The 57,671-nt window shown below is 72.9% G+C and carries 42 protein-coding genes and 3 pseudogenes (2 of these 45 running past the window's edge); 27 read left to right on the top strand and 18 right to left on the bottom strand.

Annotated features, from left to right (window positions below):
* From ACIQIB_RS18005 to ACIQIB_RS17980, 6 genes and pseudogenes are all read left to right on the top strand, one after another.
* Positions 1–1,774, top strand: the final stretch of a protein-coding gene (locus tag ACIQIB_RS18005) for an SDR family NAD(P)-dependent oxidoreductase (protein WP_400758899.1). Its footprint begins 12,119 nt before the window's first position; the window shows 1,774 of its 13,893 coding nt (coding positions 12,120–13,893); the start codon falls outside the window, past its left edge; it ends in the stop codon at positions 1,772–1,774.
* Positions 1,771–4,830 (top strand): annotated as a pseudogene (locus ACIQIB_RS18000) (type I polyketide synthase); the annotation flags it as partial. The gene ACIQIB_RS18005 and the pseudogene ACIQIB_RS18000, both read left to right, overlap by 4 nt.
* Positions 4,831–7,122 (top strand): type I polyketide synthase, encoded by a 2,292-nt coding sequence (locus ACIQIB_RS17995; protein WP_400758929.1) that lies wholly within the window; start codon positions 4,831–4,833, stop codon positions 7,120–7,122.
* Positions 7,123–7,367: 245 nt separating this feature from the next.
* Positions 7,368–10,487, top strand: a pseudogene (locus tag ACIQIB_RS17990) (type I polyketide synthase); the annotation flags it as partial.
* A 5-nt stretch (positions 10,488–10,492) separates the two neighbouring features.
* On the top strand, positions 10,493–11,281 hold the full coding sequence (locus tag ACIQIB_RS17985; RefSeq protein WP_363614047.1) for an arylamine N-acetyltransferase: 789 nt from the start codon (positions 10,493–10,495) through the stop codon (positions 11,279–11,281).
* On the top strand, positions 11,278–12,909 hold the full coding sequence (locus tag ACIQIB_RS17980; protein WP_363614050.1) for a bifunctional 3-(3-hydroxy-phenyl)propionate/3-hydroxycinnamic acid hydroxylase: 1,632 nt from the start codon (positions 11,278–11,280) through the stop codon (positions 12,907–12,909). Before ACIQIB_RS17985 ends, ACIQIB_RS17980 begins: the two co-directional genes overlap by 4 nt.
* Positions 12,910–13,074: 165 nt before the next feature.
* Here ACIQIB_RS17980 and ACIQIB_RS17975 read toward each other — a convergent pair whose 3' ends face one another.
* The 3 genes from ACIQIB_RS17975 to ACIQIB_RS17965 all read right to left on the bottom strand — a co-directional run bounded on the left by ACIQIB_RS17975 (position 13,075) and on the right by ACIQIB_RS17965 (position 17,513).
* Entirely contained in the window at positions 13,075–14,316 is a 1,242-nt protein-coding gene (locus ACIQIB_RS17975; RefSeq protein ID WP_400758894.1) for a 3-deoxy-7-phosphoheptulonate synthase, read from the bottom strand.
* Positions 14,313–17,165: an AAA family ATPase gene (locus tag ACIQIB_RS17970; protein WP_400758892.1), complete on the bottom strand. Its 2,853-nt coding sequence runs from the start codon at positions 17,163–17,165 to the stop codon at positions 14,313–14,315. The genes ACIQIB_RS17975 and ACIQIB_RS17970 overlap by 4 nt, the downstream gene beginning before the upstream one ends.
* 219 nt (positions 17,166–17,384) lie before the next feature.
* The gene (locus ACIQIB_RS17965) at positions 17,385–17,513 is read right to left on the bottom strand and encodes a hypothetical protein (protein ID WP_363614055.1); all 129 of its coding nucleotides are present in this window, start codon (positions 17,511–17,513) and stop codon (positions 17,385–17,387) included.
* Positions 17,514–18,262: 749 nt separating this feature from the next.
* On the opposite strand from ACIQIB_RS17965, the gene ACIQIB_RS17960 reads away from it, so the two are divergent.
* Positions 18,263–21,130 (top strand): BTAD domain-containing putative transcriptional regulator, encoded by a 2,868-nt coding sequence (locus ACIQIB_RS17960; RefSeq protein WP_400758890.1) that lies wholly within the window; start codon positions 18,263–18,265, stop codon positions 21,128–21,130.
* On the opposite strand, the gene ACIQIB_RS17955 is transcribed toward ACIQIB_RS17960, so the two are convergent.
* The 7 genes from ACIQIB_RS17955 to ACIQIB_RS17925 form a co-directional block, all read right to left on the bottom strand.
* Complete coding sequence (locus ACIQIB_RS17955) at positions 21,120–22,157, bottom strand: LLM class flavin-dependent oxidoreductase (protein WP_400659718.1); 1,038 nt, start codon at positions 22,155–22,157, stop codon at positions 21,120–21,122. The two genes, ACIQIB_RS17960 and ACIQIB_RS17955, sit on opposite strands and share 11 nt — an antisense overlap.
* Before the next feature lie 25 nt (positions 22,158–22,182).
* The gene (locus ACIQIB_RS17950) at positions 22,183–23,373 is read right to left on the bottom strand and encodes an acyl-CoA dehydrogenase family protein (RefSeq protein ID WP_363614061.1); all 1,191 of its coding nucleotides are present in this window, start codon (positions 23,371–23,373) and stop codon (positions 22,183–22,185) included.
* Positions 23,374–23,426: 53 nt separating this feature from the next.
* Complete coding sequence (locus ACIQIB_RS17945; protein WP_400758887.1) at positions 23,427–25,178, bottom strand: dipeptide ABC transporter ATP-binding protein; 1,752 nt, start codon at positions 25,176–25,178, stop codon at positions 23,427–23,429.
* Positions 25,175–26,032, bottom strand: coding sequence for an ABC transporter permease (locus tag ACIQIB_RS17940; RefSeq protein WP_363614064.1), 858 nt, complete (start codon positions 26,030–26,032; stop codon positions 25,175–25,177). Before ACIQIB_RS17940 ends, ACIQIB_RS17945 begins: the two co-directional genes overlap by 4 nt.
* On the bottom strand, positions 26,029–27,006 hold the full coding sequence (locus tag ACIQIB_RS17935; RefSeq protein WP_363614066.1) for an ABC transporter permease: 978 nt from the start codon (positions 27,004–27,006) through the stop codon (positions 26,029–26,031). Before ACIQIB_RS17935 ends, ACIQIB_RS17940 begins: the two co-directional genes overlap by 4 nt.
* Before the next feature lies 1 nt (position 27,007).
* Entirely contained in the window at positions 27,008–28,654 is a 1,647-nt protein-coding gene (locus ACIQIB_RS17930; RefSeq protein ID WP_363614068.1) for an ABC transporter substrate-binding protein, read from the bottom strand.
* 319 nt (positions 28,655–28,973) lie between these two features.
* Positions 28,974–30,458 carry an MFS transporter gene (locus ACIQIB_RS17925; RefSeq protein WP_363614070.1) on the bottom strand — a complete coding sequence of 495 codons (1,485 nt, stop codon included), beginning with the start codon at positions 30,456–30,458 and terminating at the stop codon, positions 28,974–28,976.
* Positions 30,459–30,581: 123 nt separating this feature from the next.
* Between ACIQIB_RS17925 and ACIQIB_RS17920 the strand changes: the two genes are divergently transcribed.
* Positions 30,582–31,010 (top strand): winged helix-turn-helix transcriptional regulator, encoded by a 429-nt coding sequence (locus ACIQIB_RS17920; protein ID WP_400758884.1) that lies wholly within the window; start codon positions 30,582–30,584, stop codon positions 31,008–31,010.
* A gap of 71 nt (positions 31,011–31,081) precedes the next feature.
* Here ACIQIB_RS17920 and ACIQIB_RS17915 read toward each other — a convergent pair whose 3' ends face one another.
* From ACIQIB_RS17915 to ACIQIB_RS17905, 3 genes and pseudogenes are all read right to left on the bottom strand, one after another.
* Positions 31,082–31,303 carry a DUF5988 family protein gene (locus ACIQIB_RS17915; RefSeq protein WP_400758882.1) on the bottom strand — a complete coding sequence of 74 codons (222 nt, stop codon included), beginning with the start codon at positions 31,301–31,303 and terminating at the stop codon, positions 31,082–31,084.
* A gap of 7 nt (positions 31,304–31,310) precedes the next feature.
* Positions 31,311–31,472: pseudogene (locus ACIQIB_RS17910) on the bottom strand (IS21 family transposase); the annotation flags it as partial.
* A 344-nt stretch (positions 31,473–31,816) separates the two neighbouring features.
* Entirely contained in the window at positions 31,817–33,760 is a 1,944-nt protein-coding gene (locus tag ACIQIB_RS17905) for a hypothetical protein (RefSeq protein ID WP_363614078.1), read from the bottom strand.
* A gap of 306 nt (positions 33,761–34,066) precedes the next feature.
* On the opposite strand from ACIQIB_RS17905, the gene ACIQIB_RS17900 reads away from it, so the two are divergent.
* The 3 genes from ACIQIB_RS17900 (at position 34,067) to ACIQIB_RS17890 (ending at position 35,844) form a co-directional block, all read left to right on the top strand.
* Positions 34,067–34,219: a hypothetical protein gene (locus tag ACIQIB_RS17900; RefSeq protein ID WP_363614080.1), complete on the top strand. Its 153-nt coding sequence runs from the start codon at positions 34,067–34,069 to the stop codon at positions 34,217–34,219.
* A 123-nt stretch (positions 34,220–34,342) separates the two neighbouring features.
* Positions 34,343–34,690: a hypothetical protein gene (locus tag ACIQIB_RS17895; RefSeq protein WP_400758879.1), complete on the top strand. Its 348-nt coding sequence runs from the start codon at positions 34,343–34,345 to the stop codon at positions 34,688–34,690.
* Between the two features lie 575 nt (positions 34,691–35,265).
* Positions 35,266–35,844, top strand: coding sequence for a hypothetical protein (locus tag ACIQIB_RS17890; protein ID WP_363614084.1), 579 nt, complete (start codon positions 35,266–35,268; stop codon positions 35,842–35,844).
* Positions 35,845–35,980: 136 nt separating this feature from the next.
* On the opposite strand, the gene ACIQIB_RS17885 is transcribed toward ACIQIB_RS17890, so the two are convergent.
* Positions 35,981–36,289: a hypothetical protein gene (locus ACIQIB_RS17885; protein ID WP_400758876.1), complete on the bottom strand. Its 309-nt coding sequence runs from the start codon at positions 36,287–36,289 to the stop codon at positions 35,981–35,983.
* Positions 36,290–36,444: 155 nt separating this feature from the next.
* Here ACIQIB_RS17885 and ACIQIB_RS17880 point away from each other — a divergent pair, with 155 nt between their 5' ends.
* The 4 genes from ACIQIB_RS17880 to ltrA all read left to right on the top strand — a co-directional run bounded on the left by ACIQIB_RS17880 (position 36,445) and on the right by ltrA (position 42,120).
* Positions 36,445–37,803: an AAA family ATPase gene (locus tag ACIQIB_RS17880; RefSeq protein ID WP_363614088.1), complete on the top strand. Its 1,359-nt coding sequence runs from the start codon at positions 36,445–36,447 to the stop codon at positions 37,801–37,803.
* Positions 37,804–37,847: 44 nt separating this feature from the next.
* Positions 37,848–38,543 (top strand): HNH endonuclease, encoded by a 696-nt coding sequence (locus ACIQIB_RS17875; RefSeq protein ID WP_363614090.1) that lies wholly within the window; start codon positions 37,848–37,850, stop codon positions 38,541–38,543.
* Between the two features lie 292 nt (positions 38,544–38,835).
* Positions 38,836–39,906, top strand: a complete 1,071-nt coding sequence (locus ACIQIB_RS17870; protein ID WP_363614092.1) for an HNH endonuclease signature motif containing protein — start codon at positions 38,836–38,838, stop codon at positions 39,904–39,906.
* Between the two features lie 951 nt (positions 39,907–40,857).
* Positions 40,858–42,120, top strand: a complete 1,263-nt coding sequence (gene ltrA, locus ACIQIB_RS17865) for a group II intron reverse transcriptase/maturase (RefSeq protein ID WP_363615376.1) — start codon at positions 40,858–40,860, stop codon at positions 42,118–42,120.
* A gap of 33 nt (positions 42,121–42,153) precedes the next feature.
* Here ltrA and ACIQIB_RS17860 read toward each other — a convergent pair whose 3' ends face one another.
* Positions 42,154–42,987, bottom strand: coding sequence for a transposase (locus tag ACIQIB_RS17860; RefSeq protein ID WP_400758873.1), 834 nt, complete (start codon positions 42,985–42,987; stop codon positions 42,154–42,156).
* Positions 42,988–43,175: 188 nt separating this feature from the next.
* On the opposite strand from ACIQIB_RS17860, the gene ACIQIB_RS17855 reads away from it, so the two are divergent.
* The 4 genes from ACIQIB_RS17855 (at position 43,176) to ACIQIB_RS17840 (ending at position 46,057) form a co-directional block, all read left to right on the top strand.
* A complete protein-coding gene (locus ACIQIB_RS17855) occupies positions 43,176–44,687 on the top strand; it encodes a hypothetical protein (protein ID WP_400758870.1) in 1,512 nt (503 codons plus the stop codon).
* A gap of 56 nt (positions 44,688–44,743) precedes the next feature.
* Positions 44,744–45,403: a hypothetical protein gene (locus tag ACIQIB_RS17850; protein WP_400758867.1), complete on the top strand. Its 660-nt coding sequence runs from the start codon at positions 44,744–44,746 to the stop codon at positions 45,401–45,403.
* 106 nt (positions 45,404–45,509) lie between these two features.
* On the top strand, positions 45,510–45,731 hold the full coding sequence (locus ACIQIB_RS17845) for a DUF6928 family protein (RefSeq protein WP_400758926.1): 222 nt from the start codon (positions 45,510–45,512) through the stop codon (positions 45,729–45,731).
* Positions 45,732–45,898: 167 nt separating this feature from the next.
* Positions 45,899–46,057: a hypothetical protein gene (locus tag ACIQIB_RS17840; RefSeq protein WP_363607694.1), complete on the top strand. Its 159-nt coding sequence runs from the start codon at positions 45,899–45,901 to the stop codon at positions 46,055–46,057.
* A 43-nt stretch (positions 46,058–46,100) separates the two neighbouring features.
* On the opposite strand, the gene ACIQIB_RS17835 is transcribed toward ACIQIB_RS17840, so the two are convergent.
* Positions 46,101–46,529 (bottom strand): helix-turn-helix domain-containing protein, encoded by a 429-nt coding sequence (locus tag ACIQIB_RS17835; protein ID WP_363607794.1) that lies wholly within the window; start codon positions 46,527–46,529, stop codon positions 46,101–46,103.
* A gap of 38 nt (positions 46,530–46,567) precedes the next feature.
* Between ACIQIB_RS17835 and ACIQIB_RS17830 the strand changes: the two genes are divergently transcribed.
* Positions 46,568–47,392, top strand: a complete 825-nt coding sequence (locus tag ACIQIB_RS17830; protein WP_400758864.1) for an SAM-dependent methyltransferase — start codon at positions 46,568–46,570, stop codon at positions 47,390–47,392.
* 257 nt (positions 47,393–47,649) lie between these two features.
* On the opposite strand, the gene ACIQIB_RS17825 is transcribed toward ACIQIB_RS17830, so the two are convergent.
* Entirely contained in the window at positions 47,650–47,973 is a 324-nt protein-coding gene (locus ACIQIB_RS17825; protein ID WP_400758861.1) for a Voldacs domain-containing protein, read from the bottom strand.
* Positions 47,974–48,309: 336 nt separating this feature from the next.
* Between ACIQIB_RS17825 and ACIQIB_RS17820 the strand changes: the two genes are divergently transcribed.
* The 4 genes from ACIQIB_RS17820 (at position 48,310) to ACIQIB_RS17805 (ending at position 53,159) form a co-directional block, all read left to right on the top strand.
* Positions 48,310–49,293 carry a hypothetical protein gene (locus tag ACIQIB_RS17820; protein ID WP_400758859.1) on the top strand — a complete coding sequence of 328 codons (984 nt, stop codon included), beginning with the start codon at positions 48,310–48,312 and terminating at the stop codon, positions 49,291–49,293.
* Positions 49,290–50,675 (top strand): cytochrome P450, encoded by a 1,386-nt coding sequence (locus tag ACIQIB_RS17815; protein WP_363607697.1) that lies wholly within the window; start codon positions 49,290–49,292, stop codon positions 50,673–50,675. Before ACIQIB_RS17820 ends, ACIQIB_RS17815 begins: the two co-directional genes overlap by 4 nt.
* Positions 50,672–52,231, top strand: a complete 1,560-nt coding sequence (locus ACIQIB_RS17810) for a prenyltransferase (RefSeq protein WP_400758856.1) — start codon at positions 50,672–50,674, stop codon at positions 52,229–52,231. The genes ACIQIB_RS17815 and ACIQIB_RS17810 overlap by 4 nt, the downstream gene beginning before the upstream one ends.
* Before the next feature lie 601 nt (positions 52,232–52,832).
* Positions 52,833–53,159, top strand: coding sequence for a putative quinol monooxygenase (locus ACIQIB_RS17805; protein ID WP_400657468.1), 327 nt, complete (start codon positions 52,833–52,835; stop codon positions 53,157–53,159).
* Between the two features lie 290 nt (positions 53,160–53,449).
* Here the strand turns inward: ACIQIB_RS17805 and ACIQIB_RS17800 are convergent, their stop codons facing one another.
* The gene (locus ACIQIB_RS17800; RefSeq protein ID WP_363607795.1) at positions 53,450–53,740 is read right to left on the bottom strand and encodes a DUF2716 domain-containing protein; all 291 of its coding nucleotides are present in this window, start codon (positions 53,738–53,740) and stop codon (positions 53,450–53,452) included.
* Between the two features lie 177 nt (positions 53,741–53,917).
* On the opposite strand from ACIQIB_RS17800, the gene ACIQIB_RS17795 reads away from it, so the two are divergent.
* The 3 genes in view from ACIQIB_RS17795 to ACIQIB_RS17785 are tightly spaced (at most 16 nt apart) and all read left to right on the top strand, a layout consistent with a single transcriptional unit that may run on beyond the window.
* Positions 53,918–55,402, top strand: coding sequence for a Dyp-type peroxidase (locus ACIQIB_RS17795; protein ID WP_363607796.1), 1,485 nt, complete (start codon positions 53,918–53,920; stop codon positions 55,400–55,402).
* Between the two features lie 16 nt (positions 55,403–55,418).
* The gene (locus tag ACIQIB_RS17790; RefSeq protein WP_400758853.1) at positions 55,419–57,530 is read left to right on the top strand and encodes an FAD-dependent oxidoreductase; all 2,112 of its coding nucleotides are present in this window, start codon (positions 55,419–55,421) and stop codon (positions 57,528–57,530) included.
* A protein-coding gene (locus ACIQIB_RS17785) for a thiamine pyrophosphate-binding protein (RefSeq protein ID WP_363607701.1) crosses the window boundary here: on the top strand, positions 57,527–57,671 show its 5' end (the start). Its footprint extends 1,688 nt past the window's final position; 145 of the gene's 1,833 nt are visible here — the first part of the coding sequence; the start codon lies at positions 57,527–57,529; the stop codon falls past the right edge of the window. Before ACIQIB_RS17790 ends, ACIQIB_RS17785 begins: the two co-directional genes overlap by 4 nt.

The raw sequence follows: 57,671 nt of genomic DNA, 5'->3' as shown, positions 1-57,671 counted from the left end.
CGTCGACTGGGCGCCCGTCGACCTGCCGCGGGCGGCGGACCGCCCGTCCGAGGACGACGTGCTCGACCTGACCCGCGTCCCCGAGGGGTTGCCGGCGTCGCAGGCGGCCCGCGCACTCGTCGGCGCCGCGCTCGGCGGGATCCAGGAGCACCTGGCCGGTGACTCCGCCGGCCCGCTCGCGGTCCTGACCGCGAACGGCGCCGGGGACCCGGCGGCCGCCGCCGTCCGGGGTCTGGTCCGCACCGCGCAGCTCGAACACCCGGGCCGGATCGTCCTGGTGGACACCGACGGCTCGGCGGTGCCCGCCTCACTGGTGGCCGACGCGCTCGCGTCCGGCGAACCCCACGTCACCTGGCGCGACGGGACTGCGGTGGTGCCGCGCCTGGCGCGTGCTGAGGTGCCCGCCGGTGCCGGGCTGGTTCTGGATCCGGTGGGGACGGTGCTGGTGACCGGTGGTACGGGGACGCTGGGCGGGCTGGTGGCCCGGCATCTGGTGGAGTCGTACGGGGTGGGGCGGCTGTTGCTGGTGAGTCGTCGCGGTCCGGAGGCGCCGGGTGCGGCGGAGTTGGTGGCCGGGCTTGAGGCGCTCGGCGCGTCGGTGGAGGTGGTGGCTGCCGACGTGTCGGACCGCTCGGTGGTCGACGAGTTGGTGGGTGGGGTTCCGGCGGAGCGTCCGCTGACGGCGGTGGTGCACACCGCCGGCGCGCTGGCCGACGGTGTGTTCGAGGCGGGGTCCGCGGAGCGGCTGGGGGAGGTGTTCGCCCCGAAGGCGGACGCGGCCTGGCATCTGCACGAGGCGACCGAGGGGCTGGGCCTGGCGGCCTTCGTCCTCTTCTCCTCCGGCGCGGGCGTGTTCGGGAACGCCGGGCAGAGCTTGTACGGGTCGGCGAACGGTTTCCTGGACGGTCTGGCCGGGTGGCGCCGTGAGCGGGGCCTGCCGGCGGTTTCGCTGGCCTGGGGCCTGTGGGCGCAGGCCAGTGGCCTGACCGGGCATCTGGACGAGGCCGACCGCGCCCGGCTGGCCCGGGGTGGTCTCAAGGCTCTGGCGGCGGAGGAGGCGCTGGTGTTGTTCGACGCCGCGCTGCGTTCGCCGGAGGCGCTGCTGGTCCCGGCCCGGCTGGACCGCGACGCGCTGCGCAAGCAGGCGGCGGGCGGCGAGCTGAACCCGCTGCTGCGCGGTCTGGTCCGCACCCCCCGCCGCACCGCCGCCACCGGCGCACCCGCCGACGACGGCCGTGAGGTCCTGTTCCGCAGGCTCTCCGCGGTGGGCGAGGCCGAACAGCTCCGGCTGCTCCTGGACCTGGTCCGGGCCAGCGCGGCCAAGGTGCTCGGCCAGAGCATCGACGAGACGGTGAAGCCCGCTCAGGCGTTCAAGGACGTCGGTTTCGACTCGCTGACCTCGCTGCGGATCCGCGGCAGCCTCACCGAGGCCACCGGTGTCCGGCTCCCGGCGACCCTGGTCTTCGACCACCCGACCCCGGCCGCCGTCGCCGAGCACCTGCGAGACCGGCTGGGCCTGGCGGGCTCGGTGGCCGTGCCGCCCGTCCTGCTCGAACTCGACCGGCTGGAGCAGGCGTTGGCGGCCACGGCCGGGACGGCCGGCGCGTCCGGGGCGCCCGACGGACTGCGCGCCCAGGTGGCCGCCCGTCTGGAGGCCCTCACCGCCCGCTGGGCGGAGTCGGGCGAGGAGCCCGAGACCGAGGGCGTCGACCTGGGCGCCGCCTCGGACGACGAGCTCTTCGACCTGATCGACAACGAACTCGGCCTTTCCTGATGACGGATACGAGGAAGAACCCCATGTCGAACGACGACAAGCTGCGCGACTACCTCAAGCGCGTCACGGCCGACCTCCAGCAGACCAAGCGCCGCCTGCGCGACGTCGAGGCCCGGCGCACCGAGCCGATCGCCATCGTCGGGATGGCCTGCCGGCTGCCCGGCGGCGTCGCCTCCCCGGCCGACCTGTGGCGGCTGGTCCACGACGGCGCCGACGCCATGGCCCCGTTCCCCCGCGACCGGGGGTGGGACGTGGACGGCCTGTACGACCCCGACCCGGACGCCGCCGGGAAGACCTACGCGGAGGAGGGCGGATTCCTCGCCGACCCGGGCGGCTTCGACGCCGCGCTCTTCGGGATCTCGCCGCGCGAGGCGCTGGCGACGGACCCGCAGCAGCGGCTGCTGCTGGAGACCTCCTGGGAGGCCCTGGAGCGGGCCGGCATCGACCCGGCCTCGCTCAAGGGGCAGCCGGTCGGCGTCTACGCGGGGCTGATGTACCACGACTACGCGCACCACGTGCTCAACCTCCCGGAGGGCCTGGAGGGGTACTTCGGGATCGGCAACTCGGGCTCGGTCGCCTCCGGCCGGGTCTCCTACACCCTCGGTCTCGAAGGCCCTTCGGTGACGGTGGACACCGCCTGCTCCTCCTCCCTGGTCGCCGTCCACCTGGCCGCGCAGGCGCTGCGCGAGGGCGAGTGCACGCTGGCCCTGGCCGGCGGTGTCGCCGTGATGGCCACGCCGGAGGTGTTCGTCGACTTCGCCACCCAGCGCGGCCTGGCGCGCGACAGCCGCTGCAAGGCGTACGCGGACGCCGCCGACGGCACCGGCCTGGCCGAGGGCGTCGCCGTCCTCCTGCTGGAGCGGTTGTCGGACGCCCGGCGCCTGGGGCACGAGGTGCTGGCCGTGGTCCGTGGTTCGGCCGTCAACCAGGACGGTGCGTCCAACGGTCTGACCGCCCCGAACGGTCCCTCGCAGCAGCGGGTGATCCGGGCCGCGCTCGCCAACGCCGGGCTGACGCCCGCGGACGTCGACGCCGTCGAGGGCCACGGGACGGGGACCTCGCTGGGCGACCCGATCGAGGCGCAGGCGGTGCTGGCCACCTACGGGCAGGGCCGTTCGGCCGAACAGCCGCTGTGGCTGGGGTCGTTGAAGTCCAACATCGGCCACGCCCAGGCCGCCGCCGGTGCGGCGGGCGTGATCAAGATGGTGGAGGCGCTGCGGCACGGCGTGCTGCCGAAGAGCCTGCACATCGACACGCCCACCTCGAAGGTCGACTGGGACTCGGGCGCGGTCGCGCTCCTCACCGAACGCCGCGACTGGCCGGAGGTCGACCGGCCGCGCCGGGCCGCCGTCTCCTCGTTCGGCGTCAGCGGCACCAACGCCCACGTGATCCTGGAGCAGGCCCCGGTCGGGGACGCGCCGCAGCCGGACGCCGAACCGACCGGTGCCGCACTGCCGTTGGTGCTGTCGGCCGCCTCCGAGGACGCCTTGCGTGCCCAGGCCGGCGCCTGGGGCCGGCTCCTGGCCGAGCAGCCGGACACCGGCCTGGCCCGTACGGCCCGCACCCTCGTCGCCGCGCGCACCCGGTTCACCGAGCGGGCCGTCGTGGTCGCCGCCGACCGGGCGCGGGCGCTGAGCGGGCTGAGGGCCCTGGCCGAGGGAGGGGCCGTGGCCGGGTTGGTGTCCGGTCGGGCGGAGGTGAGCGGTCGGTCGGTGTTCGTTTTCCCGGGTCAGGGTTCCCAGTGGGTGGGGATGGGGCGTCGGTTGCTCGCTGAGTCCGTGGTCTTCGCGGAGGCTCTCGGTGAGATCGACGAGGTTTTGAAGTCTTATGTCGACTGGTCGTTGCTCGATGTGGTGAACCAGGTGCCGGGTGCGGCCTCGCTGGAGCGGGTGGACGTGGTGCAGCCGGTGTCGTTCGCGGTGAACGTCGGCCTGGCGCGGCTGTGGGCGTCGCTGGGTGTTGTTCCGGATGCGGTGGTGGGTCACTCGCAGGGGGAGATCGCGGCGGCGCATGTCGCGGGCATCCTCTCCCTGGAGGACGCGGCGGCGGTGGTGGCGTTGCGGTCGCAGGCCATCGCGCGGGGTCTGGCGGGTCGGGGCGGGATGGTGTCGATCGGGCTGCCGCTCGCCGAGGTGACCGGCACGCTGCCGGACGGCGTGGAGGTCGCCGCTGTCAACGGTCCGTCCTCGGTCGTCGTCGCCGGTGACCCGGCGGGTCTGGACACGCTCGTCGTCTCGTACGAGGAGCAGGGTGTGCGCGTGCGGCGGATCCCGGTGGACTACGCCTCGCACACCTCGCACGTGGAGTCGATCGAGGCCGAACTCGCCGAGCTGCTGGGTTCGGTGAAGCCGCGGCCGGCTGTCGTCCCGTTCCTGTCGACGGTCGAGAGCCGCTGGCTGGAGGGTCCGGAGCTGGACGCGGGGTACTGGTACCGCAACCTGCGGCAGACCGTCCGCTTCGCCGAGGCCGTCGAGACCCTGGCGGGCGAGGGTTTCCGGGCGTTCGTCGAGGTCAGTGCGCACCCCGTGCTCGCCCACGCCGTCGTCGAGGCCCTGGAGGAGGCCGTCCAGGCGCCGACCGTCGTCACCGGGACCCTGCGCCGTGAGGACGGCGGCTGGGACCGCGTCCTGCTCGCCGCCGCCGAACTCCACGTGCACGGCTTGCCCGTGGACTGGTCCACGGCCTTCCCGGACGCCGCCCTCCTCCCCGCCTCCGAGCTGCCCACCTACCCTTTCCAGCACCAGCGCTACTGGCTGGAGACCCGCCCCGCCACCGACGTGGGCGCCGCCGGGCTGGCGCCCGTCGGGCACCCGCTGCTGGGCGCGGCGGTGCAACTGCCCGAGGGCGGGGCGCTCCTCACCGGACGGCTCGACCCGAAGGATCACCCGTGGCTCGCGGACCACGCCGTCGCCGGCACCGTCCTCGCCCCGGGGGTCGTGCTGCTGGAGCTGGCCTCGCGGGCCGGCGACGAGGCGGGCACACCCACCGTCGAGGAGCTGGTGATCGAGGCCCCGCTGCTCGTCCCCGGGCGCGGCGCCCTGCAGCTGCACCTGCGGGTGGACGCGCCGGAGGACGGCGCCCCCGACAGCCGGCGGTCGTTCGCCCTGTACTCACGGCCCGAGGACGGCGAGGGCGGTGCCTGGACGAGGCACGCCACCGGTTTCCTGGGCGGCGAGCAGGCGCCGGACACCGTCGCCCCCGGCGCGTGGCCACCGGCCGGCGCGGAGCCGGTCGCCCTGGACGGCTTCTACGAGCGGCTGGCGGACCGCGGCTTCGGCTACGGACCGGCGTTCCAGGGACTGCGGGCCGTCTGGCGGCTCGACGGCGAGGTGCACGCCGAGGTGTCTCTGCCCGCCGGCCGGGCCGCCGAGGACTTCGGCATCCACCCGGTGCTGCTGGACGCCGCTCTGCAGTCCACCAACTTCCTGGGCATCGCCGAGCCGGAGCCGGGCCACGTCCTGCTGCCGTTCGCCTGGAACGACGTGGCACTGTTCGCCACGCGTCCCACCGCCCTGCGGGTGCACGCCCGGCAGACCGGCCCCCACGCGTTCTCGCTCGTCCTCACCGACCCGACCGGCGGACCGGTGGCCTCGGTCGGCTCCCTGTCGCTGCGGCAGGTGCCGGTCGACCGGCTCGCCGGCCTCGGCGGGGCCGGTACCGACCACCTCTACCAGGTGGGCTGGACGCCTCTCGTCCTGCCCGCCGACGCCGCCGGTGTCGCCGCCCCGGCGGTGCTGGACCTGACCGCCGGGACGGCCGAGGGGCCCGAGGGCGCCCGGGCGCTGGTCGGCCGGGTCTCGGAGTTCCTGCACCAGGGACTCACCGATCCCGCCCGGAGCGGGGAGCCGCTGGCGGTCGTGACCGGGCCGCCGGACGCGGACCCGGCGGTCAACGCGGTGTGGGGGCTGGTCCGTTCGGTCCAGCAGGAGCAGCCCGGCCGGGTCGTGCTCCTCGGTGGCGAAGGGACGGGCTTCCCTGCCGCGGCGGTGGACCCGTCGGTGGTGGGCGGCCTGCTGGCGTCGGGCGAGAACCAGGCGCTCTGGCGCGACGGGACTGCGGTGGTGCCGCGCCTGGCGCGTGCTGAGGTGCCCGCCGGTGCCGGGCTGGTTCTGGATCCGGTGGGGACGGTGCTGGTGACCGGTGGTACGGGGACGCTGGGCGGGCTGGTGGCCCGGCATCTGGTGGAGTCGTACGGGGTGGGGCGGCTGTTGCTGGTGAGTCGTCGCGGCGCGGAGGCGCCGGGTGCGGCGGAGTTGGTGGCCGGGCTTGAGGCGCTCGGCGCGTCGGTGGAGGTGGTGGCTGCCGACGTGTCGGACCGTTCGGTGGTCGACGAGTTGGTGGGTGGGGTTCCGGCGGAGCGTCCGCTGACGGCGGTGGTGCACACCGCCGGCGCGCTGGCCGACGGTGTGTTCGAGGCGGGGTCCGCGGAGCGGCTGGGGGAGGTGTTCGCCCCGAAGGCGGACGCGGCCTGGCATCTGCACGAGGCGACCGAGGGGCTGGGCCTGGCGGCCTTCGTCCTCTTCTCCTCCGGCGCGGGCGTGTTCGGGAACGCCGGGCAGAGCTTGTACGGGTCGGCGAACGGTTTCCTGGACGGTCTGGCCGGGTGGCGCCGTGAGCGGGGCCTGCCGGCGGTTTCGCTGGCCTGGGGCCTGTGGGCGCAGGCCAGTGGCCTGACCGGGCATCTGGACGAGGCCGACCGCGCCCGGCTGGCCCGGGGTGGTCTCAAGGCTCTGGCGACGGAGGAGGCGCTGGTGTTGTTCGACGCCGCGCTGCGTTCGCCGGAGGCGCTGCTGGTCCCGGCCCGGCTGGACCGCGACGCGCTGCGCAAGCAGGCGGCGGGCGGCGAGCTGAACCCGCTGCTGCGCGGTCTGGTCCGCACCCCCCGCCGCACCGCCGCCACCGGCGCACCCGCCGACGACGCGGCGGACTTCGCCGCCCGGCTGGCCGCGCTGCCGGAGCGCGATCAGCACCGCGAGGTCCTCGACCTGGTGCGCTCCGCCGCCGCCGCCGTCCTCGGGCACCCGTCCAAGAACGCCGTCGCCGCCGCCCAGGCCTTCAAGGAGACCGGGTTCGACTCGCTCGGCGCGGTGCAGCTGCGCAACCGGCTGGCCCGGGCGACGGGCGTCCGGCTCCCGGCGACCCTGGTCTTCGACCACCCGACCCCGCTCGCGCTCGCCCGCCACCTGCGGTCCGAGCTGCTGCCGGAGCCGGCGGCCGGCCCGGCGGCCGTGACCCCCGGGCCGCGTGCGGCCGGCCCGGACGCGGGACCCGTGCCCGTGGACGGGCCCGCCATCGCGGACCTGGACATCGACGGCCTCGTCGCCCGCGCCCTGCGTGGCCGCGGCTGAACCGCCCACCCGACCGCGCAGACCCACCGAGCCGACCCACCGAGCCGACCCACCGAGCCGACGCACCGCGCTCACCGACCCGCGCCCGTTCGTCCGCGCTCGGCGCCCGGCACACCTTCCGAAAGGCTGACATGACCACCACCAACGACGGCGCGGCCGCCTTCGACCAGACGGCGAGGCTGGTCGCGGCACTGCGGGCCGCGCTCCAGGACAACGAACAACTCGCAGCCGAGAAAGCCGCGTTGGAGGCGGCGGCCGGTGAGCCGATCGCCATCGTCGGGATGGCCTGCCGGCTGCCGGGCGACGTCACCTCCCCGGCCGAGCTGTGGCAGCTGGTCGCCGACGGACGCGACGGCGTGGCCGAGTTCCCCGAGGACCGCGGCTGGGACCTCGACGGGCTCTTCGACCCCGACCCGGACCGGGCCGGCCGCTCCTACGTCCGCGAGGGCGGATTCCTGCACGGCGCCGCCGACTTCGACGCCGCCTTCTTCGGGATCTCGCCGCGCGAGGCGCTCGCCATGGACCCGCAGCAGCGGCTGCTGCTGGAGACCTCCTGGGAGGCCCTGGAGCGGGCTGGCCTGGACCCGGCGGGCCTGCGCGGTACGGCCGTCGGCGTGTTCTCCGGCGTCATGTACCACGACTACGCCACCGGTCTGCGAAGTGTGCCCGCCGGGCTCGAAGGCTTCCTCGCCACCGGCACCTCCGGCTCCGTGGCCTCGGGCCGGGTCGCCTACACGCTCGGCCTGGAGGGGCCCGCGATTACCGTCGACACCGCCTGCTCCTCCTCGCTGGTCGCCGTCCACCTGGCCGCCCAGTCGCTGCGCAGCGGCGAGTCGACGCTGGCGCTGGCCGGCGGTGTCGCGGTGATGTCCCAGCCCTCGCCGTTCGTGGAGTTCTCCCGGCAGCGCGGCCTGGCGAGCGACGGGCGCTGCAAGGCCTTCGCGGACGCCGCCGACGGCACCGGCTGGGCGGAGGGCGTGGCGGTCCTCGTCCTGGAACGGTTGTCGGACGCCCGGCGCCTGGGGCACGAGGTGCTGGCCGTGGTCCGGGGTTCGGCCGTCAACCAGGACGGTGCGTCCAACGGCCTCACCGCGCCCAACGGGCCCGCCCAGCAGCGGGTGATCCGGGCCGCGCTCGCCAACGCCCGGCTGACGGCGGCGGACGTCGACGCCGTCGAGGGCCACGGCACCGGTACCTCGCTGGGCGACCCGATCGAGGCGCAGGCGGTGCTGGCCACCTACGGGCAGGGCCGTCCGGCCGAACAGCCGCTCTGGCTGGGGTCGTTGAAGTCCAACATCGGCCACACCCAGGCCGCCGCCGGCATCGCAGGCGTGATCAAGATGGTCGAGGCGCTGCGCCACGGCGTGCTGCCGCGGACCCTCCACGTGGACGCGCCGACCACCCAGGTCGACTGGTCGGTCGGGGAGGTGCGGCTGCTGACGGAGGCCCGGCCGTGGCCGGCGGCCGACCGCCCGCGCCGGGCCGCCGTGTCGGCCTTCGGGGTGAGCGGCACCAACGCCCACGTCATCCTGGAGGAGGCACCCGCCGCGGAGGCGCGGACACCCGCCGCCGAGCCCGCCGCCGAGCCCACCGCCCCCGAGGCCGCCGCCGTCCCCTGGCTGTTGTCCGCCGCTTCCGCCAGCGCCCTGCGCGCCCAGGCGGAGCGGCTGCTCGACTACACCGAGGCGCGCGGCCCGGCACCCGCCGACGCGGCCCGCGCGCTGGCCGAGGCCCGGACACTGCTGGCGCACCGCGCCGTCGTGGTGGCGGACGCGCTCGACGGTCACCGCACCGGCCTGGCCGCGCTCGCGGGCGACGCCGCCTCGCCCGCCCTGGTCACCGGCACGGCGGACGTCGCCGGGCAGACCGTCTTCGTCTTCCCGGGTCAGGGTTCCCAGTGGGTGGGGATGGGGCGTCGGCTGCTCGCTGAATCCGTGGTCTTCGCGGAGGCTCTCGGTGAGATCGACGAGGCTTTGAAGTCTTATGTCGACTGGTCGTTGCTCGATGTGGTGAACCAGGTGCCGGGTGCGGCCTCGCTGGAGCGGGTGGACGTGGTGCAGCCGGTGTCGTTCGCGGTGAACGTCGGCCTGGCGCGGCTGTGGTTCTCGTTGGGGGTGTTCCCGGACGCGGTGGTGGGTCACTCGCAGGGGGAGATCGCGGCGGCGCATGTCGCGGGCATCCTCTCGTTGGAGGACGCGGCGGCGGTGGTGGCGTTGCGGTCGCAGGCCATCGCGCGGGGTCTGGCGGGTCGGGGCGGCATGGTCTCGGTGGGCCTTCCCCGGGAGCGGGTGGCGAGCGCGCTGCCGGACGGCGTGGAGGTCGCGGCCGTGAACGGTCCGTCCTCGGTGGTCGTGGCCGGTGACCCGGCCGGGCTCGACACCCTGGTGACCGCGTACGAGGAGCAGGGTGTGCGGGTCCGTCGGATCCCGGTGGACTACGCCTCGCACACCTCGCACGTGGAGTCGATCGAGGCCGAACTCGCCGACCTGCTGGGCTCCGTGAAGCCCCAGCCCGCCGCGATCCCCTTCTTCTCCACCGTCGAGAGCCGCTGGCTGGAGGGTCCGGAGCTGGACGCGGGGTACTGGTACCGCAACCTGCGGCAGACCGTCCGCTTCGCCGACGCCGTCGACACCCTCGCCGCCGCCGAGTACCGGGCGTTCGTCGAGGTCAGCGCCCACCCCGTGCTCGCCCACGGCATCGTCGAGGCCCTGGAGGAGGCCTCCGTGCGCGAGGCGGCCGTCACCGGCACCCTGCGGCGCGACGAGGGCGGCTGGGACCGCGTCCTGCTCTCGGCCGCCGTCCTGCACGTCCGCGGCGTGGAGGTCGACTGGTCGGCCTCCTACGCGGGCGCCGGCACCCTCCCCGCCTCCGAGCTTCCGACCTACCCCTTCCAACACCGGCACTACTGGCTGGAGTCGGTGCCCGTGACGACCACCCCCGCAGGAGATTCCCCGATGGCCACCGAGACCGAGCCCGACATCACCACCGAGGAGGCGCCCGGCGCTGTCCTCGCCCGCCGGCTGGCGGACGCTGACCCGGGGGAGCGCCTGGCCGTGCTGGTCGACGTGGTCCGCACGGAGGTCGCGGCCGTCCTCGGGCACGAGGGCACCGGCGAGATCGGGGCGGACGCCGTCTTCTTCGACATCGGCTTCGTCTCGCTGACCGCCGTCGAACTGCGCAACCGCCTCCAGAACGTCACCGGGCTCGAACTGCCCGCCCTGCTCGCCTTCGACCAGCCCACCCCGGAGCGGCTCGCCGGCCACCTCCTCTCCCTGCTCGACGAGACCGGGTCCGGCGACACCGGAGCCGCCGAGACCGTGCCCGCCGAGACCGGAGCCGCCGAGCAGCGGACCGAAGGGAAGTGACCGCCGTGTTCGACACCACCGCCTACCTCAAGGCCCTCGACTACGACGGCCCGCTCGACCCCACCGCCGACACCCTGCGCGAGCTGCACCGGCGCCACCTGATCGCCGTCCCGTACGACTCCTCGCTCAACACCGCCCGCGGCGAGGCCCTGTGGGCGGGCGTCGACATCGACGTCGACGCCGTGTTCGACGCCGTCGTGCTCGGCGGCCGGGGCGGCGTCTGCTACGAACTGAACGGACTCTTCCTCGTGCTGCTGCGCGAACTCGGCTACGAGACCGGGCTGTTCTCGGCCGGGATCCGCCAGGTGGACGACAGCTTCGGGCCGGACCTGGAGCACGTCCTCGGCTTCGTCCGGCTGGACGGCGACCTCTGGCTGGTCGACGTCGGTTTCGTCGGCCCGTCCTACCTGGAGCCGCTGCGGGTGGTGCCCGACGAGGTGCAGCCGCAGTTCGGCACCGACTTCCGCGTCGTGCGCGCGGACACCGGCCACTACGTGGTGCAGCGCCGGGGCCGGGTCGGCGACTGGCGCGCCGTCTACCGGTTCCACTCGCGGCCGCGCGCCTTCGCGGACTGGCTGGTCCCCTCGCCGGAGCTGGACCGGTTCGCCCGGGCCCTGGCCGGCTCCGGCATCGTGGTGCGCGGCCGGGCCTTCGAGGGCGGCCAGCGGATCCTGATCGGCACCCGCCTGGTCGTCGTCGAGGACGGCACCGAGCGGCTGCGCGGCCTCGCCGACCCGGAGGAGCACGCCCGGGTGCTCGCCGAGATCCTGCGGAAGGACGCGGCCACCGCATGAGCGCCCCCGTCCACACCGAGACCGCCACCGACGCCGCCGCGGGCGACGGCGGCGGCCTCGACACCGACATCGCGATCGTCGGCTACGGGCCGGTCGGCCAGACCGCCGCCCTGCTGCTGGCCGCCCGCGGCCACCGGGTCACCGTCCTGGAGCGCTTCCCCCGGCCCTACCCGATGCCGCGGGCGGTCTCCTTCGACGGCGAGTCCGCCCGCATCCTCGCCGCCACCGGCGTGGGCGCGGCCCTGGACGAGCACGTCGAGTCCTCCCGGGACTACGTCTGGCACAACGCCGACGGGCAGACCCTCTTCCGGGTGGACGTCGAGGACGCCGGCCGCTCCGGCTGGCCCGACTCCAGCGCCGTCTACCAGCCGGGCCTGGAGACCGCGCTGGCCGCCCACGGCGAGCGGTACCCCACGCTGCGCGTCCTGCGCGGCCACCGGGTGACGGCGCTCGCCGACCGCGGCGACGCGGTCACGCTCACGGTCGAAGGACCGCGGACCGGCCCGTCGGGCGGCCCGCTCACCGCCCGCTGGGTGATCGGCTGCGACGGCGCCAACAGCGTGGTGCGCGAGGAGGCCGGGCTGACCGCCACCGACTTCGCGTTCTTCAACGACTGGCTGACCTGCGACGTCGTCCCGCACGACGGCCGGGAGTCCGTTCCCAACAACCTCCAGGTCTGCGACCCGGCCCGGCCGCGCACCGCCGTCTCCGCCGGGCCGGGCCACCGGCGCTGGGAGTTCATGCGGCTCGACCACGAGTCGCCCGAGGAGTTCGGCGGCGAGGCCAACGTCTGGAAGCTGCTCTCGCTGTTCGACATCGACCCCGGCAACGCCACCCTGCTGCGGCACGCCGTCTACACCTTCCAGGCGCGCTACGCGGACCAGTGGCGGCGCGGCCGGGTGCTGATCGCCGGGGACGCCGCCCACCTGATGCCGCCGTTCGCCGGGCAGGGCATGTGCTCGGGCTTCCGGGACGCCGCCAACCTCGCCTGGAAGCTGGACCTGGTGCTCACCGGCCGGGCCGCCGAAGGGCTGCTCGACAGCTACACCGCCGAGCGGCGCGAGCACGTGCGGCACGCGCTCACCATGTCGATGGACCTGGGCCGGGTCATCTGCCAGACCGACCCGGCCGCGGCCCGCGACCGCGACACCGTCATGCTGGCCGCCCAGGAGCGCGCCCGGCGCGGCGCGGAGGTCGGCGCAGCCCGGCCGCGCACCCCGGTCCAGCCGCTCACGGCGGGCCTGCGGCACGGCGGCGGGCCGGCCGGCGACCTGGTCGTGCAGGGGCGAGTGACGGCGGCCGGCCGGCCCGCCGGGCTCTTCGACGACGTGGTGGGGCGCGGCTTCGTGCTGCTCACCACCGAGCCGCCGGAGAGCCTGCTCACCGCCGGGGACCGCGCCTGGCTGGCCGACCTCGGCGGCCACGTGGTGAGGGTGCTCGCGCCCGCCGACGAGGAGCCCCCGGCGGGCGCGGTGGGCGACACCGACGGGGTGTACCTGCCGTACCTGGCCGAGACCGGGGCGGTCGCGGTGCTGGTCCGGCCCGACTTCTACGTCTACGGCGCGGCGGCGGACCGGACGGAGCTGGCCGCGCTCCTCGAAGCGCTCCGCACCGACCTCGCCGCCTGACGGCCCGACCGCCGCCCGTCGGAACCCGCCGGAACCCGCGGGGACTCGCGGGGACTCGCCCGCCGGCCCAGCCCCGGCCCGCCGCCCGCCCCCTCCCGCGCACGCGCTGACGGCCCGCTCCCCCTCCGCGTGGAGGAGCGGGCCGTCGGTCCGGGTGTGCGGTCCTCAGACCGCCACGGGCGCCCGCCGGGCGGAGTGCTCCAGCAGGATCTCCGCCACGACGCGCGCCAGGTCGAGGGTCTGGCGCCCGTTCAGCCGCGGGTCGCAGCCGGTCAGGTAGCGTTCGGGGAGCTGCTCCTCGCGCAGGTTCTCGCGACCGCCGAGGCACTCGGTCACGTCGTCGCCGGTCAGTTCCAGGTGCAGACCGCCGGGGTGGCTGCCGAGCGCCCGGTGCACGGCGAAGTAACCGCTCACCTCGGCGGCGATCCGGTCGAAGCGGCGGGTCTTCAGCCCGCCGGCCGCCGTCTCGGTGTTGCCGTGCATCGGGTCGCAGAGCCAGACCACCGGGTGCCCCGCGTCCGCCACCGCCTCCACCAGCGGCGGCAGCACGTCGGACACCTGGTCCGCGCCCATCCGGCTGATCAGCGTCAGCCGGCCGGGGACGCGGTCCGGGTCCAGCGCCTCGGCGTAGGCGACGGCCTGGTCCGGGGTGGTGGACGGGCCCAGCTTGAGGCCCAGCGGGTTGGCGATCCGGCGGGCCAGGGCGACGTGCGCGCCGTCGAGCTCGCGGGTCCGCTCGCCGATCCACAGGAAGTGGCCGGACAGCGCGTACCCGTCGCGCACCAGCGGCACCTCGTAGTCGAGCAGCAGGGCCTCGTGACCGGCGAACAGTTCGGTGCGGGTCGCGTCGGCCACCGAGTCCAGCACGTCGAGCGCGGCGCCGGCGCCGTCGTACGCGGTGAGCATCCGCCGCGGGTCCGGTGTGCGGGCCTCGGCTGTCGCCGCGAGGCCGTTGACGATGTCGCCCCGGTAGGAGGGCAGCCCGTCCGGGCCCGTCGGGCTGGAGCGCGGCTTGGCGTACTGCCCGGCGACGCGTCCGACCGGCACCACCGGCAGGCCGGAGGCGACCTCGAACAGGGTCGCGCAGTGCAGTAGGGCGTGCAGGTTGGCGCGCACGTGCTCGGGGGTGTTGCCGGCGAAGGTCTCGGCGCAGTCCCCGCCCTGGACGACCAGGGCCCGGCCGAGCGCGGCCTCGGCCAGGCGCTCCCGGAGCCGGTCCACGGCGGCCGGCTCCACCAGGGGCGGCAGGGCGCCGAGCGCGGCGCGCACCTCGCGCACCCGTTCCTGGTCGGGCCACTGCGGCTGCTGACCGGCGGTCAGGCCCGCCAGGGCCCGGGCGAGGTCGGGCCCGGTGCCGTCGTGCACCGTCGGGGTCGTGGTGGTCGGCGTGGTCATCGGCGTCGTCATCCCGTCTTCCTCAGGTTGGCCCACAGATCGGCTGGCAGATCCTTGCGTCGGCGTACCCCGAGCTTGCGGTAGACCCGGGTGAGGTGCTGTTCCACGGTGCTCGCCGTGACGTACAGGCGTCCGGCGATCTCGCGGTTGGTGTAGCCGAGCACGGCGAGCGAGGCGACCCGCCGCTCGGACTCGGTGAGCGCGCCGACCCCGCCCGGCTCCCGTGCCTCGTCGGCGGCCGGGCCGCTCTCGCCGAGGTCCGCCGAGACCGACAGCAGCTCCTGGGCGAGCGGCTTCAGGGCGCACATGTTCGCCACGTGCAGGGCCTGGCGCAGCAGCAGCCGGGCCCGGCGCTTGTTGCCGGCGCCCTGGTGCGCCCGGCTCAGGTCGGTGAGCACCCGCACCTGCTCGTAGCGGTCGCCGGAGGCCTCGGTGAGGTCGACGGCCTCGGTGAGCAGGGGGCCGCGCCGCCCGGCCGGCCCGGCCGCGGCGAGCAGCCGCAGCGCCGGGCCGCGGTTGTGCGGCAGGTCGGCGTCGGCCCGGCTGAGCTGTTCGTGGATCAGCCGCCAGGCGCGGTCCCGGTTGTCCAGCCGCAGCCAGGCGTCGGCGGCCTGGGTGCGCCAGGGCACCACCCCCGCGCCGTCCAGGCCCCAGGTGCGCAGCAGTTCGCCGCAGGACAGGAAGTCGGCGAGTGCCGCGTGGCCGTGCCGGGTCGCCAGGTAGTGCTCGCCGCGGGCGAACAGGTAGTGCAGCCCGTACAGGCTCTGGAACATCGCCTCACCGACGGCGTGGGTGAGGTGCTTGGCCGCCGAGCGGTGCTCGCCCGTGCGGCTCTCGGCGATGATCAGCGTGCCCAGCGGCAGGCCCACCGCGATGCCCCAGGCGGTGGGGCTGAGGTGGGTCAGCGCGGCCCGGCTGTGCTCGGCCGCCGTGGTCGGCTCGCCGAGCCGCAGGGCCGCCTCGGCGTGCGCCGCCGAGTACAGGGCCGTCGCGGTCGGGACCTCGCGGCGGGCGGCGGTGTCGAGCAGCCGTTGGCTCCAGACCGCCGCGGTGTCGGCGCGCCCGGCCTGGAGCAGCACCCGCAGCGCGAGCAGCGCGGCCTCCTCGGCCCACGCTGTGCGGCCGTGCAGGTGGGCGTCGCGCAGTACCTGCTGGGCGTGGTCGACGGCCTCCGCGGCCCGTCCCCGGGTGAGCGCCCCGGCGAGCGCGGCGGCGGCCCGCAGCTGCGGGTCGACGTCCGGGGCGACCGCGTGCCGCAGGTCGGCGGGCAGCGCCGGGACGCGGCGGCCCCGGGCCAGGCCCGGGTGGGTGTAGGCGAGCCAGGTCTCGACGTCGCGCAGCGCGCCCGTCTCGGCGGGGGAGGCCGGTCCGGTCCGGGCGCGCAGCAGATCCAGGACGGCCAGCGCCTCCTCGCCGCGGCCGTGCCACAGCAGGTACCGGACGAGGACGAGCGCCTCGGCGAGCCCGAGGTGCCCGGCCCGGACCGCGGCGGTGAGCGGCACCAGGTGCCGGGCCGCCGCCGAGGGGTTGAGCTGCCACTCGGCCTGCGCCAGCCGGTGTCGGAGCACCGCCCGGTCGTTCTCCTCGGCGGCCTCCTTGTGGGCCAGGCGCAGGCAGGCGACGGCGGTGCGGTGACGGTGGTCGAGCAGGGCGTGCTCGGCCGCCTCGGTCAGCGCGGCGACTGCCCACGGCGCGGGCGCCCGCCCGGCCTCGACCAGGTGCCGGGCCACCTCGGCGGCGGGGCTGCCCGTCTCGTGGGCCAGCTGGGCGGCCCGCAGCCGCAGTTCGGTGCGCTCGTGCGGGGCGAGGTCCTCCAGGACGGCGGCGCGGGCGGCCGCGGTGCGCAGCCGTCCCTCGCCGTCCAGCAGTCCGGCGGCGGTGAGCGTGGCGCGGATCCGGGCGACCGCGTCGGCGCTCTCCCGCTCGCCCAGCAGCCGGGCCACGTCCTCGGCCGGGGCCTCCTCGCCGAGCACGGCCTGGGCCTGGACGACCCGCAGCACGCCGGGGCCGGCCCGGTGAAGGCAGCTCAGCAGGGCCGGGCCGTAGCGCGGTTCGGGCTCGTCGGCGCGGTCGAGGTGCTCCTCGACGAGGGCGTGCAGCAGCAGCGGGTTGCCGCCGGCCACGTCCACCAGGCCGGGGCCGCGGTGACGGGCGTCCTCCTCGCCCAGGCCCTCGGTGACCAGGCGCAGCGCGCCGGCCCGGGACAGCGGGGCCAGCGCGAGGCGGTGCGCGTGCGGGTGGCGCAGCAGTTCGGCGTGCAGCCGGCGCCGCGCGGGCCACGGGGTGCTGCCGTCGGTGAGGACCAGCAGCACCCGGCTCTGCGGCAGGTGGCGGACGAGGTGGCGCAGGAAGTGCAGGGACGCGTCGTCGGCGTGGCCGATGTCCTCGACGCAGAGCAGCACCGGGGTGTCGGCGGAGGCCGCGAGCAGGGCGGTGGTCAGGTCGCGGCAGGCGCGCAGCAGCGCGGGCGACGGCGGGCCGACCGGGTCGCCGGCCGCGCCGGTGCCGTTGAGGGCGGTGCCGTTGAGGGCGGTGCCGCCGGCACTCTCGGCCGGGTCGGCGAGGACGGCCGGGGCGGCCAGCGCGGCCAGCCGCTCGGCGTGTCCGGCGGGCCAGCCGGGGGAGCGGGCGATCCGGTCGGCGATGCCGAAGGGCAGATCCCGCTCCTGGGCGGAACAGCCCGCGCCCACGACCAGGACTCCGCGCTCGGCGGCCCGGGCGGCGAACACCCGCAGCAGCTCGCTCTTGCCGCTGCCGAGGGGTCCGTCGACCAGTGCCACCCGGCCCGCGCGGCCGAGACACTCGGCGAGCAGGTGGTCGAGTCTGTCGATGTGCGCATCACGTTCCAGCAGGGAAGGCACCGGGTACCCCCGACCTCATCTCTTGTAGGCGTCCGGCCGCCGGTCCCCGGCGGCTCCCCCGGGGCGATGGCGACGTCCGCCCGCTCCCGGTCGAACCCATCATGGGGACACCCCGCCCATCGCCCGGGAACTGACCGCCCATGGGCGGGCCACTGCCGCCGGGGCCGCCGGGCGGGGCAGGGATGATTCACAGTCCTGATGATCTTGTATCGTCCCTGCTCAGGGGATGTGGAGGAGGTCGAGGGGGCGAGTGAAGGGCCGGTAGGAGACGTGGCGGAGGCCGGCGGCGATGCTGGTGTGGCCGTGGTCGCGGAGGGTGTTGATCGCGAGGTTGCGCAGGGTCGCCATGTTCTCGGGCCCGTGGCCGGTGCGGATCTTGGAGGCGTCCTCGCGGAAGGCGGTGTCGCGGACGAAGTGGAGCCGGTCCTCGATGGTCCACTGCGAGCGGGCGGCCTGGCCGACGCGGCGACCAGCACCACACTCGTCAACGGGTGACGCAGACCACGCGGATCCACCGGCAGCGCCAGCCGGTCCACCAGACCCGCGCCGTTCTCGAGTTGACGAACAGGCGGGTCGGAGAGGGGGCAGGTGACAGACTGGCGACGCGTCGAGGCTCCGGTTCAGGGCGACGGACGAGGTCACCCCTTCAACCGGAGCCTCGATGCGTTCGCAACGGCCCGACACCACCCCATCACACCCCCGTGACCTGCGCACTTGCCTGATCACCACGACTTTGAATCAGCCCTGCCGGGCGGGGGCGGTGAATTGCCGCGGAGATCACCGGCGGGGGTCGCCGGTGGTATCGTAGATAAGAATTGACGTGCAGTCAATGGAGGGCCCGGGTCGGCCTGATGTACCATCGGGCACATTCTTCGGAATGGCATTGTCCGGAATCGCCGGGAATCGAGGGGGTAGGGGTGCGATTCAACGTTCTGGGGCCGCTTGAAGTGCTCTCCGACGGCACTGACGTGCCCATTCGCGGCCTGCAGCAGAGGGCCCTGCTCGGTGTTCTCCTGCTCCGCGCGAATAGCGTGGTGGGCATCAATGAGATAGCCGCCGCACTCTGGGGCGATGACCGTCCGTCCACGGCGCGGAAAATGGTGCAGAACTCGGTGGCCGGGCTGCGCCGCGCATTCCAGGCGGTCGGGGAGCCGGTGGACGGGAAAGTCGCGCTGAATACCACTCTGCCCGGATATGTGCTCAGAATCGAGCCGGAACAGCTCGATCTCACGGAATTTCATGAGCTTGTCACATTGGGCCGGGCCCGACTGGCGGCCGGCGACTGGACGCAGGCCTCGGAACTGCTGCGCCGCGCCCTCGGCCTGTGGCGCGGCCCGGTGCTCGCCGACGTGAGCGACGCCGGGCTCACCTGGCCCGAGCTGGCCGCCCTCCAGGGCACCCGGCTCGCCGTCCACGAGGACTGCATCCAGGCCGAGTTGGCGATGGGTCGGGACCGCGAGCTGATCGGCGAACTGGAGTCCCTGCTGGAGGCCGAGCCGACCCGGGAACGCCTGGTCGCCCAGCTGATGGTCGTCCTCTACAACTGCGGGCGCCAGCCCGAGGCGCTGGACCGCTACCGGCGCACCCGGGACCTGCTCGCCGACCGCTTCGGCCTGGAACCCGGCCGCGACCTGCGACGCCTCCAGCGCGCGATCCTCAGCCACGACCCGGCCCTGGCGCTGCGGCTCACCGCCGCCCCGGGCGGCGCGGCGGACTTCCCGCCCCCGGCCGGACCCTGGCCCGCGGCCGCCGCCCCGCGACCGCCGCACCCCCGGCCGGCACCCGCCGCGCCGTCGCCGGCGCCCGCCCCGGCCGCGCGCGCCGACGACCGCGGCGCCGGCCGCGCCGGGACCGCCGACGCCCCGGCCGCCGAGAACGCCTTCCGCGCGTCCTGGGAACGGGTCGAGCGGCGCCCGGCCAGCGTCGTCATGGTCCGCGCCCGGTGGACGGCCGACGACGGCGCCCTCGCCCCCGAGCGCGTCGACCACGCCGTCAAGGAGCTGACCGCCGGCATCCGGCGCGAGATGGCGCCCTTCGGCGGGCACGTGCGCCGGGCCTTCGGCTCGGTGTGGCTGGTCGTCTTCGGTGTCCCCCGGGCCCACGAGGACGACGCCGAGCGGGCCCTGCGCGCCGCCCTCGCCCTGCGCCGCCACTTCGAGGCGCCCGGACCGGCCGTCCCCGGGGGCACCGTGCCCGGACCGGCGCCCGGTACCGCGGCCACCGCCACCCGGCCGGTCACCCACCTCGTGGTCGGCACCGGCGAGGTGGTGGTCACCTACGACGACAGCGCACCCGAGCCCGTGGAGGTCACCGGCCAGGTCCTGGACGCCTGCCACCACCTGCTGCTGCAGGTCCCCCGCGGGGAACTGTGGGCCGCCGACGCCACCGTCGAGGCCGGCGGCGCCGGCCTCGGCTTCGCCCCGGTCCCCGGCGTCCCCGGCGTCCACCGCCCCGCGCGCTCCCGCCCCGACGGCCGCGGGCCGTCCGGGCACCCCGTCGAACCGCCGTTCCTGGAGCGCACCCACGAGCTGAACCTGCTGCGCGGCGCCTACCAGGACACCATCCGCCGCCAACTGCCGTACCTGGTCACGGTGATCGGCGAGCCCGGTATCGGCAAGACCCGGCTGATCGGGGAGTTCGCCGCCGCGCTGCGCGACGGCGCCGGACCGCCGGCGCCCCGGGTGCTCCACGCGGGCACCCCCGCCTTCGACGCCCACACCCCCTACGAGCCACTGGCCGGCGTGGTCCGCGCCTACACGGGCATCCGCGCCGGCGCGCCGGCGGCCGTCGTCCTGCCCGCGCTGACCGGCGTCGTGCGCGGGCTCTTCCCGCACGCCGCCACCGGACCGATCGTCACCGCGCTCGCCGCCTGCCTCGGCCTGCCCGCCGCGGCCGCCTCCGCCCAGGGGCCGGACGGTGGCGCCGTCCCACGGGAGGAAGTCCTCGGCGCGCTGCGGCAGTTCCTGGAGGAGGCGGCCACCGACCGCCCGCTGGTGGTCGTCCTGGACGACCTCCACCGCGCCGCCGACTTCGTCCGCTCCTTCGTCGAGGACCTCACCGTCCGGCTCGGCCCGGTCGCCCTGCTGCTGATCGTCGGCGCCCGCTCCGAACTGCTCCACACCAGGCCCTCCTGGGCGTGCGCCAAGCGCCGCTCGGCCCTGCTGCACGTGGCACCGCTGTCCACCGCGGCCACCGCCACCGTGATCGGCGCCGCCTCCGGCCGCCGCCACCCGACGCCCGCCGACGACCGCCGCGCGGCCCTCGCCGACGGCAACCCGCTGTTCGCCCAGGCCTACGCGCGGGCGGCGGACGCCGGCGCCGACCCGGCCGCCGCCCACCCGCCGGCCGTCCTCGCCGTCGCCGCCGCCCAGCTCGACGGCCTCGACCGCACCGCCCGCTCGGTGCTGCGCGACGCCGCCGTCGTCGGCGGCACGCTGTGGCGCGGCGCGGTCGCCGCCGTCAGCCAGCGCGACCCCGAGGAGGTCGGCCGCAGCCTGGAGCTCCTGGAGTCGCGCGAACTGCTGCGCCGGGTGCGCCGCAGCGGCGTCCCCGGAGACGTCGAGTACGCCTTCCGGTACGCCGTCAGCCGCGATGTGGCGCTCGCCCAGCTGCCCGGCCGCGTCCTGGTCGAACGCCACCTGCGGGCGGCCGACTGGGCCGCCCTGCTGGACGTGCCCCGCCCCGGGCTGCTGGCCTTCCACTACGACCGCGCCATCGCGCTCGCCGAGGCGGACGGCACCCCGGTGGAGACGATGGAGCGCCGCGCCTGGGAAGCCCTGGTCGGGGCGTCCGCCCGGGCCGCCGCCGCGGGCGACGACGCGCTCGCGGTCAGCTGCCTCGACCACGCCCTGGACCGCTGCCCGCCGGGCGAGCCCGAGCGGGTCTGGCTGGTCACCCACCACCGCCGCATCCGCGACAGCCTCGGCACCCGCGCCCATCGCCGCCGCCCGGCCGTTACGAGCTGACCCCGGCGGGGACGGGCAGCGCCGGGGCGAGTTCCCGCACGCGTTCCAGCGAGCGGATCTTCTCCTCGACGTCGGTGACGTTATTGGTCACCATCAGCTCGTCCGCGCCGGTGCGCTCCAGCAGGTCCGCCAGCGCCCGGCGGACCTCCTCGGCGTCACCGACCGCCTGGGTGCTGAGCAGCGCGTCGGCGGCGGCCCGCTCGGCCTCCGTCCACGGGTACGCCGCCGCCTCCTCGACGGTGGGCAGCGGCGCGATCGGCGAGGCGCCGTTCAGCCGCAGCACCGGGAACAGCGCCGGCGCCGCCAGTCGGCGCGCCTGCTCCGAGGTCTCCCCGCACACCGTGTAGGCGGTGACGATCGCGTGCGGCCGCTCGGCCCGGGCCGAGGGCCGGAAGCTCTCCCGGTACGCCCGCAGCGCCTCCTCGGTGCCGCGAGAGTTGAAGAAGTGGTGGGCGAACGCGTACGGCAGCCCGCGCCGGCCCGCGTCCACGGCGCTGCGCACACTGGCGCCCAGCAGCCACGGCCGGGGCGGCTGCGGCGGCTCCGGCAGGGCCTCCAGCCGCTGGTAGACGTGCCCGTCCGGGAAGCCGCCATCGACGAAGGCGAGCAGCTCCTCCAGCGCCGCAGGGAAGTCCTCTTCGGGCGCCCGGCGCAGCGCGTGGGAGAGCACCGGGTCCGCGCCCGAGCGGCCGATGCCCAGGTCCACCCGGCCGGGGAAGAGCGCGGCCAGCGTCCGGAAGGACTCCGCGACGGCGTACGGTGGGTGGTTGGGCAGGATCACCCCGCCCGCGCCGATCCGGATCCGGCTGGTCCGCTCGCCGAGCGCGGCCAGCAGGACGGCCGGGACGGAGCCGGCGATCCCGCGCGAGTTGTGGTGCTCGGCCACCCAGAACCGGGTGTAGCCCAGCTCGTCGGCGGCCGCCACCAGCCGGCGGGTGCCGACCAGGGTGTCGGCGGGGCGGCCGGCGGAGTCGATGGACGATATGTCGAGGACGGACAGCGGGACGGTCGGGGAACTGCTGGTCATGCGCGGGTGCTCCTTACTCGGGGTGTCACGCGTACCAGGTGGGGCGGGGGACTTCGCCGTGCAGGAGGTGGCGCCCCACCACCCGGGCGCGCCCCGGGTCGTCCTCGTGCACCCGCCGCGCCCGGGTGTCCCGCCAGTAGCGGTCCAGCCCGGCCGCGGCCTCGGCGCCGCCGGGGCCGGCCGCCCCGAGCACGCCGGCGGTGACCGCGTCGGCGGCCGCGCCGGCCTGCGTGGCCAGCGCCGCGACCCGGACGGCGTGCCGGCCGCGCTCCTCCTCGGTCACCGTGCGGCGCCGGGCGTGCAGGGCGTCCGCCTCGGCGCCGACGGCGTCGGCGAACGCCTCCACCGCCCACAGCGCGGAGGCCAGGGCGCCGTAGTGCCGGGCCGCGTCCGCGGCGGCGGCCTCGGTCAGCGGCGCCTCCGAGCACTGCTCGCGCGCGTGCCGGGCGGCGGCGTCCAGCGCGCCCCGGGCCGCGCCGATCAGCGCGTTGGCCTGGGCGAGCCGGAAGGCCGGGGTGAGGAAGGTGTTGTAGACCCGGGGCACGAAGGTCTTGTCGACGTGGCCGAGCGCCCCGGTCCACGGGATGTTCGCGCCGTCGGCGACCACGGTCCCGGCAGCCAGCGACCGCAGTCCGAACTCCTCGGCGCCGGGCTCGAAGGACAGCCCCACGTGGCCGCTCATCGCGAGCGCGCTGATCGGGGTGTCGCCGTCCTCCAGGAAGCCCTCCAGGATGGTGATGTCCGACACCGGGTGGCCCAGGGCGCGCTCCAGCCGCCCGTGGAACAGCATCTCGCGGCCCGTGTCCTGGATCACCAGGGGCGCCGAGCGGGGCTTCGAGGACCCGCTGAAGAACCACCGGGCCCGGGCCGACACCTCGCCGATGTGCTGGATCTTCTCGTCGGTGCCGATGAACTCGGCGATCGACACCCACACGTAGTGGTGGGCCAGCAGCTCGCCGACCGAGGCGTCGGCCGCCGCGACGGTGCGCACCACCCGGAACGCGGTGGACCAGTTCTGGCCGGCCCCGCCGTACTCGACCGGCCCCAGGAGGGTCACCAGGCCGGTCTCCTTCAGCAGCCGGATCTCCCGCACCGGCGGGGTGCCCTCGCGGTCGCGCCGGGCGGCGCCGGGTGCCAGCCGCGCCGCGACCTCCTCGGCCCGCCGCAGCCACACCTCGGCGGCCTCGGGGACGGCGTCCGTCGTCGTGTCAGTCATGTCTCCCACTTCGTGACGTGCTCGCCGTCCTGCCCGGCGACGTGTTCGGTGTCCTACTCCGTGTCCTGCTCCGGGTCGTCGCGGCCGGTGACGTCCGCGCCGTGCGTCCCGCCCGAGCCGTCCGCACTGCCCGCACTGCCCGCACTGCCCGCACCGTCCGCGCCGGGCAGCCGCAGGACGGCGTCCAGCAGGGCCCGGGTGTACGGGTGGGCGGGGGCCTCGAAGATCCGCTCGGTTTCGCCCTCCTCGACGACCGACCCGCCGCGCATGATCAGCACCCGGTCGGCGACCTGCCGCACCACGGCCAGGTCGTGGGTGATGAACAGCAGGGCGATGCCCCGCTCGCGCCGCAGCCGGTCCAGCAGCTCCAGCACCTGCGCCTGCACCGAGACGTCCAGCGCCGAAACCGGCTCGTCGCAGACCAGCACCTGCGGACGGCCCGCCAACGCCCGGGCGATGGCCACCCGCTGGCGCTGACCGCCGGACAGCTGGTGCGGCCGGCGGGAGAGCAGTTCGGCCGGCAGGCCGACCTGGTCGAGGAGTTCCGCGCACCGCCGGGCCCGCTCGGCGCGCCGCAGTCCCGGCAGCGCCTCGCCGATGATCCGCGCCACGGTGAACCGGGGGTCCGCCGAGGCGTACGGGTCCTGCTGGACGAACTGGATCGCCGAGCGCCCGGCCCGGCGCCGCCGCTCCGCAAGCGCCGACCAGGGCCGCCCGTGCAGCAGCACCTCCCCGGCGTCGGGACGGGACAGACCCATCGCGACCCGCGCCAGCGTGGTCTTGCCCGAGCCGGACTCGCCGACCACGCCCAGCGCCTCACCCGCCCGCAGGGTGAACCCGACCTCGTCGAGGGCCCTCGGCCCGCCCAGGGCGAAGGACTTGACCAGCCCGCGCCCGGTCAGTACCGGGGCCGCTTCCTCGGCGTCCGGTGCCTCGGGCGGGGCCTGGGCGGGACGGGCCGGCGGGCGGCCCGAGGGCACCGCGTCCAGCAGCATCCGGGTGTACGGGTGCTCCGGGGCGGACAGCACCCGGCCGGCCGGCCCGTTCTCCACCACCCCGCCCCGCCGCAGCACCAGCACCCGGTCCGCCAACTGCGCTACCACCGCCAGGTCGTGACTGACCAGCAGCAGTCCCCGGCCCTCGTCCTTGAGCCGGCCGAGCAGCGCCAGGATCTGCGCCTGGACGATCGCGTCCAGCGCCGTGGTCGGCTCGTCGGCGATCAGCAGCGGGGCGTCGGCGGCCAGCGCCGAGGCGATCAGCGCGCGCTGGCGCAGCCCGCCGGAGAGCTGGTGCGGGTACTGGGTGCGCCGGGCCTCCGGCTCCGGCACGCCCACCGCCGTGAGCAGTTCCACCACCCGGGCACCGCCGTCCGGGCCGGCGGTGCCGCCGAGGCGGGCCGCCTCGGCGATCTCGGCGCCGACGGTGCGCAGCGGGTCCAGCGCGGTCAGCGCGTCCTGGAAGACCATGGCGACCCGCCGGCCGCGCACCGCGCGCCACTGCCGTTCGCCGAAGCCGGTGGTGTCCGCCCCGGCCACCTCCAGGGTCCGGGCGGAGACCCGGGCCCTGGCGCCCGCCAGCCCGATGAGGGAACGCGAGGTGACGGACTTGCCCGAGCCGGACTCGCCGACCAGCGCCACGCACTCCCCGGGGCCGATGGCCAGCGACACCCCGTCCACGGCGGGCCGCGGCGCGCCGGGGAACGACACCCGCAGCCCCTCCACCCGCACGAGCGGGCCCGGCACCGACGCACCGGTGTCCCCGGCCGTCGCCTTCGCCGCGGTCGCTTCCGTTGTCGTCGTCGTCATCGCACCGCCCTCAGCTGCAGCGAACGGCCGATCAGCGTGGTGCAGACCACCACGACCGAGACGGCCAGGCCGGGTGCGATCGAGATCCACCAGGCCGTCTGGAGAAAGTCCTTGCCGTCGGCGACCATCGAGCCCCAGTCCGCCTCCGGCGGGACCGGGCCCAGGCCGAGCACGCTGAGCCCGGAGCCCGAGATGATGGCCGAGCCCAGCCCGATGGAGGCCAGCACCACCAGCGGGCCGCCGACGTTCGGCAGCACGTGCCGCAGCACCGACCGCCAGGCCGGCACCCCCAGCACCCGCGCCGCTTCCACGTACTCCGAGCGCAGCACCAGCCGTGCCTGGCCGCGCACCAGCCGGGCGTAGTTGGGCACCCCGGCGATGCCGATGGCGATCGCCACGTTGACCGTGCCGCCGCCCAGCAGCGCCACCACCACCAGCGCGAGCAGCAGTTCGGGGAAGCCCAGCAGCACGTCCACCACCCGCATCAGGGCGAAGTCGACGCGCCGTCCGCCGCAGCCGGCGACCAGGCCGAGCAGCGCGCCGCCGCCCACCCCGATCAGCGTCGCGCCGACCGCGATCAGCAGCGACAGCCGGGTGCCGTGCACCAGCCGCGACCATACGTCCCGGCCGAGCTGGTCGGTGCCCAGCCAGTGCTCGGCACCGGGCGGGCGCAGCGCCGCCGCGACGTCCGTCGCCTCGGGGGCGTGGGTGGCGAACACCCCGGGGAAGACCAGCACGAGCGCCACCGCGGCCAGCAGGACCAGCGGTGCCAGGCGGGCCGACGAGCGCAGCAGCGCGCCCCGGCGGGCGGTGGCCGCGGCCGGCCGGTCGAGGAGGGCGGTCACGGTGCTCATGCCGTTCCTCCCTCGCGCAGCCGGGGGTCGATCAGCGGGTGGAGCACGTCCACCAGGGTGTTGATGACCACGAACGCCGCGCTGGAGATGACCACCAGGGCGCTGACCACCGGCAGGTCGCGCGAGCCGACCGCGTTGGCCAGCACCCGGCCCAGGCCCGGCCGGGTGAAGATGTTCTCCACCAGCACCGCGCCGCCGAACAGGCTGCCCAGCACGAAGCCTGCCAGCGTGGTCAGCGGCAGCAGCGCGTGCCGCAGGGTGTGCCGCAGCAGCACCGCCGTCGCGCCCAGGCCGCGCGAGCGCGCGGTCAGCACGAACGGGCGGCCGTCGGCGCTCTCCAGCTCCTGGCGGATCACCTGGGCGAGCACTCCGGCCAGCGGCAGCGCCAGCGCCAGCGTCGGCAGCACCAGCGCCGCCGGCCCGTCCGCCCCGATCGAGGGCAGCGCGTGCAGCCGGTAGGAGAACACCGTCAGCAGGATGATGCCCAGCCAGAACGACGGCATCGACACCATCAGCAGCTCGGCCATACCGGCGGCACCGCGCACCGCCCAGCCCCGGCCGGCCGTCAGGGTGGCCGCCAGCACCGCCAGCACCAGCGCGGTGACCAGCGCGGACACCGCCAGCTCGACGGTCGGGCCGAGCTGGCTGCCGAGCAGCCGCCCGATCGGCTCGTTGAGCTGGTACGACCAGCCGAGGCCGCCGCTCGCCAACTGGGCGAGCTGGCGGCCGTACTGGACGAGCAGCGGGTCGTCCAGGCCGTTCTCGGCGATCACCTGGTCACGCAGGGCCGGGGTGGCGGCGGCGCCCGGCCCGATCAGTCCGTCCACGATGTCGCCGGGGGCGAGGTGGAGGGCGAAGAACGTCACCGTGAGCGTCCCCCACACCACCACCAGCCCCGCCGCGAGCCGCCGGGCGACGAACCTGGCCCAGGGCGGCACGTGCCGTCGCGGCACAAGCCGGGCGCGGTCGGACACCTCAGGCCACCCCGATGCCGTAGAAGTCGGGGTTGGCGTCGACGTCCAGGACCAGCCCGTTCACCTTGCCGTGCCGGGCGACGTCCATGGTGGCGATGTAGGCCGGGAAGGAGTACGCCTGCTCGACGATCTTCCGCTGGACCTTGCGGTACAGCTCGGCTCGCTGCGCGGCGTCCACGGTCGCCTCGGCCTGGTCCAGCCAGCCGTCGATCTCGGCGTCCTTGACCCGGCTGCCGTTCGCCCCGCCGCCCCCGAACTGGGACTTGGAGTGGTAGAGGCTGCCCAGCAGGCTCGGGTCGGAGCCCTGCCAGGCGAAGGCGAACACGTCGTAGTCGCCCTTGCCGGTGCGCCCGGTGGAGCCTGCGGAGTCCAGCGGCACCAGCTTCAGCTCGATGCCGACCTGCTTCAGCGCGTCCTGCACGCCCACGTCGAAGGTGTGGTTCTGGGCCGAGACGAAGGTCTGCACGTACGGCTGCTCGGCGGTGAGGCGCTTGCCGTCCTTGGTGCGGTAGCCCTCGGCGTCCCGCCCGGTCCAGCCGGCCTCGTCCAGCAGCTTCTCCGCCTTCTCCTTGCTGTACTCCCAGGCCGGCTTGGCGAACGACGGCTCGGCGCCGGGGGTGGAGGGTGCCAGCGGCCCCCAGGCCTGCTCGTACTCGCCCTGGAAGATGCCCTTGACGATCCCGGCGAAGTCGATGGCGTGCCGGACGGCCTGCCGGGCGCGCGGGTCGTCGAACGGCGCGCGGGCGGTGTTGAGGTAGTAGGTGTAGGGGACGCCGGGGACCGCCTTGCGGACCACCTGGACGCCGTTCTGGCCGCGCAGGCCGGCCAGCCGGTTGGCGGGGATCAGCTCGGCGGCGTCGACCTGACCGGACGTCAGTGCGCCGACCCGGGAGGCGTCCTCCTTCAGCAGCAGCACGACGATGCTCTCCAGCTTCGCCCGCCCCTGGTGGGCGGCGGTCGGCGGGGCCCAGTTGTAGTCGGGCCGGCGCTTGAACACCGCCTGCTGGCCCGGCGTCACCGACTCGAAGGTGAACGGGCCGGTGCCGACGACGAACGCGCCGCCGGAGGAGAGGTCGCCCGCGTGGTCGCGCAGCGCGACGGGGGAGTGGAAGCCGAGGAAGGTGCTCCCCGCCGAGCCGAGGAACGAGGAGTGAGGGGCGGTCAGGTGCACGGCCACCGTGCGCGGGTCGACGACCTCGGTCTCCTTGTAGGGGCCGAGCAGGCCGGCCGCCCGCTTGGACGCCGTCTTCGCCGCCGTGACGTGGTCGAAGTTCGCCTTCACGGCCGCCGCGTCGAACGGGGTGCCGTCGCTGAAGGTCACGCCGGTGCGCAGGGTGAAGGTGTAGGTGAGGCCGTCGGGCGAGACCGTCCACGAATCGGCCAGCCACGGCTTGACGGTCCCGTCCGGGGCGATCGCGACCAGCGACTCCAGCACCGGGCGCAGCAGCCGCCCGGTGACGGCGGTGGACGCGGCGTGCGGGTCCCAGCTGTCGGGTTCGACGGCGGCGCCGTAGCGCAGGGTGCCGCCGCCGCTCTTCGCGGAGGGCGGGGCGGAGGAGTCGGAGCAGGCCGTGAGGACGGCGGGGCCGATGACGGCGGCGGCGGTCAGGGTGACCGGGAGACGGAGGAAACGGCGTCTGGTGTACATGGGTCCTTCTCGATCCTGCGCGAGGCGGGGGAACGGTGGGCGGCGTAAGGCCCGCCCACCCCGCGGGGCAGGCGCTGATGGCCCCGGCCGCGGACGATGCGACGAGTCTGCTGGCTCCGTCCGGATCCGACCCCCCTGACCGTCCCCCTATGCGGGCCCTTTCCGGGGCCCGCGGGTTTCGCGGCGGGACGCTCGCGGGTGTGCTCGGCCGGCGTGCTCTGACGTGGTGCGGAGTGCGGTGCGGCCCTGGCGGCGGTGCGCGCCGTCAGGGTGGTGCGGCCGTTCCGGGGGGCCTTCCGGAACGGCCGCACGGGGACCGTCAAATGTGCGGCACGGGGGAATCCGCAGACTTGAGGTCCGGTCCGGGGGCGCTCTCGGCACCGTCCGCGGGGCTGCGTAGGACGAAGGCGGCCACCAGGACGCCGACCGCCACGAACACGGCGCTGAGCCCGTAGGAGAGGTGGAAGCCGCCGGTGAGCGCCGCCACCTTGCTGTCGCCCTTGCCGAGCAGTGTCGCGGTGCGGGAGGCGGCCACCGTGGCGAGCACGGCGGTGCCGATCGAGGCGCCGACCTGCTGGGTGGTGTTCACCAGGCCGGAGGCGATGCCGGCGTCGTTGGGCGAGGTGACCGACATGGCCTGGCCGATCAGCGCCGGCATGGCCGCGCCGAAGCCGAGGCCGAGCAGCACGAACGGCGGCACGATGTCGGCGAGGAAGCTTCCGTCGCTCGGCACCCGGGCCAGCAGCGCGAGCGCCGCGGCCACCAGCAGCAGGCCGACGACCAGCACCCGGCGGGGCCCGAACTTCCGGTTCAGCTTGACCGCGAAGCCCAGCGAGACGATCGCGATGGTGACCGGCGCGGGCAGGAAGGCGAGCCCGGTCTTCAGCGCGTCGTAGCCCAGGACGTTCTGGAAGTACAGCGCGGTGCAGAACTGGTAGCCGAACAGGCCGGCGACCATCAGGACCATGATGCCGTTGGCGCCGGAGACCGCCCGGGAGCGGAAGATGTGCAGCGGCAGCAGAGGCTTGGCCGCGTACGCCTGGCGGACCACGAAGCCGGTCAGCAGCACCAGCGAGCCGGCCAGCAGGCCCAGCGTGCGGCCGTCGCCCCAGGTGTACTCCTCGGCCTTGACGATCGTGTAGACCAGCAGCATCAGACCGCCGGTGGCGAGCACCGAACCGACCAGGTCGGCGCCCTCGCGCAGCCCCAGTCCCTTCCCGCCGGGCACCACGCTCTGCGTCAGCACGAGCGCCACCAGGCCGATCGGCACGTTGACGTAGAACACCCACGGCCAGCTGAAGCTCTGCGTCAGCACGCCGCCCAGGATCAGGCCCAGCGAGGCGCCGGCCGCGGAGACGAACGCGTACGCCGCCAGTGCCTTGGCGCGCTCGCCGGCGTCGGGGAACAGGGTGATGATCATGCCCAGGACGACGGCCGAGGCGAGCGCCCCGCCGACCCCCTGGATGAACCGGAACGCCACCAGCGTCGTCGAGGAGGAGGACAGGCCGCAGGCCAGCGAGGCCACCGTGAACAGGCCCAGGCCCGCGCTGAAGACGCGCTTGCCGCCCAGCAGGTCGCCCAGCCGGCCGGAGAGCAGCAGCAGCCCGGCGAACGCGATGAGGTAGGCGTTGACCACCCAGGCCAGGCCGGACTGGGTGAAGCCGAGGTCGGTCTGGATGGTCGGGAGGGCGACGGTCACGATCGAACCGTCGAGGATGATCATCAGGTTGCCGGTGCAGAGGACCCCCAGCGCCAACCAGCGTGACCTGGAAGGCTGGAGGGACGGCGGGGCTTGCGTGGTCATCGGAGGAGTCCTTCGGGAACGGCCCGGGAGGGGCGCCCGGTGGCGCCCGCGCTCCCTGAGGGCACTTCTTGTTACAGCGACCATCATGTGTGACCATCAAGTCCACCGTAAGGAGGCACTTTCATGTTCCTGGGGAACAGCGATGTGATCGAGGACATCGAGGAGGCCGGCGGCGACCCGGCCCCCGCCCGCGAGGCGTGCACCGTCCTGGAGGCGCTCAACCGGATCAGCGGCAAGTGGGCGATCGGGATCCTGCTCAACCTCAGCCACGGCCCGGTCCGCTTCACCGAACTCGAACGGTCCGTACCCGGAATCAGCCGCCGTATGCTCACTCTGACGCTGCGGAACCTCGAACGCGACGGACTGATCGAGCGCACCGTCTACGCGACCGTGCCGCCCAAGGTGGAGTACCGCGGCACCGAGATGGCCGACGAGCTCTACGCCTCCCTCAAGGGCCTCACCGCCTGGGCGGAGCGCCACCGCGACGCCATCGCCCGCTCGCGCGACTCCTACGACCGGGAGCAGGCAGCGGTGGGCGCCGGGGACCTCTGAGGCCCGGCCTCCGCCAGTCCGCTCGCGCATTCGACTGTCCTGGTCGCTCGCCCGCCCCTTCGCCCTCCGGGCTACTCGGCCGGGCGGGTGGACCCCGTCCACTCGAACACACGCGACTCGGAGGCCTCGTGACGCACCGTCCGGTGTGAGCGTCGGAAGTGCTCGTACCGGTTCCCGCGCGGCAGCCTGAGGACGTGCTGCTCCGCGTCCAGGAACCGGACCCGCTCGTGCTCCGGCAGGCCGTTCGCGGGCCCGCCCTCCAGAATCGTGTTCGGTTCGGTGCCGAGCGCCATGGCGCGCGGGCCGCAGCTCGCGCACCCGTTCCTTGAGGATCGTGATCCCGCGTTCCCAGCCGATCCGCTCGGCGATGACCGTGGCCGGCATCGTCGGGGTCGCCTTGAGCAGCTCGCGGATCTCGGGCTCGAACGCGTCCACCGCCGAACCCTTCAGCGGGCGCTGGTAGACATGCCACGATCGCGGAGCGCACGCACCCGGTACCTGATCAAGCCTTTGGATACCCGTCCACCCATCGACCTCGTACACATCGCCGCCCGCTCTCGGCGCGCCGCCCGGCCCGCGACCGGTCGGCGGCGGCGACCTGGACAGGGGAGGCGTCCTCGCAGCTCAGCAGGACGGCCTGCTGAGCTGCACGCGGCCGCCCAGGTCTCCGAGTTCAGGACTGCCGACCTCGAGGACGATGGGACGACGAGGCACGGCGGTGTATGGCCGGGTAGTGCTTGACCTGCGTACTCGGACCGGCTCGGTACTGCCGTAAGGCCAGCCTGCCTCGGGGCCGCCTGGATCTGTCACCGGGCGGTGGGCGGCTTCGGCCATGCCGTTCCCTCTGCTGCGGCCGTGAGGATGTCGCCGAGGCGGAGCCAGGCGTTCGGGCCGGAGGAGCTGATCGGGCTGTCGGCAAGCCGTTGCCAAACGTGGTCGTCGTCGCCGAGTATGCCGACGACCAGGGCGACCACGGTGGGGTGGATGGTGTCGTAGTGGCTTCCCTTCGCTTTGAGTGCGGTCCAGGCCGGCATTGCGAGGACGGTTTCGTCGGGGCAGTCGGGCAGAGCGAGAACGTGCCGGGCCCAGGCTTCGCGGTTGGCGGGATTCCCGCCGAGCCTGCTCCGTAGTCCGTGAGTCAGCGTGTGGACTGCCTGCCGCGGGTTTGTGTGGCGTGCGAGGACATCGGGGAAGGAGCGGTCGTACCCGTAGCCACTGTGCGCGAACGACAGCAGTGCCTTCTCGACGAGTTCGTCGTCGCCGGCATGCCGGTCCAGGTACTCGTCGAGGACGTTCGCGGCGACGGCGGAGAGGGCGCGGGGCGTCACCTGTGCGGGATCGCCGAGGGCCGCGCGTCGTGTGGCGGATGTCTGGGGGAGCGGATCGGTGACGATCCGGCTGATTGCAGCGATCAGTTCGGTGAACTGCCGGTGGTCCTCCTGGGCCGTGTAGTCGTAGGACCTGGGACGGGTCTGGCCGCGCCGGGCATCGCGGATCATCGACTGGACCGTCTTCTTGACGGCAGGTGTCACGTCGGGCAGGTGGAGCAGCATGGCATGGACCCAGCGGAGGTCGGCTGCCTGGCTGATGCCGAGGGAGCCGTTCGGTTGCCAGGTCTGGAGCGCCTGTACCGCCACATCGGCGAAGTGCCGTCCCAGTTCGGTGAGTTCATCCGCGGGCGTGAGCCAGGTGTAGGGATTGCCGTACGAGGGCTTGGCCTCGGCGGGGTTGAGTACCAGGCGCCACCGCCCCTCTGCGGCGTGGGAAGCCCACGAGACGGCGCCGCCCATGCCCCACCTGGCCCGGCGACCGCCGTCCTCAAGGTAATGCTCGATGTGTTCGCGGCCCTCCTCGCCGAGGGTGGCGAGTTCGGCAGCGAAGTGCTTCCGGGCTTCCTCCGGTGAGGAGCCTTCCTGGAGGACGCGGCACACCCGGGCCACCAACCTGGCCCGAGCGAAGCGGTCCAGATCCTCGAAGGCGATCCGCTTGAGCAGGCTGGGCTCGACCATCCACGGCAGGCTGCCGAGCAGCTGGTCCATGATGACGCGGTGCGCGTCGGTTCCTTCGGTGCGGACGACGAGCTGGGAGTGCCGGTCGGGGTGGCGCTTGAGGACCCCCGACCACATGGTCTCCCAGGCGGCGAACGCCTGCTTGGTCCGCTCCCACCAGGCGTCGGAGTTCTCGTTGTCGTGATCGCTGTAGTCGGGCGCATCGGGCAGCAGCGAGACCGCGGTGTCGAACACGTCGTCGTGAAGGTGTTCTGTCCGCAGGACCAGCTGGGCGGGTGTCGGTTCCTTGAGGAGGGCTGGTGTGATGAACGGACGCTGAGGTACCCGCCTGCGCAGCTCGGAGGCGACGGCCTTGTACAGAACCGGCGACCGGCCGGCGGTACCGAGAGAACCGAGCTGGCTGGCCGTGCAACGTTGGAGTGCACTGTCTCGAAGGGCATCCCCGCACTCGGGATGGGCAAGCGCGAGAGCCACCAGCTCGATCGCCGTCCCGACCAGGTACTCGGGCTCTGACTCCGCCTTCCGCAGGCCGCTCGTCACCGCCGCTTCCAAGAGCCAGTCAGGCGCCTCGTCCCGAAAAGGTCTCGTGAGCAGTGCTTCGAGGAGACGCGCGTACTGCCGGTCATCTGCCAATGCGCGGGCCTGCTCGGCAGCCATCCGGGCCGCAGCCGACCCGGCGTCGGCGCCGGCTGCAACAGCGACCAGGAACTCCACAGGCAGCCGTGAGCTGTTGGTGGTCATGCCGTACGTTCCTCCCCAGACACGAATGGTCAGGCCCATCCTGCTCCATGGATCGGACAACCAGGTCAACAGGCCGGTCTACGGTTCAACAGACGGGACCGATCCGGCTTTCGAAGCGGACACGGGTGCTGCCGTCGGGTACGGTGATGGCGGACCCAGGTCCGGGCCGCCGACAGCATCGGCGGAACCAGCCACGGTCGATCGCCTTCACCACCGTCCGGGGACGCGTCAGCAGCGCGTCCACCAGCGGAACTCCACGCCTGTGCGGCACCACCTGCCCGCGCCCCTTCCTCCGGAGTCCTCCGCATGCCCCAGCACCATCTCACCGCTGCGCTCCGCGACTTCTTCTGCGAGCACACAGCCAGCAAGAGCCGCGTTCTGGCTCTCGTCGGCCACCAGGACGGACCGGACTCGCTCCAGGCCGTCCTCACCTGCCGCGAGCCCGAACTCGCCCAATGAGCCGCCGAACTGCTCCGCGCTCTGCGTTCGGGCTCCGACGCCCCGTTGGAGGAACATGTCGAGGACCTGTGCGGACGACTCCCTGATGCGCCGGCGGCCTCCCTCCGGCAGGCGGTGGCCCACGTGCGCGCCGGAACCTGGCCGGCCGCCGCAGGATCACTCTTCAACCTCGCCCTCCACTTCGCCCTCGACGACGCCCGCGACCTGCAGGACGAACTCGACGACAAGGAGGACGCCGTCCACGCCGCGCTGCCGGTCCACCGCGACGACTACGACTTCGGCGCCTGCACGGACATGTTCTTCCAGGACACCGACGTACTGATGCTCTACAGCGCCCGGTTCGACGGCATCGAGGACCCGGACGGCGAGACCAACCGGCAGATCGGCATGGGCGACCTGCGCGTGGCGGCCTGGTTCGAACCGTTCGGGAACGTGAAGACCCGCGACCCGCACCGCGACTTCCGTCGCTGAACGATTCACTTCCACGTAGAACGGTGGGGCCGAGGCGCGAGGTGCCCCGGCTCCACCGCTGCTTCCGGTCGGAGAAGGACCGCCGGAGGCAGCTCCCGGGCCCGACACCTCGCCTTGTCGGCTTCCCGCACAGCAGCGCCTTGCGAACGGATGGCCGAACAGTTCAGGGCAGTCTCGTTCGGCACCCGAAGACCCGTGGGCAGCCACATCGTGCAACCACGTCCCGATCGCACTGGCCGCAGGGTCCGCCGGGGATGACTCGATCGATCCGGTGGGACCTTTGACGCCTTGCTCGAAGGTGTTCGACCGGTCACTCTCTGCGGATGGTCAACAGGTGCCGTGCCATGAAGAAGGACGGAAGGCTCTGCAGGAACCGGGTGCGGCAGCAGGGCCTGCGATGCCACCAGCACCAGGGCCTCCCGGGCGGCAGACGCCCCCTCGACCCGTCGCCGCGACGAGCCACGAACTCCTCCCAGCCCCATCCCACCGGCACGAGGACCCGCCGTCCCGCCGCCACGGTGAACCGCCCCTCCCGAAGCACGCGACCCGCTCCCACCCCCGCGCCGAGAACCCCCGTGATCCCGGTCCAACGCCGTCCGCAGCGGCCCGCACCGCGGGTGGTGAGCCGGGCGGAGTCGGACGGCGCGGCGCAGGTCTGCGTCGAACTCGTTTCCGGCGGCGGCAACGACGTGATCGTCTCCCAGGCGCTGCGGTACGCGAGCGAGTCGACTTGGAACGCCCTCCTCGAACAGCAGCGGGGGAGGGGCTGCGAGGCCCTTGCAACGCTTGCCCGGGCGCTGCTAGACGGCAGGAAGTCGTTGCACGGCATGGTCGGTGCCGTCATCGGCCGACTGTGGGCGGCCCTGGGCCGACCCCGGATCGAGCAGGTCTTCGCCCGGGAACTGGCCGGCCGGGTACCCCTGCCGTTCGGGTACGAGGTCGCCGCCGCGGCACGCGGCCTCCAAGCCGCCGGCATCCTCGTCTGCTTCACCGGCGGCGGCCCGATGCAGGACTGCGCCTGCCTGAAGGACCTCCTCGTCAATGAGGGCAGAGCCCAGTTCGAGAACCTGATCCACGGCGCACTCCACGACTGGAGCGAACTGCCCGGACGCATGCACGACCCCATCGCTTCGCCCGGATCTGCTCAGGCGTGACCACGAAGGCACGAACGTCTCCCGAGGGACCACGTGACCTCGTACTTCCCCGACCTGGTCGAGTCCTTGTGGCGGTGGCGCCCGGCCGCTTCGCGACACTGCCGCAGCCTGCACCCAGCCCTGCCGTCTCTTGCCGCTACTGCCCGTCCTGCGGTCGGTGGCCGGACGCCCACTGCTTCACACGCTCGATCACGTCGTCCGGGTCGGGGGCGGTCGAGTGGACGGTCAACTCGGCGTAGCCGGGATCCTCGATGGCCAGTGCCAGCAGACGGTGTTCGCGAAGCCGGGCGACGAGGTATCGTCCCGCGAGGAGATCGCCGGACTTCTCCACGTCGATATCGCTCTTGTCCGCGTGCCAGTAGGAGCCGTCGTACTCGACGGCGAGCTTCCGGCCACCGGGGAGATCGATCGTGATGCCGACGGACCCGAGCGGTGCGCGAGGCACGACAGGACCGATTAGGGATGATCCGTTTGGCCCGCTGGTCCGTGCGAGGAGGGCATGCGGACGTGCATCTCCGGCGTGGGGCGGGGCGCGGATAGAGTCGGCGTGGCGGCCCACGACGGGGGCGCGCCGTGGGGAACCGGGCTGGAGGACGGGGCATGTACCTCAAGAACGTGCGGGTGCGGAACGTGCGTGGGTTCCGCGGCGCCCGTGAGGTGGACCTCGACCTCACCCGGCCCGACGGCTCCTACGCCGGGTGGACGGTGCTGGCCGGCCGCAACGGCTCCGGCAAGTCCACCCTGCTGCGCGCCGTCGCCCTGGCGGTCAGCGGTCCGAGTGCGGCACGGGGGCTGGTGTCCGGCTTCGAGTCGTGGATCAGCGACGAGCGCTCGCAGGCGTCCGCGGAGGTCTGCCTCCAGCCTGATGCGGCCGAGGACAGGTTCAGCACGGGGCGGCCTCCGGTCGGCGTCTTCTGGGCGGGCTTGAAGTGGACCGCGCCGGACACCGCTACCGCGGCCGGTCGGCATGCCCAGCCGGCTCTGAGTCCGGTGGTCTACAAGAAAGCGCCGACCGCTGCTCAGCGCGGGCCGTGGGCGGACAACCCCGTCGGCTGGTTCTGTGCGGGGTACGGGCCGTTCCGTCGTCTCGTCGGTGGATCGGGGGAGGTCCAGCGGCGTATGGCGGGGGCTGGTGCCGTGGCCCGGCTCACCAGCCTCTTCCACGAGGACGCCTCGTTGGCGGAGGGTGTCAGCTGGCTCATCGAGCAGCACCTTCGATCCCTCGAAAACCGCCAGGGGGCGGCTGACCTGAAGCGCACCGCCCTGGAGATCCTCGGCGACGAGTTGCTGCCCGACGAGTACACCATCGGGGACGTCGACTCCGACGGCCTGTGGGTGGCGCACGACGGCCGGTCGTTCGCCCTTCGGGAGATGAGTGACGGTTACCGCACCGTTGCCGCGCTCGTCGTTGACATCCTCAAGCAACTCCACGACACCTACGGCGCCATCCACGTCGAACGCGACAGTGGCCACCCCGTCGTGACCGTTCCCGGTGTCGTGATCATCGACGAGATCGACGCGCACCTGCACGTGTCGTGGCAGAAGCGCATCGGTGGGTGGCTCAAGCAGCACTTCCCGCTGGTCCAGTTCCTGGTTACCACCCACAGCCCCTACATCTGCCAGGCGGCCGACCCCGCAGGGCTGATCCGCCTGCCTGGCCCCGACGTCGATGAGGCTCCCCAGGTCGTCGGGACCGACCTGTACGACCGGGTGGTGTTCGGCAGCGGCGACGATGCGGTGCTGTCCGAGCTCTTCGGTCTCGACACCCCGTACTCGCAGCGTGCGGACGAGGCCCGGGCGCTCCTGGTCGCGTTGGAGATGAAGATCGTGTCCGGTGAGGCCGGCGAGGACGAGCGGGAACGGTACCGCCTGCTGAAGCGGACACTGACCAGTTCCCCCTCTGCCCGGGTCGACGAGGTCGCGGCTCGGTTGTACTCCCTGACCGGGCACGTCGTGTGATCCGGATCCGGCGGCTTCCCCTGCCCGAACCGCCGCGCTCCCGCATGGCCGAGTGCACATCCGAGATCGTGCTGGCCCCGGAACCCGAGACCAAGGCGCGACAGCTCTGGAAGAACACCACGGTGCGACGCCACGTGCACGCGCCGCTGCGGGATCTCCTCGCCGACATGGCGGCCGGGCGGGAGCGGTGCATGTACTGCGGAGACAACCAGGCCACCGACATCGACCACTTCGAGCCGATCGACCGGCGTCCGATCCGCGCCTTCGACTGGACCAACCACCTCCTCGCCTGCTCGCTGTGCAACAGCCACCTGAAGGGTGCCGCTTTCCCGCTCGACGAAGGCGGGAAGCCACTGCTGATCGACCCCACGGCCGAGGATCCGACACCGCACCTGCGCCTGGTCCTGGCAGTCGGCAGGTACCACCCGCTCACGCCCAGGGGCCAGGCCACCATCGACGTGTTCGACCTCAACCGAGGCCTGTTGGCAAAGGGCAGGGTGAACGCCTACCACGTCACGAAGGCCTGCGTCGCCCAGTGGGCCGCAGCCACGGCCCAGGGCGACCACGAAGCAGCTGACCAGTGGGCCGGGGTCGTCAACGAACAACCGATGGCCGATGTCGTGCAGGCGATGCTGCATCAGGCGCTCGATCCCGCCGCCGAGATCGTCTTCGAGGACGACTCCCGGCTCCTCGCACACCTTCGCGAGCCCGGGCTCAGGTCTGCCCTGCTCATCCGGTAGCGCCACGCTCTCCGTGAGTGATCCCGGGTTCGCGATTCGCCTGGCGTGCCGGCAGAGCGCGCGCTCACCATGACGCGCCGAGCAAAGATCACCTCCGTGGCTGGTGGGTGGTTGACCCGGATTCGCCCGCGACGGCCGGACTGGCCGGTGGGCCCGAGGGCACGGCCGTCGGGCGCCGGATGCACCTCTTGCTGAAGGGGCGTCGGATCACTGCTACTCGCTGTGACTGGAGGCGCTGGCGGACAACGCGACGACGGTTGGGCCGGTTGCGGAGGGAGAGGGCAGTCGGACGATGCCGATCTGGTTCGTCTACAGTCGAGCCGGTATGTCGACGGAAGGACATGGCGGCGTGGGGAACGACAGCGAGTACTGGCAGTGGCGCGACGAGGTTCTGAAGACCGAGAGCCGCGCCAAAGGAGGGGAGCCGTGCAGGCTGTGCGGGGAGGCCATAGCGCCGACCGCTCACTGGAAGCAGCGGGACCGCCATGTGTGCTCGCCCCGGTGCAACGCCACGCTCAATCGTCGGTTGAACCGGCAGATCGAACGGGGCGAGGTCAGCCCACCGACCGTGAACGCCCCGGATCCCCAACCGTCGCGTGGACCCCAGGTGTTCCGGACCCTGCCTCAGGACTCGCCATTTCCGTATGAGTTTCTCGGCTACTCGCCCAAGCCGGGCGATCTCGTCGAGCGCCACGGTTCTCGCACCGTCTACCTGCCGCTGTCGGTCCTGCTGCCGGAGAATATTCCCTGGCAGGTCACCGCAGGAGCACCGGACCACTGGCGGCTCGACCGCGTGGTGTTCGCCCTGCACGAGGAAACAGGCTCGACCTGTTTCTACGAGGTCGATGAGAGCGGCACCCCGACGTCGCTCCTCCTGGGCCAGTACCTCGGCCTGCACAAGGTCGACACATACACGCCCTTCGAAGCCCGCGGGCGGACCTGGCGCTGGTACCAGGAGATCATCCGCGACATCGACCAGGACGGCAACGAGTACACCTGGACGGCCCACGTCTGCGGCTTCCAGGACATCCCCACGCTGTGGACCCCCGCGTACGTAGCCCGCTCCCAGCGGCTCAAGCGCATCAGCGCAGCGGCCAGCAGCTACGCCAGCCGCATGCGCAGGTTCGGGCAGGAGGGCGAGATCGAGCGTCTGGACCCGCAGGCGATCTTCGAACGAGACGGTTGGGTCTGCCAGATCTGCCACACCGCAGTTGACCCGGCCTTGTCATGGCCCGACATGTGGTGCGCGACCCTGGACCACCGGGTGCCGGTGACTGCGGGTGGCGATCACACCAGCGACAACGTCCAGCTGAGCCATTGGATGTGCAACCTCCGCAAGGGCGACCTTTTCCTCACGGAGTGAGCGCGTTGTCTCTGCCGGACCTCTCCCAAAGACGGGCGTCTGCGCTGGCTCACTGCGGGAGAGCGACCATGGCACCGTCCCGGCGACAGTCCGGAACAGCGCCGGGGCGGAAGATTTCAAGTCCAGTGAGACGGTCGTGAGGCTATGAGGTTTGTGGTGCGGGTTCCCTGCGCTTGGCGGGGTCGTTGATCCACGCCGCCTTCGGGATCTCGGGTGGTCTGGGGCGGCGGCCGAAGCGTTCGGGGTGCCGTGGGTAGGCCTCGGTGAGGGTGACGGCCCGCTGGTCGCGGATCTCCTCCGCGGTGCCGAAGTGGACGCCGGCGGGTGTGTGGGGTCCGATGCCCGAGTGCCGATGCTCGTGGTTGCTTGTGTCCTGAACGTGAGGAGTGGCTTTATGTAGGTGAAGTCAATTCTGCGGTTCTGTGTGGGAGATGAAGGAATGTAGGGCCCTTCGGAGCCGCCCTGCGGGGGGAGGCTTCAAACCGCCTCATGCTGCGGCAGCTGAATACTGTCGTGGTGAGCGATGAGGAAAAGGCGTCGTAAGAGGCGTCAGGTGGGGATCGGAAAGACAAGCGCAAGCGAATCGCTGCTGACGTGTCGTAATGACTTAGATGACATCGAAACCGGGGTGTGCAACCAACTCCGGGATGAGCCTGGCGGATACCCGTTTACTGGCCAGGTGGTGTCCGGCATGTAGGCGATGTGAGTCCGGTCTGCGGCTCCCGCATGGAACAGGAGAAGGCGTGTCTCGATACTGCCCGTCCCTCGCGGCGGGCGAGAGGGAGTGTCCCAAGCGGCAGTCACCGCAAGGGATCGAGTACCGACGCGGGACCCGCTGGCGGACCGGCTCGTAGTAGTGAGGAAGCCCCTGTAACGGGGGTGGAGCGAAGGGGCCGGGTCGCTCGTGACTGAGTTGATCGCATCAACCGGATGTTCTCCGGGAGGAGTCCGATGGACCAGTTGAAGTCACAGTCCAAGCCGTTTGAGATTTCGAAATGGGAAGTGAAGGAGGCATGGGAGGACGTCAGGGCGAATAAAGGTGCACCAGGGGTGGACGGGCAGAGTATCGCCGACTTCGAAAAGGACCTGAAGAACAATCTGTATAGGGTCTGGAATCGGATGTCGTCGGGCTCATACTTTCCGCCTCCGGTGCGGATGGTGGAGATTCCCAAGCCCCAAGGAGGCGAGGCGAGAATCCTAGGGATTCCGTCTGTTGCTGACCGTGTGGCGCAAACCGTGGTGGCCAGGCATCTGATGCGGAGGGTGGATCCTGTATTCCACCCTGATTCCTTCGGATACCGACCCGGACGGTCTGCGCTGGACGCGGTCGAGCGGTGCAGGGAACGCTGCTGGAAGAAGGACTGGGTGATCGACCTCGACGTCCAGAAGTTCTTCGACAGCGTGCCCTGGGACCTGCTCGTCAAGGCGCTGGAGGCTCACACCGATGCCGTATGGGTGATTTTGTATGTCAAGCGGTGGCTCGCCGCCCCGCTTCAACTGCCCGACGGCAGCCTGCTGACCCGGGAGAAGGGGACACCGCAGGGTGCCCCGGTATCTCCCGTCTTGGCGAACCTGTTCATGCACTACGCCTTCGATCTGTGGCTGGAGCGGGAGTTCCCGACGGTCACGTTCGAACGCTACGCGGACGACGCCGTGATCCACTGCGTCTCCGAGCGACAGGCCCAGCACGTCCTGGCCGCGCTCACGGACAGGATGGAGGAGGTCGGGCTGCGACTGCACCCGGCCAAGACCCGGATCGTGTACTGCCGGGACGGCAAACGCCAAGGTACCTACGAGTACACGGCGTTCACCTTCCTCGGATACACCTTCCGTGCCCGCAAGAACCGGGACAAACACGGCAGACTGTTCCTGTCGTTCGACCCGGCGGTCAGCAAGGACGCCCTGAAGAAGATGAGCGCGCAGGTCCGCTCCTGGCACCTGCACACACGCTCGGACCTGTCCTTCCCCGAGCTCGCCCGGCGCATCAATCCCGTCGTGGCGGGCTGGATCAACTACTTCGGGCGTTTCCGTCCAATGGAGCTCGATCCTCTCCTTCAACGCATCAACGCCTACCTGGTGCGATGGATCCGCCAGAAGTACAAACGGTTCGCCGCCAAGCGGAAGGCCCTCGCGAAGCTGCGGGAGATCGCCCAGCGATACCCGCGGATGTTCGCGCACTGGCGTCACACCGCGAGAGCAGCCTCGGGCTGGTGACCAGGGCGACAAGAGCCGTGTAACGGGAGACTGTTACGCACGGATCTGTGAGAGCCGAGGGGTGAGAATCCCCTCGGCTACTCGGCAGTACGAGATGAAGGCGTCGAACCATTCGCGGGCGTGGGCCAGGGAGTCGAACCGCTCGGGGTAGTCGGACATGTACTTGGTGGTCTTGAACTGGGCCTCGCTGGAGGGGTTGTCGTTGGAGACCTTCGGGCGCGAGTGGCTTCTGGTGACGCCGAGGTCGATCAGCAGCTGGGAGACCTTCTTGGAGGTCATCGAGGTGCCCCGGTCGGCGTGCACGGCCTCGGGGGCGATGCCGTTGCGCGCGATGGTCTCGCGGATCAGCTCCTCTGCCCGCTCGGCTGATTCGGCCGGTTCGACGGTGTGGCCGACGATGTAGCGGCTGAAGATGTCGATGATGACGTAGGCGTGGTACCAGATGCCCTTGCTGGGGCCGGCGGCTTCGGTGATGTCCCAGGTGAAGACCTGGGAGGGTCCGTCGGCGACGAGTTCGGGCACCGTCCTGGCCGGGTGGGCGGCCTGGCGGCGGCGCTCACCCGACGGCCCGTGTGCGCGCAGGATCCGGTACATGGTGGAGACCGGGCAGTGGTAGCGCCCGGTGTCCAGCTCGCGGGCCCAGATCTGCGCGGGCGCCAGCTCGGCGTACTCGGGGCTGTTCATCAACTCCAGGACCGCATCGCGTTCTTCTGCCGTCAGAGCCGACGGCTGAACCTGTGGCGGCCTGGGCTCGCGCACGGGCGGCGGCTTCAGCCTGCGGTAGTGGGTGGCCCGGGAGCGGCCGGTCAGCCGGCACGCGGCCGTGATGCCCAGCTCGTGTTCGAGGCCGGTGAACGCCTCGTCCACGACGGGATCCGCGGCGTGCGTCAGTCCGCGCTCTCGGAGATCATTTCCAAGAGCGCCGACGCTTTTCCCAGGACCTCCAGCGGCTTCAAGCGTCTGGACGAACTGCTTCCCGGTGCTGGCCGGCGGAAGGCTGGGCGGGCAAAGAATTCAGGGGACACTCCGCGGTGCGCACAGCAGGATGACGCACTGTGAATCCCGCGCTGCTCGGCCTCGCCGTGAACCCCGCCCTCCCGCCCGACCTGGTTGACCGGCTGATCGACGCTGCGGACGAGGAGCTCGCAAGTGAGCTGGCGCTGCGTCCGGACCTGGACCGCGATCAGGTCCGCGCGCTGGCAGCTCGATCTGTCACGGTTGCCGTCCAGCTCGCCTACGGCTGCCGGCTGCAGCCGGAGGATGTCGATCCGGTCTCCCAGCCGTTCGCCGCACTCGCCCTGCTCGACCAGGGGGTCGGCCTGCCACAGTGGGCCCGGCACTTTGCCGCAGATCCGTGCGTGGAACACCGGGAGAAGCTGGCCGCGTGTCCCGGGCTCCAGCCGGACGTGGCCCGAAGCCTCGCCGACGACCCCGGCACCCGGGTCGTCGCCGAACTCGCCCGATGGGCCCCGACGTACCTGGCCGCCGAACTCGCGTGCCATCCGCATGCAGAGGTCCGCCGCGCGGTCGCCGGCAATGAGGCGACGCCAGCGGAGCTGCTGGCGGCGCTGCTCACCGGCGAAGGCCTGCCTGCGGTGCGGTTCTGCCGAGTCTGCGACCAGGAGGAGGTGCCCTTCGTCCATGCGCCGGACTGCCCTCATGGCGATTGCGTGCTGTTGCCCGGGGACGCGTGTGATGGATCCCATCAGTCCGCCGTGCACGACATTCAGTGGCAGGCGCTGCACAACGCGGCCACCCCGGCGCCGGCCGTGGCCCGGTTCACCGACCACCCGTCGGCGCTGCTGCGTGAACTCGTCGCCGCACGCGAGGGTCTGCCGCGGCACGCCTACGCGCAACTGGCCGGGGACCCTGTGCCGTGGGTCCGCGCGGCACTGGCGAAGAACCCGTCGATCGACGAGGCCCTGGTCCGCAGGCTGGCCCAGGACCACGGCCACGACGTCCAGCGGTCCCTCGCACACCATCCGGGCCTGCCGCTGGACGTGTTGGCACAGCTCACCCGCTCCACCAAACTCGGCTCTCCGCTGCTCCCACGCATCGCTGCGGCCACGCTTGCGGAGGTTGTCGACCTCGCCACGGCCGCCGACCCGACCCTGCGCATGCTGGTCGCCCTGCGCCGGGACCTGCCGGACGCGATCCGCGACATGCTCGTCCGCGACTGCGACGCGAAGGTCCTCAAAGCAATCGCCCCGCACCCGGGTCTCACCGAGGACCAGCTGCTCGCCATGATCGACCGTCACGGTCTCCGCGTGGCCGCCAAGGCCGCCACGAACCCTGACGCGACCGCGCTCGTCCTGGAGGGACTGACCCGTCAGCCCGTCTCCGCGCGCAAGGCCTTTCGGGAGGTCGCCCGCCACCCGAACGCCTCGCTCGCGGCGCTTCTCGCATGTCTGGCGGACCCGCAGGCCCGCCGCGTCGCCGCCGCGCGTCCAGAGATCCCTTCCGCAGTCCTCGTCGGCCTTCTGGCCGACGAGGACTGGCAGGTCGTGACGGCGGCCGCCGCCAACCCTTCCCTCCCCGCTGATGTCATGACCGGGCTCCTGCCCTGAGGCGCAGACTGCTCTCGATCGTCCGGCTGTCGGCGGTGGCCTGTTCAATGACTGTCATGAACGTTCAGGAGCTCGTGACTGTGCTTCCCGACCCCGGTGTCCTGCGTGCCCGCTGCCGGGCGCTGGCGCTGCTCGACATCGTGCTCGACGGCTTCGCCCCGAGGCACGGCTATGTCCTGGGCTGGCGTGCGGGCGTGGACCTGGCCACGATGGAGAACGGTTCCGGTGATCTGTACGGGATCGTCTTCGATCCGGCCGGGGTCTTTCTCTACGGTTTTGACCATGAATGCGACGCCACGCCGTGGCGGGAGTGGCCCAGGGCGCACTGGCCTGGGCTGCTGGAGGGCCTGCCCGCCGCGCTGGCGCACTACCCGGCTGATCCGGAGCTGCAGTTCGAGGGCTTCTTCGACGTGACGGTGTGTGCCTGGCGCGAGACGGGCGCGACCTCGTGGCAGTGCGGTCCTGTGGTTTTCGAGCCCGGGGAGTCCGATGGAGCTGGTTGGCTCTTCGGGGTGCTGACCGACGGCAGTGCCGAGGCCGTCTGCAGTGACGCGGAGGACTACTACGAACGGCCCGTCGACCGGCAGGCTGTCGCCGCGCTCCTGGCGGGCGCCCCGCTGGACCCTCGGACGGTCGGTGCGCTCAATCCGGCGGCGGACTTCGAGGTGATGGCCGAGCGTGCCAGCCTACTCGGCTACGCGGTGGCGGATGCCTGAACGAGCGGCCGGCTGTGCCTCCTCTTGTCGGTGCTCGTGAGTAGGGTGCGACCCCAACGCGGCTTCACTGCAAGGAGGATCCTTGGGCGCGAAGACTGGTCTGCTGGTGTACGCCGACGGGGACGTGCCTCGTCGCCTGGGGCAGGTGGGTGGGGCGGACCTGGGGCGGACGGCCGCCATGATGCGGCGCCTGTACCCGGGTTGGGTGATCGAAGCGGCTGGCGGTTCGACCTTGTGGGACGGGGTCTACCCTCCGGACGATCGGGCCTACGCGGCTGTGAGCTGCTCTGGCCTTCTTGGGGTCCAGAATGTCACCGTAGGTCGGTAAGGGGCCAGATGGGGTCGGCCCCGGTGGGTGGGGTGCCGGGGCCGACTCTTCACTGCTCACCAACCCGCGGCGGTGGTCGCCGTTCAGTCCTGATCGGAGAACTCGTAGTTCTTTCGACGGTAGGGGCTGGAGATGGCGGCAAGGCGGCTCGGCGGTCAGATGTCGCCGTGCTCGCTCAGGCTCGGCTCGCCGTCCAGCCGTACCAGCCAGACCGCCTCCGACTGGAAGTGCAGGACCGCGTCACCGGGTACCTGGGCCAGTTCGTCCGCCGGGACCTGACCGTGCCCAAACCCCGTCTGTGCGCCCAGGGTTACTGGCGCCCCTGACCCCCGGCCGACCGGGCCGACGGTGCGCCGGGCCCGGGGTGCGTCAGGGCAGCAGCAGGGCGGCGAGTTCGTCGAGCAGTTCCACCGCCCGGCGGGCCCGCTGATCGTCCGGCACCGCCCGGGCGATCACCGGTTCCACCGGTTCGGCGACCCAGCCGTGGACGGCCTGGCGGGCCATCGCGGAGACGGTGAGCAGGGTGCGCCGGCCGTCCGACGGGTCGGCGGCCGCGTCCAGCAGCCCGCGTTCGCGCAGCCGCGCGACCGACCCGGAGACGTGGCTCTGCGCGAAGCCCGTCCGCACCCGGATCTCCTGGACGGAGCTGGCGGGGTGGCCGAACACGTCGGCGATCACCGCGACCTCGCCGGGGGTGAGGGTCTGCGAAGCCGGGTCGGTGACCATCTCCCGGCCGAGTTCGGTCAGCCGCTTGCCGAGTCTGAGAAGCCGTACGCCGTCCACCCCGAAAGAATACATCTTCACAGATGCATCGGTGCCGATGTAAGTTCTCGGCCATGACGCCCCAGACCCCCGAGGCCCTGAGCCCGGTGTCCCGCACCGCCCTGTCCGTCGCCCTGGTGCGGGCCTACGAGAGCGCCCGGCCCGAACCGCTGTTCACCGACCCCTACGCCGCCGCCTTCGTCGCCGCCGCCGGGATGCCGCTGCCCGACGGGCCCCACGGACCCCTCGCCAGGCGCCTGGTCGCCCACGGCATCCTGCGCACCCGCTTCTACGACGACCGCCTCCTCGCCGCCGGAACCGGCCAGGTCGTGCTGCTCGCGGCCGGCCTGGACACCCGCGCCCACCGGCTCGCGTGGCCGTCCGGCACCCGACTGTTCGAACTCGACCTCGCCCCGGTGCTGGCCTTCAAGCAGCGGGTCCTGGACGGGCTCGGCGCCGCCCCCGCCTGCGAACGCGTCCCGCTGGCCGCCGACCTGGTCGACCCCGACTGGCCCGGCCTGCTCACCGCGGCCGGGTTCGACCCCGGGCGGCCCACCGCCTGGCTGGCCGAGGGCCTGCTGGTCTACCTGAGCGCCGACGAGGCGGCCGGCCTGCTCACCGCCGTCGGCGCGCTCTCCGCCCCCGGCAGCCGCCTGCTGCTGGAACAGGGCCGCGACGTCACCGGCACCCCGCAGGACCCGGCGCTCGCCCACATCACCGCACTGTGGCGGGGCGGCCTCGGCCCCGGCACCCACGACTGGCTCGCCGCCCACGGCTGGACCACCCACCTCACCTCCCTCGACCACCTCGCCACCACCCACGCCCGCCCCCTCCCGCCCGCCGCCGGCCCCGGCGCCCCCGGCTTCATCGAAGCCCACCGCACCGGGCCCGCCGCATGACGGCATAGCTCTGACCTGGCGTGATCCCTTGACCTGCGCTCAGATCGCCTACGGCTCCCTTCAGCGGCTCGCGGCCTTGTGGATCACGTTCGGCGGGGCAGGCGCCGACGGCCTGGGTGAACGTGCGGTTGCCGACAGGTCGACGGCTGTCGCGCGGAGTCGCCGAGGGGAGCGGGTGGTCAGAGCCCTCCGTTGTCACCCTGGGTGATTGTCGAGGGGATGCGTCGTGTGTCCGGGCGGGCGGTCTCGGTGGCGGGTCAGGTGAGCCGGTCGCGGTGGCGGGTTGCGGTTTCGCGGACGAGGTGGGCGAAGCGTTCGCGGCTGCGGTCCTGGTGCTGTTCGGCGTGCTCGTCGTCCCGGTCCTCCGCCTCGTCGGCATCGGCGTCCTCGTCGTCGGGGTCGTCGTATTCCTCGTGGAGGAGCTGGCAGGCGTGGATGCCGGTGAGGAGGTCTTCGAGGAGGTCGGGGGCGGGGCGTTTGGGGTCGAGGGGGGTGAGGCGCAGGCCGGTGTCCTCGGGGTCGGTGTCCGGGCCGGTGTGTTCGGTGAGGTCGTCGTCGAGGTCTTCGAGGTGTTCGCGCACTTGAAGGACGCAGGCTGGCGCCGCGGGTCGTCGGCAGCACCCCCACCGCGCCTGGTCCCGGGCGCGATGGCGCGCCGTCGCAGGCCGTCGGCCCCGCCATGTCCGCAGGGTTGCAGCAGTCGTCCCACCGTGCGACATGCGGGAGTCAGTCCCAGGAGGTCGGCCGTCACCGGAGCCCGCACCCGACCCGAAGGCCGCGAAGGGGCGGGGAAGCGGTGGAAGCGTGGGTATGGCGGATGGGACGGCGGGTATCAATCGCGCGTCGGACAACGCAGTTTGATGCTGTGACACAACGGCGCCGGCCAAGGGAGTGAATGTGCGCGGCGAGGACGTCGGGTGACGGCGGCGAACGCGACGGGCCGTCCGGTGAGCGCCGGTGGCACCGGTCTCGCGGGGCCCGAAGTCGCTGTCGCCGCGTTCCTGCACCGTTGGGGCATGGTGCCCGAGGGCGAGGTGAGGGACCGTCTGCTGCGCACGGGGATCGGCGGCAGTGTGGCCCGGTGCTTTCCGGCGGCCGACGCGGACGGCAAGCGGATCATCACCGAGGCCTTCACCTGGTTCACGGCCTTCGACGACCTCCACGAGCCCGGGACCGGCCCCGAGGCTGCGGACACGGCCGCCGCGATCGCCGGCCTCGTCGCCGTCCTGGACCTGGACGGCGCCGGCGAGTCGCCTGCCGGCTGCGGCACCGGGCAGGGCGCGGCGGTCGCCGCGTTCGCGGCGGTGAGCGCCGAACTGCGCCGCCGGCTCACCCCTGCGCAGTTCGGCCGGCTGGCGGACGCGGTCCGCGGCTACCTCCTCGCCGTGCTGTGGGAGCACTCGGCCCGCGACGTCCGCGCGGCCGACTACCTCGCCATGCGGCGCCACCTGAGTTTCGCCCGTCTGCTCCCGCCGCTGCTCGAATGGACGACGGGCCGCGAACTCCCGGCCGGCCTGCACGACGCCCCGGTGACCCGCCGGCTGCTGACCGAGTTCTGCGACGTCGTCCTGATCCACAACGACCTCGTCTCCTTCACCTGGGAACAGGCGCACCGGGGACGGGCCGAGGACCTGTCCAACCTGATCACGATCACCGCACGCGACACCGGGCGCCCGAACGCGGAAGCCGCCGCGGTCGTGCGAACGATGCTCGACACGGCGCTCGACCGGTACCGCGTACGGCGCGCCGCCGTGGCGGTCGGCGCCCCACAGGCCGGCGCCTACCTGGGCGCGCTGGACGACTTCCTCGCCGGGCTGCTCTCCAACGGTCTGCCGGGCCGCTACGGAACCGGGCCGGCGCCGCGCGCACCACTCTCCGACGACGACGGGCGGCACGCATGAGCGGGGGCCCGGTACTGCCCCAAGTGCCCGGCGCGCTACCGCTCCTGGGACACACCGTCGCCCTCCTGCGCGCGCCGCTGGCGTTCCTGGAGCGGCTTCCGGCGTACGGCGAAGTGGTGGAGGTCCGCCTCGCCGGCCGCAGGATCGTCGTGGTGTGCGACCCGGAGCTGACCCGGACGATGCTGGTCCACGACCGGGTCTTCGACAAGGGCGGCCCGCTCTACCAGCGGCTGCGCGAGGCGGGCGGGCACGGTGTCGCCAGCTGCCCCGCGAGCGACCACCGCCGCCAGCGCCGCCTCGTCCAACCGGCGTTCCACCAGCCCCGACTGCCCGGCTACGCCCAGGTCATGACCGACCGCGTGGAGAAGGCTCTCGGCAGCTGGCGCAGCGGGCAGCGGATCGACCTCACCCAGGAGGCCCGGAAGATCACCGCCGGCGTGGTCATCGCCGCCTTCTTCGGCACCGGCCTGGACGAGGCCGCCCACGCCCGCCTGGCCGCCGACTTCACCGTCATGATGGCGGGCTTCTCCCGGCGCATCCTCATGCCCGAGGCGCTGTGCGCACTCCCCATCCCCGGAAACCTGCGCCACCGGAGAGCCACCGAACGCATCCGCCAGGAGCTGGGCCGGCTGATTGCCGACCAACGCAGCGCCGACACGGCCGCGGACGCCGCCCCGAACCTGCTGTCCCTGCTGCTGGCGGCCCGCGACCCCGACAGCGACGCCGACGCCTTCACCGACCACGAACTCGTCGACCAGGCCATCACCATGTACACCGCGGGCACCGAGACCACCGCGGGCGCGGTCTGCTGGGCGCTCCACCTCGCCGCCACCCACCCCGACGCCCAGGAGAAGCTGCGGACCGAGGCGCGCACCGTCCTCGGCGGACGCGCCGCGACCTGGGAGGACCTGCCCCGACTCGGCTACACCCGGCAGGTCCTCACCGAAGCGATCCGGATGTACCCGCCGGGCTGGTTCCTCACCCGGGAGACCACCGGCGCCACCGAACTCGGCGGACACCACCTGCCGGCCGGCACGACCGTCGCCTACAGCCCCTACCTGATCGGGCGCCTGCCCGCGCTCTACGAGGACCCCGGCCGCTTCGACCCCGACCGCTGGCAGGCAGGAGAACGGACTCCGCAGGCCCCGGCCACCGTCTTCGGCGGCGGCGCCCGCTCCTGCGTCGGCGACCGGTTCGCCATGGTCGAGGGCGTCCTGCTGCTCGCCTCCATGGTCGGCCGCTGGCACCTCGAACTCACCCCCGACAGCCTCGCACTGCCCCGGCTCCCGCAACTCACCCTCAACCCCGGCCGCATGAGGGCCACCGTCACCGTACCCAGCGGGATCGACACCCCGCCGCAGCGGCAGTGCCCGGCGTCATGAACCACACCGTCGCCAGGCCCGCCCTGCCCGGCCCCGGCGCGCCGCCCGGCCCCGGCGGACCCGCGCGGCGCGCCGAGCGCGCGCGGCACCTCCTCGAACAGGTCGACGCCGACCCGTGGGGGCGGTTCACCCCGTCCGTCTACGAGACCGCACGCGTCCACGCCCACCTGCCCCGCCTGCCCGGCGCCGCGAAGAGAGTCGGATGGCTCCTCGACCAGCAGAGGGCCGACGGCCGGTGGGGCACCGGCTCCACCGGACACCAGGTGCTTCCGACCCTCAGCGCCACCGCCGCGCTGCTGTCCCACCTGCACGACGAGCCGCCACAAGGCCGGATCCCGGCAGCCGTCACCCGTGCCCTGGCCGCCCTGCGGCACATACCCGGCCACGGCGCACCACCGGACACCGCAGCCGTCGAACTCCTCGTCCCCGCCCTGCTGGCCGAGGTCAACCGGCTCCTCGACGCCCCGGCCACCGGCCGGTACCCCGCACTGCACCACTCACCCCGCCTCGGCCCGCTCTGCGGCCAACCCGCCGACCTTCCCACCGCGCTCACGCACCGGCTCCACCGGCTGCCGCAGCTGCCCGTCAAATGGCACCACTGCTACGAGGCACTGGCCGCCCGGATCCCCGACCGCCTCGTCCCGCCGCCTCCCACCGGGCTGCTCGGCGCCTCACCCGCCGCCACCGCCGCCTGGCTCGCCACCACACCCGCCTCCCCCTCCCACCGCCCGGCCGCAGCCGCCCTCGAAGCCACCGCGCACCGCTACCGCGGCCTGCTGCCCGAAACGGCCCCACTGGCGGCGTTCGAACGCCTCTGGGTCCTCTCCGCGTTCGCCAAGACCGGACTGCTGACCGGAGCCGAACACCTGGCCCGACGATGGCTCGAACCCCTCACCGAGCACGGCAGCGTGCGCGGCGCACCCGGACTCGCGCCGGACGCCGACGACACCGCCATGGCGCTCTTCGTCGCCGCCGAACTCGGCCTGCCGCACGACCACGACGCGCTCGCCCCGTTCCGGACCGGCGACCACTTCGCCTGCTACCTCGGCGAGGACATCGGCTCCCTTTCCGCCAACGCCCACGCCCTGCTCGCGCTCGGCGCCTGCCTGCCCCACCACCCGGCCCACCGCGAGGCAGTCGCCGCACTGCGCACCTGGCTCACCTCCCAGCAGACCCCCGCCGGCCACTGGACCGACAAGTGGCACGCCTCACCCCTGTACGCGACCAGCCGCGCCGCCACCGCACTGGCCCGCCACGGCGGCCCCACCGCCCGCCCCGCACTGCGCCGCGCCGCCGAATGGGCGATGCGGACCCAGCACCCCGACGGCTCCTGGGGCATCTGGGGCCCCAGCGCCGAGGAAACCGCCTACGGCAGCCAGATCCTGCTCGCCGCCCCGACCACCCCCACCGAGCCCCTCACCCGCGCCCGCACCTACCTCGCCGACCACCTGACCGACGCCCTCGCGAACCCGCCCCTGTGGCAGGACAAGACCCTCTACACCCCCACAGCCGTCGTCGAGGCCGAGCTCCTCGCCACCCTCCACACACTTCCCTGAACAACCCCGGCCACCAGTTGGGCCGGATGGACACCCCGAACCCCACCGAGAGGAGCACCACGCCACCCGTCGCCACGCCGGGTACGGCGCGGGCACAGCGGCGATCCGACGTAGCCTGCGCCGACCTGACCCATCGTCAACCACCCCTCCGTCATCCCGTCGAGGACCGTGCTGATCGACATCGGGCGGTGACGGCGGCGGTCTCCCGGGATCGCAACCGGGGGACTTTCCCGGCGGCTGGCGGCCGGTGGCCTGTTGGCGGGCCGGCCGCGCCGGTGGGTGGCGTCGCGGTGGCGCCGCTCGGTCGCCTCCAGCTCGGCGCGGGCCTCGGTGACCTGCCGGTGCCGAGGTTCGCCGCCTCGTCGGGCGTGGCGGCAGAGCGCGCGGGGCGGTGCGCGAGGCACGTCAGAACCACGCGGTGGTGATCGTGTACGAGTCCGGTCCGGTGGTGTCGGGGTCCACCGGCTGACCGGCCTGGGTCGCGTGTCGCCTCCTGTGTCGCAGACCACCCGTCTGACCTGCGACGATTGCCACCGTGCTCGCTGAGCAGCCTGCCCTTACCCGCACTGCCACGTGTGAACGTGGAGCGAAAGGAAGTCCCATGATCTTCATCACGGTCAAGTTCGCGGTCCGCCCCGAGCGCGCCGACGACTGGCTCAGCCTGGTCGACGACTTCACCCAGGCCACCCGCAACGAGCCCGGCAACCTCTTCTTCGAGTGGTCCCGCAGCGTCGACAACCCCAACGAGTTCGTCCTGGTCGAGGCGTTCCGCGACGGCGACGCGGGCAAGGAGCACGTGGAGTCCGCGCACTTCACCAAGGCCATGGACGACCTGTCGTACGCGGTGGCCACCAAGCCGCAGATCGTCTCGATCGAGATCCCCGGCATGGACGGCTGGGGGGAGATGGGCGAGATCACCCCCCGGTGACCTCCGAGGGCTGCTGTGCCCGAGGAGCGCAGGAGCCGGGGAGAGGAGGGGACCGTGTCGGTTGACCACGGGGAACGGCCGGTCGATCCGAGGATCGACCGGCCGTTCGGTGTCCGTGGACGCGGCTGAACGCCGATGGGGACAGCAGGCCTCACCTGCGGGGTGGTGCGGGAGACGCTGGAAACGTTCCGCTCGATCAGGTCCAGCAGGTGTCGGACGGCCTCGTCCGCGTCGGGCCGGTGGACGGCGACGATGCGGCTGTACGGGCAGGGGGAGGAGCCCAGTGGGCTTCACCCCGGACTATCGGTCTTCGGGAGATCCGGACGGAGCCCGTAACAGGTGTGCTGCCAGTCCAGTATCCGGAGCGACTCCCCTGGCTTGCTGCAGCCGGCGAGGCCGTCCCGCACGACGTCGACCAGACGGTCGAGCTTTCGGTAGCCGGGGTCGTCGTTCAGCTCGTCGAGACTCCACGTGATCGAAGGCGAGGGCTCCGTGATGCCCGGGAACTCGTAAATGCTGGGCCGGAAGTCGAACTTGGCATCGAAGCGGTCCCAGGTCCCGGCGTATTCGGGGTCGTACAGCCGGGCGGCGCCGGGTGACCCCGCCGAGGGGCTGACCTCCGTTTGACAGGTCCCGTCGGCGACAGCGAACCTACTCTAGGTATCCGATTCGTCACTTCTTGTGATCGATGGCGCCACACCGTCCGTGTGCGAATCCGCTGCCGCCCGCCACCTCACGCGAGGAGCCCCACCGTGACCATGACTCCCATCCGTCCCACGGCCGTCCCATCCGTCGAGCAGCTGCCCCAGCCGGAGCTGCGTGGGTCCACCGACATCCAGGGCAACATCCTGGCCGCGTTCAACAAGGACTTCACGGACTTCCGCTACCTGCACTTCCCTGACGCCGCCAGGGGCCGCGGCTGGCTCTCCGCGATCCTCAACACCGTCGCGACGACCAATGAGACGGAGGACTTCAACGAGCAGTTCTCGCTGGCCCGCCGGGCCTTCGGCCGCGACCCCGCGATCACGGCCGTCCGCTGCGGGGTCTCCCTCACCTTCGAGGGCCTCGTGACGGTCGCCAACAAGCCCGACCAGATCAAGAAGGACCTCAGCGCCTTCGCGTCGTTCTGCGCGGGCGCGGCCGCGCGGGCCCAGGATCTCGGGGACACCGGCGAGAGCGACCCCAAGACCTGGCTGTTCGGGGCCGGGACCGGCGACAAGGTCGTGCACGCGGTCCTCGTCGTCGCCGCGGACACCGAGGAACTGCTGAGGGAGAAGCTGAAGAACCTCGACACGGTCGAGCAGACCCACCAGATCACGCGCGTCCATGTCGACGAGGGCCGCACCCTGACGGGCGACCTGAAGGGCCACGAGCACTTCGGCTACAAGGACGGCATCTCCCAGCCCGGCGTCAAGGACTTCCACCGCGAGGACGCGGGCCGCAAGGGCTTCCGCGACAACCACGCCGGGACCGAGCTGATCGAACCCGGCGAGTTCGTCTTCGGCTACAAGAGCGAACAGGGCGACCGGAAGGCGCCGGCGTGGATGAAGAACGGCTCCCTCCAGGTGGTGCGCCGCCTTCGCCAGGACGTCGCCGGCTGGAACAAGGCCGTGGTGGACGGCGTCAAGGACTTCACCGGGAACATGGACGCCAACCGGCTCGGTGCCTGTCTGGTCGGCCGGGCCAAGGACGGCACACCGCTCGCCCCGCCGTGCAGCGCCGTGACCGGCCTCGGCTCGGACCGCAACGACTTCGACTACGTGAACGACGCCATCGGCCAGCACACCCCCTGGGCCGCGCACATCCGCCGCACCCATCCGCGCGCCTTCGCCGGCATCGTCGACAACAAGCCGAAGAGCCACCGCCTGATGCGCCGCGGCATCCCGTACGGCCCTGAGTTCAAGGGCGGCCCGGACGACGGCAAGGACCGCGGGCTGATGTTCGTCTGTTACGGCAGCTCGCTGGAGGAGCAGTTCGAACTGGTCCAGCAGCACTGGTCCAACTCCGACACGTTCCCCCCTGGGGAGAGCCGGCCCGACCAGGTGGTCGCCAACGGCTTCGACAAGGTCATCGGTCTCGCCGGCCAGGCCTCGATCGAGCTCGCGGACGGTACCTCCGGCACGGTCGACATGAAGCGCTTCGTCCGTACCACGGGCGCGCTCTACGCCTTCACCCCCTCGATCAGCACGCTGCGGCTGCTCGCCGAGGGCAAGGACCTCCCCGACAAGTCGATCGGCTCCTGAGCGGCGAGGAGAAGCCATGAGCGAGAACCCCACCGTCGAGGGCACGGCCAACGACCGCGCCCGCCGGCGAACCTGCCAGGAGCTGGCCCGCGAGCTGCTGCTGGTCGGTCCGGACGACAAGGACCTGAAACTGCGCTACCTCGACGTCCTGATCAAGGAGGGCGTCCCGAAGACCGACCAGCCCAAGGACGTGCTGATCGTCGGCGCCGGGATCGCCGGTCTGGTCGCCGGGAAGCTGCTCAAGGACGCCGGGCACAACGTCACCATCCTGGAGGCCAACGCCAGCCGGGTCGGCGGGCGGATCAAGACCTTCCGCTCCACTGGCGACGAGCAGGACGGCCCGTTCTACGACCCGGAGCAGTACGGGGAGGCCGGGGCGATGCGGCTGCCCAGCTTCCACCCGCTCACCCTGGCCCTGGTCGACAGCCTCGGCCTGCGCAGGCAGCTGTTCTACAACGTCGACGTCGACCCCGACACCGGCAACCAGAACGCGCCCGTCCCGCCGGTGGTCCACGAGTCCTTCGAGGACGACAAGGTCTGGAAGTACGGCGAGGACAGCCTGGACTTCCGCGAGCCGGTCAAGCGCTTCAACAGCTGGATCCGCACCAACCGGATCCAGGCCCGCCGCAGCGAGTACGCCGCCGACCCGAGCGGCATCAACGAGGGCTTCCACCTCACCGGCGACGAGGCGCGGATCACCGCGGCCGAGATGGTCAACCAGGCACTGGAGCCGGTCCGCGACTACTACTCGTACATTGAGAACGGCAAGCGGGTGCGCAAGCCGTTCGCCGAGTGGCTGGACGGCTGGGCCCGGGTGATCCGCGACTTCGACGGCTACTCGATGGGCCGCTTCCTGCGCGAGTACGCGGGCTTCAGCGACGAGGCCATCGAGGCGATCGGCACGATCGAGAACATGACCTCGCGGCTGCACCTGTCCTTCTTCCACACCTTCCTGGGCCGCAGCGACATCAACCCGGACGCCACCTACTGGGAGATCGTCGGCGGCAGCTGGCAACTGCCCTACGCCCTCGCCGAGGACCTCCGGGACGAGCTCGAAATGGGCGAGCGGATGATCCGAATGGAATACTGGGACCCGCGCCGCGACGGCGGGGCCGGCCAGGACGTCGGACCGAACGGGCCGCAGGTCGCCGTCCACACCGTGCCCGAGGGCAACCCGGAGGCCGAACCCACGGTCTGGAAGGGCGACTTCGCGATCGTCACCGTCCCGTTCTCCGCGCTGCGGTTCGTTCAGGTCGCACCCCCGTTCTCGTACAAGAAGCGCCGGGCGATCATCGAGACGCACTACGACCAGGCCACCAAGGTGCTGCTGGAATTCTCCCGCCGGTGGTGGGAGTTCACCGAGGCGGACTGGAAGGCCGAGCTCGACTCCATTGAGCCGGGCCTGTACGAGTACTACCAGCGGGCCGGCGAGGAGGACGCCGAGGCGGCCGTCGCGGCCGCGCACAACGGGCACCGGCCCCCGCCCAACCTGCCGAAGGTGCTGCTCGGCGCCCACCGGAGCGTGGACTCCAACCGGATCGGCCAGGACCAGTTGGAGGCCTACCGGCACACCCCGCTGCACCGGGCGAGCGTGCGCCCCGCCACCAACTGCATTGGTGGCGGCTCGACCACCGACAACCCGAACCGCTTCATGTACTACCCCTCGCACCCGGTGCCCGACAGCGACGGCGGCGGCGTGGTGCTGGCCAGCTACAGCTGGTCGGACGACGCGGTGCGCTGGGACTCGATGGAGGACTACGAGCGGTACGTCTACGCGCTGCGCAACCTCCAGTCGGTGCACGGCCGGCGGATCGAGGTGTTCTACACCGGCTACGGGAAGACCCAGAGCTGGCTGCGCGACCCGTACGCCTTCGGCGAGGCAGCCGTCTACACCCCGCACCAGATGACCAGCTTCCACCTCGACGTGGTCAAGCCGGAAGGCCCGGTGCACTTCGCCGGCGAGCACGTCTCGCTCAAGCACGCCTGGATCGAGGGCGCGGTGGAAACCGCCGTCCGGGCGGCCATCGCCGTGCACGAGGCGCCACCACCGCCACCCCCGGCGGAGCCGGAGATCCGGCCCGAGGCGCAGGTCCGCCGGGAACGCCGAGAGGAGATGCTGAGCAGATGAGCGGCGATGACGATTGGACAGTGGGCCGTTACCTGGCCACCAGGTTGGAGCAGTTGGGCATCCGGTACCTGTTCGGGGTGCCGGGCGACTTCCTCGGCCCGTTCCTGACGATCATGCACGCCACCACCGGGGTGCGCTGGA

Source organism: Kitasatospora sp. NPDC092286 (assembly GCF_044755565.1).
Lineage (GTDB): Bacteria > Actinomycetota > Actinomycetes > Streptomycetales > Streptomycetaceae > Kitasatospora.
Note: the sequence above shows the minus strand (reverse complement) of the source record. Positions and strands in the feature narration are given on the sequence as shown.

Excerpts from the sequence above, each read along its gene's own strand:
- ACIQIB_RS17805 (WP_400657468.1), top strand. The coding sequence starts at position 52,833 with ATGATCTTCATCACGGTCAAGTTCGCGGTCCGCCCCGAGCGCGCCGAC.
- ACIQIB_RS17950 (WP_363614061.1), bottom strand. The coding sequence starts at position 23,373 with ATGACTGACACGACGACGGACGCCGTCCCCGAGGCCGCCGAGGTGTGG.
- ACIQIB_RS17980 (WP_363614050.1), top strand. The coding sequence starts at position 11,278 with ATGAGCGCCCCCGTCCACACCGAGACCGCCACCGACGCCGCCGCGGGC.
- ACIQIB_RS17790 (WP_400758853.1), top strand. The coding sequence starts at position 55,419 with ATGAGCGAGAACCCCACCGTCGAGGGCACGGCCAACGACCGCGCCCGC.
- ACIQIB_RS17875 (WP_363614090.1), top strand. The coding sequence starts at position 37,848 with ATGGCCGAGTGCACATCCGAGATCGTGCTGGCCCCGGAACCCGAGACC.
- ACIQIB_RS17905 (WP_363614078.1), bottom strand. The coding sequence starts at position 33,760 with ATGACCACCAACAGCTCACGGCTGCCTGTGGAGTTCCTGGTCGCTGTT.
- ACIQIB_RS17965 (WP_363614055.1), bottom strand. The coding sequence starts at position 17,513 with ATGGCGACCCTGCGCAACCTCGCGATCAACACCCTCCGCGACCACGGC.
- ACIQIB_RS17835 (WP_363607794.1), bottom strand. The coding sequence starts at position 46,529 with ATGTATTCTTTCGGGGTGGACGGCGTACGGCTTCTCAGACTCGGCAAG.
- ACIQIB_RS17900 (WP_363614080.1), top strand. The coding sequence starts at position 34,067 with ATGCCCCAGCACCATCTCACCGCTGCGCTCCGCGACTTCTTCTGCGAG.
- ACIQIB_RS17920 (WP_400758884.1), top strand. The coding sequence starts at position 30,582 with ATGTTCCTGGGGAACAGCGATGTGATCGAGGACATCGAGGAGGCCGGC.
- ACIQIB_RS17925 (WP_363614070.1), bottom strand. The coding sequence starts at position 30,458 with ATGACCACGCAAGCCCCGCCGTCCCTCCAGCCTTCCAGGTCACGCTGG.
- ACIQIB_RS17930 (WP_363614068.1), bottom strand. The coding sequence starts at position 28,654 with ATGTACACCAGACGCCGTTTCCTCCGTCTCCCGGTCACCCTGACCGCC.
- ACIQIB_RS17975 (WP_400758894.1), bottom strand. The coding sequence starts at position 14,316 with ATGACGACGCCGATGACCACGCCGACCACCACGACCCCGACGGTGCAC.
- ACIQIB_RS17955 (WP_400659718.1), bottom strand. The coding sequence starts at position 22,157 with ATGACCAGCAGTTCCCCGACCGTCCCGCTGTCCGTCCTCGACATATCG.
- ACIQIB_RS17830 (WP_400758864.1), top strand. The coding sequence starts at position 46,568 with ATGACGCCCCAGACCCCCGAGGCCCTGAGCCCGGTGTCCCGCACCGCC.
- ACIQIB_RS17810 (WP_400758856.1), top strand. The coding sequence starts at position 50,672 with ATGAACCACACCGTCGCCAGGCCCGCCCTGCCCGGCCCCGGCGCGCCG.
- ltrA (WP_363615376.1), top strand. The coding sequence starts at position 40,858 with ATGGACCAGTTGAAGTCACAGTCCAAGCCGTTTGAGATTTCGAAATGG.
- ACIQIB_RS17960 (WP_400758890.1), top strand. The coding sequence starts at position 18,263 with ATGGTGCAGAACTCGGTGGCCGGGCTGCGCCGCGCATTCCAGGCGGTC.
- ACIQIB_RS17850 (WP_400758867.1), top strand. The coding sequence starts at position 44,744 with ATGAACGTTCAGGAGCTCGTGACTGTGCTTCCCGACCCCGGTGTCCTG.
- ACIQIB_RS17945 (WP_400758887.1), bottom strand. The coding sequence starts at position 25,178 with ATGACGACGACGACAACGGAAGCGACCGCGGCGAAGGCGACGGCCGGG.
- ACIQIB_RS17880 (WP_363614088.1), top strand. The coding sequence starts at position 36,445 with ATGTACCTCAAGAACGTGCGGGTGCGGAACGTGCGTGGGTTCCGCGGC.
- ACIQIB_RS17940 (WP_363614064.1), bottom strand. The coding sequence starts at position 26,032 with ATGAGCACCGTGACCGCCCTCCTCGACCGGCCGGCCGCGGCCACCGCC.
- ACIQIB_RS17870 (WP_363614092.1), top strand. The coding sequence starts at position 38,836 with ATGCCGATCTGGTTCGTCTACAGTCGAGCCGGTATGTCGACGGAAGGA.
- ACIQIB_RS17915 (WP_400758882.1), bottom strand. The coding sequence starts at position 31,303 with ATGGCGCTCGGCACCGAACCGAACACGATTCTGGAGGGCGGGCCCGCG.
- ACIQIB_RS17795 (WP_363607796.1), top strand. The coding sequence starts at position 53,918 with ATGACTCCCATCCGTCCCACGGCCGTCCCATCCGTCGAGCAGCTGCCC.
- ACIQIB_RS17815 (WP_363607697.1), top strand. The coding sequence starts at position 49,290 with ATGAGCGGGGGCCCGGTACTGCCCCAAGTGCCCGGCGCGCTACCGCTC.